This window comes from Schauerella aestuarii (assembly GCF_009866805.1).
GTDB classification, from domain to species: Bacteria; Pseudomonadota; Gammaproteobacteria; order Burkholderiales; family Burkholderiaceae_B; genus Schauerella; species Schauerella aestuarii.
The window spans coordinates 1-57,671 of record NZ_SIZW01000039.1 but is presented as its reverse complement, the minus strand read 5'-3'; the positions used below and the strand labels follow the sequence as shown (position 1 = coordinate 57,671).

The window sequence follows — 57,671 nt, the reverse complement described above, 5'->3', positions numbered from 1 at the left end:
ACGGTGGTCAGGCGCAAGGTCGTTACACCTTCGACCTCCTGAACTGCACCACCGCCAACAGCGACCTCTGCACCAAGCCGTAATCAATCGGCGCGCATCGTTTGACGCTGCGCGCCCAGGCCGGCCACGCCCAGTTCCACCACATCGCCCGGCTTCAGAAAGCGTTGCGGCGTCTTGCCCATGCCCACACCGGGCGGCGTACCGGTCGCAATCACATCGCCCGGCTGCAGCGACATGAACTGGCTGAGATACGACACGATATGCGCCACGCCGAAGATCATCGTGCGCGTCGAGCCCTGCTGCATCGTCTCACCATTCACCTTCAGCCACATCTCCAGATCGCCGGGATCCGCCACCTCATCGCGCGTGACCAGCCACGGGCCGATCGGCCCGAACGTGTCGCATGATTTGCCTTTGGTCCACTGCCCCTGGCGCTCGATCTGAAAGGCCCGCTCGCTTACGTCGTTCGCCACGCAATAGCCGGCCACATAATCCAGCGCGTCGGCTTGCGACACATACTTCGCGGTGCGACCGATCACAATGGCCAGCTCGACTTCCCAGTCGGTCTTTTCCGAGCCGCGCGGGATCAGCACGTCGTCGTTGGGCCCCACGATGGCGGAAGTCGCCTTCATGAACACGATGGGCTCAGACGGTGCCTGCATCCCCGCTTCGGCCGCGTGATCGGAATAGTTCAGCCCGATGCAGACAAACTTGCCGGTGCCCGCCACGCAGGGTCCCAAGCGCGGATTGCCCGGCACTTCGGGCAACGATGCCGCATCCAACGCCGCCAGCCGCGCCAGCGAATCAGGCCCCAGATGCTCACCACGCACGTCGGCGATATGTGCCGACAGATCGCGCAATACACCCTGCGCATCGATCAAACCGGGCTTCTCCTGGCCGGCGGTGCCATATCTCACTAGTTTCAATTCGGTGCTCCTCGTTGGGACGCGTCATCACGTTGACGCGTTGGTCTGATCGCTCGGTTTAATCGTTCGGGTCATCGGGTTGACGCATCTGTCTGGCTCATCAGGCCAACTTATCAAGTCTCTTCAGCTCGCCCGATGACGTCGACCCATTGGGTCGAGTCGCTCACCCGAGTATCGTCCAATGATATGTTGTTGAGAGGCCTCGTGTCGTCCACCCTCAATCGGGTAGGCGTGCCGCGTGCTGATCGCTCCGCTCCAAAACGCCCGAACCGATAGAGACACCCCCATGGCCACTTCCCCTCCCGTCCGCCGCCTGCGTTCGCTGGACTGGTTTCAGAACCCCGATCACATCGACATGACCGCGATCTACCTGGAGCGGTTCATGAACTACGGCGTCACGCCCGAGGAACTGTGCGCCGGCAAACCCATTATCGGCATCGCGCAAAGCGGCAGCGATCTCACGCCCTGCAATCGCGTGCACGTGGATCTGGTCAAACGCGTACGCGACGGCATTCGGGATGCGGGCGGCATTCCCATCGAGTTTCCCACCCATCCCATCTTCGAAAACTGCAAGCGTCCTACTGCAGCATTGGACCGCAACCTGGCGTACCTGGGTCTGGTGGAAATTCTCTACGGCTACCCCATCGATGGCGTGGTGCTCACCACCGGCTGCGACAAGACCACCCCGTCCGCCCTGATGGCGGCATCCACGGTAGACATCCCCGCCATCGTGCTCTCGGGCGGCCCAATGCTGGACGGCTGGCATGACGGCGAACTGGTGGGATCGGGCACGGTCATCTGGCGCTCGCGCCGCAAGCTTGCTGCTGGTGAGATCGACGAGCAGGAATTTCTGCAGTTGGCGCTCGACTCCGCGCCGTCGCTCGGCCACTGCAACACGATGGGCACGGCCTCCACCATGAACGCCATGGCCGAAGCGCTGGGCATGTCGCTCACCGGCTGCGCCGCCATCCCCGCCACCTATCGCGAACGCGGCCAGATCGCCTATCGCACCGGCAAGCGCGCCGTCGAACTGGTGCTGGCCGATGTGAAGCCGTCGGACATCATGACGCGGGCCGCCTTCATCAACGCCGTACGTACCAACACGGCACTCGGCGGCTCCACCAACGCCCAGCCGCACCTGATGGCGATGGCGCGCCATGCCGACGTCGAACTCACCCTGGATGACTGGCAAAAGTACGGTTACGACATCCCGTTGTTGGCCAACGTGCAACCCGCAGGCGCCTATCTCGGCGAACGCTTTCACCGCGCCGGCGGCGTGCCCGCCATCATGTGGGAGCTGCTGCACAACGACCTGCTCGATGGCTCGTGCATGACGGTCACCGGCCGCACGATGGGTGAGAACCTCATCGGCCGCGAGTCGCACGACCGTGAGGTGATCTATGCCTTCAAGGAACCCATCAAGGAGCGCGCAGGCTTTCTCGTCTTGCGCGGCAACCTGTTCGACTTTGCGATCATGAAAACCAGCGTAATCTCGCAGGGCTTTTACGATCGCTACCTGAGCGAGCCTGGTCGCGAAGGCATCTTCGAATGCCGCGCCGCCGTGTTCGACGGCTCGGAGGATTATCACCAACGCATCAACGACCCTGCGCTGGGCATCGACGAAGATTCGATCTTGGTGATGCGCGGTGCCGGTCCCATCGGCTGGCCGGGCTCGGCAGAAGTGGTCAACATGCAGCCGCCCGACTTCTTGATCAAACGCGGCATCAACAGCCTGCCTACGCTCGGCGATGGCCGGCAGTCCGGTACGGCCGATAGCCCGTCGATCCTGCACGCCTCGCCCGAAAGCGCCGCCGGAGGCGGCCTCGCGTGGTTGCGCACTGGAGATGTGATCCGCATCGATCTCACCCGCGGACGTTGCGATGCCCTGGTCGACGATGAGGAAATCGCCCGGCGTCTACGTGAAGAGACCATCCCTGCCATTCCGGCCGACGCCACGCCATGGCAGATGATCTATCGCCGCACGGTGGGACATTTATCCGAAGGCGCGGTGATCGAGGACGCCGTGAAATTTCAGCGCGTGGCGCGCACCTTGCCGCGACATAATCACTGACCGATCGCACGGCGATCGTTGGGCGTTAACCTGACCCGCGGGCGCCCCACGCTCGCCTTTTATCTCACACGCCAGCTTGCTGGTGGCGATATTCCTGCGTCAATCCGCCATAGCCATAAGCCGCTGCGCGCGCATCGATCAGATGCACATACGACACCTCATGCAGATCGGGCCGCAGTGCCGCCATCGCCGCATGAATCTCACGCACATAGCGGGCCTTCTCCGCCTTGGTATTCGTTTCGTCGGTAATGCTGATATCCAGGTGAAATGCCGTGCGGTTCAAGTCCGCAAGTGTGTACCCGCCGATGAACCACGCGTCTGCCGCGATGTACTGCACCGTGACCGCCATCACGGGCTGCTGCTTGCCGAGCACCGATTGCGTAAGGCCCATCACGCGATCGACAACGTTGCGCGTCAACTGCGGATCGGGCGTGCCGGAAAGGTGAATAACGATGTGGGGCATGACGACTCCAGATAAGGAAGTGGGATGAGCGACACCCATTGTGGAGAAGATCGTGCCATTTGAATAACGGGAAGATATGATGGATATCACCCGTTTCTCACATAGATATCTCATGCCCGTTCTGGACAGCGAACAGCTCAACACCTTCGTCGCGGTAATCGATGCCGGCAGCCTTACGGCGGCGGCACCTCGCGTCTTTCTCTCGCAGTCTGCCGTGAGCGAGCAGATGCGCAAGCTCGAGGCGCGCGTCGGCGTGCCCTTGCTTACGCGCAGCAAGGTGGGCGTGACGGCAACGGCCGCAGGCGACCGGCTTGCCGTTTACGCGCGGCAGATCGTGGCGCTCTCGGATCGCGCGATGCGGGATCTGCACGACGATGCGCTCGAGGGCGAGCTCCGCCTGGGCGTGACCGACTACTTTCGCCCGGGCGATCTGGCCACCCTGCTCAGCCGCCTCAATGTGGCGTACCCCCAGCTTCGTTTGCACGTGACCGTGTTGAAGAGTGGGGCGATCGAAGCCGGTTACGCCGCGGGCGACTTCGACGTCGGCCTCACCATGCGCATTCTGCCTCCCAAGGCCGCGGCATCGGTCCCCCTCCCGCGCAAGCAGAAGGCCACGAAAACGAGCCAGTCCCTGCGACGTGAACGCCTTGTCTGGATGGGCGCATCCGGCCTCGTGCATCATCGCGATCAGCCCCTGCGATTGCTGGTGCTTCCAGATACCTGCTCGCTGCACCAGTTCACCATCAAGCGTCTGCGCGCGGCAAAGGTGCCGTTTACCGTGGCGCATGTGGCGTCCGGCGTGGCGGGCCTGCAGTCGGCCCTGGCAGCGGGATTAGGCGTGGCGTGCCTGAACGAATCCGCGCTGTGCGAAGGCGTTGCCGCGCTGGCAAGCGGACATAAGTTGCCGGCACTACCCGCCGTCGAATTTCAGTTGCTCGAGCCGCGCCATGGCGAGAGCGGCTTCGTCACCCGCGCGCGCGATATGCTGGCCGAGCAGATGGCCTAGCGCGGTGCCGCATAATGCGGATAGGTCGGGATACTGAAAAATACTGAACATGCTGGAACTGCGACGCCGGCTTGAAGGTGGCGTGCACGTAGCCGTACGCTGCAGCAAGTACACCGATCGCACATTCACCAACCACTTTCTCGGAACACCACACGTGATTCAAGACACCGCCATTGCCGTCGTGCAAAAGCAGCTCGACGCGTACAACGCCAAGGACCTGGAAACCCTGCTGCACACCTACGCGCCAGACGCGGAACAGTACGCGCTGCACGGCGAGCTTCTGGCACGCGGCCATGGGACCCTTCGCACGCGCTTCGCCGCGCGCCTTGCCGAACCCGATCTGCACGCCCGGTTGCTGTCGCGCACGGTAATGGAAAACGTCGTCAGCGATTTCGAAGTGGTCACGCGCAACTTTCCCGAAGGGCGTGGCACTGTGGAAATGCTGTGCGTGTATGAGGTGATCGATGGGCGCATTCAGCGCGCATCGTTTGCGGTGGGTAAGCCGAAGATCGAAACGCCGAGCACCTGAACAAAACAAAATTCCGGCTACGTGCGCCATGTAAAAGAAAGGCCCCTCGGATCATGCGATCCAGGGGCCTATCTACTTGCAATCACCGAATGCGCGGGACGGTGCGAACACCGCGTTCAATCAACGTCCAACAACGTCTTGCGCACTGGCTTCAACGATTACTTCTTCGCCGGCGTCACCGAGTTGGCCAGCGTGTACTGATCGCGGCGGCCTTCGTAGTTCAGATCCTTGCGGAACGCCCAGATCGTGCTTTCGAAGTGCAGCGGAATCAACGGCACATTGTCCAACGCGATTTGCGTGGCCTTCTCGTACAGCGCCTTGCGCTTGACCGGATCGACCGTGTTCGCGCCTTCGAGGTACACCTTGTCGAACTCGGCGTTGCTGAACGCACCGTAGTTGCTCGTGCCCTGACCCTTGGGCGCATCGGTCGACACCACCCACAGCTGGAACAACGCCGACGACTCACCCACTTCCGACGGCCAACCACCCATCGAGAAGCTGAAGTCGCGCTTGGCACGCTTGGAGAAGTAGATCGATGCCGTCATCGCATCCACGTTCACCTTGATACCGATGCGCGACAGGTATTGCGCCACCGCTTGCGAGATCTGACCGTCGTTTACATAGCGATCGTTGGGCGAGGAGATCGTCATCTCGAAGCCGTTCGGATAGCCCGCTTCCGCCATCAGCTTCTTGGCGCCTTCGGGGTCGTACTTGATCTCTTTCACGTTCGGCACCGTGCCAAACATGCCATCGGGCATGTATTGGTACGCGGGCGTGGCCATGCCGTCCATGATGCGGGCCACGATGGCCTTGCGATCGATGGCCATCGAGATCGCCTGGCGCACACGCACGTCAGCCAACGGGTTCTTGCCGTCTGCCGTCTTGACGAACGGCGTCGGATTGCGACCGATATCGGGTTGCCAGAAGATCAGGCGCGTCGATGGGGTCGACACGAACGAAAGCTTGGCGTTTTCCTTGATGCGCGGGAGGTCGCGCGCGGCCGGGTTTTCGATCACGTCGAAATCACCCGACAAAAGACCCGTCAAACGCGGGCCGGCGTTGGGCACCGGGATCAGGCGCACTTCTTCCCACGCGGGCTTGGTGCCCCAGTAGTTGTCGTTGCGCGTAAGCACCACGCCCGAGCCTTTCACGTAGGACTTGAGCAGATACGGACCGGAGCCCACATTGATCTTGCCGGAGTTGAAATCGCCGGCGGTGGGCCACGGACCCGTCACGCCGCAACCTTCCTTGGGCTTGTGGGTGAGCGGACCGTGCTCGACGATGCCATTCCACAGGATCGGCAACGAGCGCGCGAATTCGGCCGGCAACAACGGCAGCGGACCATTCGTCTTGACGATTACGGTGTACGGATCGGGCGTCTGCACGTCGGCCAGGCGCTTGGTCACGTCGGTGTACGACGCCGACACGTTGGTTTCGTTATTCAGCGTGCGGCAGATCGTGAACAGCACATCTTCGGACGTCAGCGGTTTGCCGTTCGAGAATTTCACATCCTTGCGCAACTTGAATTCCCAGGTCGTGTCGTCCAGCGTCTTCCACGACGTGGCCAGCGACGGCACCAGATTCATGTCGGCGTCGCGCGCGACCAGGTAGCTGTAGATGTGGGTGGCCAACGCATCGTTGGCCGTCATCTTGTGATAATTGGGGTCGGCCGAGGTCGGTTCGGCGGACAAGGCGATCTTCAGCGTCTGGGCGGAGGCCGCGCCAGTCAAACCTGCGAGGCCGATAACGCCGGCCATCAGGGCGCGGGTAGCGCGTAACTTCATAACAACTCCGGATTAATACCGACTATGGGTAACCGGGGATTATTCGTAAGGGTGCGGTCAGCGTCAATCGGGGTTTGCGCGGGCCGGACACCCTGGCCGGAAAACAGTCGTGCATGCGACGGCAAAATCGGTGATACGGTGGCGCATCTCCTCTGCGGCGCAATATGAACGCCTCATCACCGTCGAATTCTTCCTACAGCGTGCAATCGGCCACGTCGATCGGATTGCTCGCCATCCTGTTCTGGAGCGCCTCCGTAGGCCTCATTCGCACGATTGCCGAGGCATTGGGCCCCACAGGTGGGGCAGCCGTCATTTTCACCACCAGCCGGCTGCTGGGGTGTCTGGTGCGGGGATTGCCCCGGCTGAGCACATTCAACCCCATCTATCTCTTCGTGGGCGGATTGCTTTTCGTCGCCTATGAGGTGTGTCTGTCCCTCTCCATCGGCTTCGCGCACAACCGCTCGCAGGCCATGGAACTCGGGATGATCAATTATCTCTGGCCCTGCCTGACGATCCTGCTGGCCGTGCTGTGCGGGCAGCAGAGAGGATCTCTGATGCTGATCCCGGGCGCGGCGCTGTCGTTTCTGGGCATCGTGTGGGTGATGAAGGGGTCGGGAGACTGGTCGCCCGAGCTGTTTGCCGGCAACCTTCAAGACAATGCAACGGCGTATGGCCTCGCATTTGCGGCAGCCTTCCTGTGGGCGATGTACTCCGTGCTCACGCGACGCTTCGGCGGCGGCAAAAGCGGAGTGGCGTGGTTTCTTTTGGCCACCGCTGCCGTGCTGTGGACGAAGTACGCCTTGGGCGATGAGCCGCCGATTGCGATCACGCTCGAAAGCGGCGTACAGGTGCTGGTGCTGTCGATACTCACGGCTACCGGCTACTCGTGCTGGAACGTCGGCGTTCAGCACGGCCGGATCGCAGTCCTCGCGGCAGCGTCGTACTTCACCCCGGTGCTCTCGGTGCTGCTCGCCAGCCTGTGGCTGCGCACGCAACCCTCCGTAGCGTTCTGGCAGGGCGTGGTGATGGTGACTGCAGGTTCACTTGTGTGTTGGCGGGCGACGCGGCTGCCGCGTTGAAGGTGCGCGACGCGGCAATGGTGTGGGTGGTGCCTCGATGCGCTGCGCTTTCAGCACATCGATGAATGCGCGCAGCCCTGCCGGCACGTGGCGATGTCCGGGGTAGTACAAAAACAGCCCAGGAATGGCTGGCGACCAGTCGGCCAGTACCTGCTTCAATTGCCCGCTTTCCAGATACGGCTGCGCGCTGCGATCCACCACGTAGGCAATGCCCAACCCATCCACTGCCGCCTCCGTCATCAACCCCAGATGATCCAGCGTCAACGCCCCCGGCACGTCCACCTCGATTTCCTGCCCGCGCCTGGAAAACTCCCATCGATAAGGTTTGCCGCTGGGCAGCCGAAACCGAATGCACGCATGCTGCTTGAGATCATCCGGCACCTTGGGTGCGCGATGCGCCTTGAGATACGCGGGTGACGCCACCGCGATAAATCGCACGTCGCCGCCGAACGGCACGGCAATCATGTCGCGCGGCACCGCTTCACCCAGCCGCACGCCTGCGTCGAAACCACCGGCCACGATATCGGTCAACCGGCCATCGGTGGTCAGATCCAGCGCGACCTCCGGATAGCGCGCCAGAAAGGAGGGCACCACCGTCTGCAGCAGCACGCGCGCCGCCGGTTCGCTTGCATTGATCCTGATCGAACCGCTGGGCCGATCGCGAAAGGTGCCCACTTCATCCAGCGCAATACTCAAGTCCTCGAGCACCGGCCGCAGGCGGGCAACCAACTGGTCGCCCGCCTCGGTGGGCGACACACTGCGCGTGGTGCGGTTGAGCAGGCGCACGCCCATCATGCGTTCGAGCCCCCGCATCATGTGGCTCAAGCTCGATGGCGACAATCCAAGTTCATCAGCGGCCTGGCGAAAACTGCGATGCGCCACGATGGCGGCAAACGCCTTCAGATCGTTCAACGTCGGCTGTTCATTCATGGGTAATTTTCACTAACTCATGCCAGATTAGGTGGATAGTATCAGCAGCCAGATCGGCCTATCTTGATTGCCATGGACGCCGCACAAGCGTCGTCACCCCATATCAGGAGATCGACACATGGCTAAAACCTGGTTCATCACCGGCGCCTCCAAGGGCTTCGGACGCGAACTCACCGAGCGTCTGTTGGCACGCGGCGATCGCGTGGCCGCCACATTGCGCCAACCCGACGTGCTCGCGGCGCTCAAAGATCAATACGGCGACCGGCTCTGGATCGCAGCGCTCGATGTGACGGACACGGCCGCAGTTCGCGCTACCGTTGCACGCGCCTTCGCCGATCTTGGCCGCATCGACGTCGTCGTCAACAACGCGGGCTACGCTTTATTCGGCGCGGCAGAGGAGGCCAGCGACGAGCAGATCCGCCAGCAGATCGATACCAACCTCATCGGTTCCATTCAGGTCATTCGCGCGGCGTTGCCGTTTTTGCGCGAGCAGGGCGGTGGCCGCATTCTGCAGATCTCATCGGAAGGCGGGCAGATCGCCTATCCCAACTTCAGCCTGTATCACACAACCAAATGGGCGATCGAAGGGTTCGTCGAATCCGTGGCGCAAGAAGTTGCGCCGTTCGGAATCACCTTCACGCTTGTCGAACCCGGCCCCGCCAAGACCGCTTTTGCCGGGGGGCTGGTCACTGCCGATCCGATGCCGGTCTACGACGCCACGCCGGCCGGCGACGTACGGCGCGGGCTGGCAGACGGCTCGTTTGCCGTGACGGGCGATCCGGTAAAGATGGTGACTGCCATGATCGATTGCGCAGACGCAGCGTCGCCACCGAAACGGTTGCTGCTGGGAAGCGGCGCTTACGACCGCGTGCATGCGGCGCTGACGGCGCGGTTGGAGGAACTGGGGACGAACAAGGCGATTACGATGTCGACTGAGATCGACGCGTAAGAACGATCTGCCTCCAACGGATCTCGTCCGTTGAGCGTCATCGCAAGTAGCGTGGCGGTAGCGTGGCCGGGCCGCCGAGGTCGGAATGCGATGCAACCTCGGCCCACGCTTCACCCTCCCGCGCGCATAAAAAAGGCCCTCTGCAAAGAGGGCCTTTCTGTATCACGCGTTCAAGCGCGCGACGGCAAACCGAGCCGCATCAAATATCGATGTTCCCCGCCTGCAGCGCATGCGTTTCGATAAACGCGCGACGCGGTTCCACATCGTCGCCCATCAACGTGGTGAACATCGTGTCCGCAGCAATCGCGTCTTCAATCTGCACGCGCAACAAACGGCGCACTTTGGGGTCCATCGTGGTTTCCCACAACTGCGCGGGGTTCATTTCACCCAGACCCTTGTAGCGTTGCTTGCTGACGGCCTTGTCGGCTTCGGCGCGCAACCATTGCATCGCTTCGCGGAAGTCGGAGATGGGCTGCTCCTTACGGCGATCGCCTTCACCGCGCGCCACCACCGCACCCGCGCCGACGAGGCCCAGGAAGGTCGCGGCCGACTTGGCGAGAATGCCGTAGTCGGTGCCATCGACGAAGTTCGAGTCGATCATGCTCACGCGGATATTGCCGTGATGCATGCGGCGAATCATCAAGCGATACTTCTCGCTCGGCTCGTCGTATTCGGCAGCCACACTGATCGTGTTGGGCAGGAGCGGATCGATCAAGGCGTTTTGCAAACGCAACGCCGAGTTGGTCGCTTTCTCTTCGTTCTCGAGGCTGATCGAAACGCCTTCGGCAATGGCCGATAGCGCAGCTTCGTCCACCAGGCGCGTCGCGCGATCGATCACGGCGTCGGCCAACGTGTACTGACGCGCGAGTTCGGTGAGGGCATCGCCACGGATGGGATCGCCACCGGCGGGGATCACTTCAGCGTCGCGCAGCGCCACGTTGAGCATGAACGAGGCTTCTTCGGCGGCATCCTTCAGGTAGCGCTCTTCGCGGCCGTACTTGACCTTGTAGAGCGGCGGCTGCGCGATGTACACGTAGCCGCGATCGACCAGCTCGGGCATCTGGCGATACAGCAACGTCAGGAGCAGCGTGCGGATGTGCGCGCCGTCGACGTCGGCATCGGTCATGATGATGATGCGGTGATAACGCAGCTTCTCGACGTTGAAGTCCGGGCCGATGCTCGTGCCCAACGCGGTGATGAGCGTGGCGATCTGTTCGCTCGCCACCAGGCGGTCGAAGCGGGCCTTCTCAACGTTGAGCACCTTGCCGCGCAGCGGCAGGATGGCCTGGAATTTGCGGTCGCGGCCTTGCTTGGCCGAGCCGCCGGCGGAGTCACCCTCGACGATGTAGATTTCGCACAAGGCGGGATCTTTCTCTTGGCAGTCGGCGAGCTTGCCGGGCAAGCCTGCGCCTTCCAGCACGCTCTTGCGACGCGTCATTTCGCGCGCCTTGCGGGCGGCTTCACGTGCACGCGCAGCTTCGATCACCTTGCCGCACATGGCTTTGGCGTCGATCGGGTGCTCGAGCAACCACGTTTCCAGCGTACGGCCCACCGCGTCTTCGACGGCAGGGCGCACTTCGCTGGACACGAGCTTGTCTTTCGTCTGGCTGCTGAACTTCGGCTCAGGCACCTTCACCGACAGCACGCACGACAAGCCTTCGCGCATGTCGTCGCCGGTGGTTTCCACCTTGGCCTTCTTGGCCAGTTCGTTGTCCGCAATGTACTTGTTGATCACGCGCGTCATGGCGGCGCGCAGCCCCGTCATGTGCGTGCCGCCGTCGCGTTGCGGGATGTTGTTGGTGAAGCACAGCACGCTTTCGCTGTAGCCGTCGTTCCACTGCATCGCCACTTCGACGCCCACGCTCGTGCCGCCCACGCTGGACTCGGCTTCCACCGCGAACACGTTCGGGTGCAGCACCGTCTTGGCGCGGTTGATGTACTCGACGAAACCGCGCACGCCACCCGAGAACGCGAAGTTCTCTTCCTTGCCCTGACGCTCGTCGACCAGGCGAATCTTCGTGCCGTTATTCAGAAACGACAATTCGCGCAGGCGCTTGGCCAGAATTTCGTAGTGGTATTCGATGTTGTTGAAAATGGTGGCATCGGCCAGATAGCGCACTTCGGTACCGCGCTTTTCGGTATCGCCCGTCACGGTCAGCGGCTCGACGCGCGCGCCTTGACGGAACTCCATCTGGTGCACTTTGCCGTTGCGGCGAATCGTCAGCCGCAACCATTCCGACAACGCGTTCACGCACGACACACCCACGCCGTGCAACCCGCCCGAAACCTTGTACGAGTTCTGGTCGAACTTGCCGCCGGCGTGCAGCTCGGTCATGACGATTTCGGCGGCACTGCGGTGAAACTCGTCATCCTTGTGGATGTCGGTGGGAATGCCGCGGCCGTTATCGGTAACCGAAATCGAATTGTCGGTGTGGATCGTGACGACGATATCGTCGCAATGTCCCGCCAACGCTTCATCGATGGCGTTATCGACAACTTCGAACACCATGTGATGCAGGCCGGTGCCATCGGACGTATCGCCGATGTACATGCCGGGGCGCTTGCGCACGGCCTCCAGGCCCTTGAGCATCTTGATGGAATCGGCGCCGTAACCGGCGTTGTCGGGAGTGGCGTTCTGTTGATCTGACATAACTTGAAGGGGATCACCTTATAAACGGCCTTGCGGCCTGACCGTTGCCGGACCTTCCGGCAACGGCGACGAAACGCATCAACTGTGCGACAGGAGGTCGCTCAGATGCGCATCGGCATGACGACGTATTTGAACTGGTCGTCTTCGGGCAGCGTGATGAGCGCGGAGGCGTTGGCGTCCGGCATCACCGACCACGTAATCTGGTCGGTTTTCACATTGCCCAGCACATCGAGCAGGTAGCTGACGTTGAAGCCAACGTCCAGCGGCTCGAAGCTGTAATCGATATCGATTTCTTCCTGCGCCTCTTCCTGCTCGGCGTTGGAAGACGAGATTTTCATCAGATGTTCGCCCAACTGCAGACGTACACCCTTGAACTTATCGGTGGTGAGAATGGCGGCGCGCTGCAGACTGCCTTGCAACGCTTCGCGGCTCACGCCGAAATGACGCGTGTAGTTGGTAGGGATGACGCGCGTGAAGTCGGGGAATTTACCTTCCACGAGCTTGGACACCAACTCGATATCGCTGAAGCGGAAACGGATCTGGCCCGGTGCCACGTCGATCGACACCGGCTCTTCGGTATCGCTCAGCAACCGCTGCATTTCGAGCACGGTCTTGCGCGGCACGATCACTTCGTGGCGCGCCTCGATGCCATCGGCAACGGTGGCGCAATGCGCCAGACGGTGACCATCGGTGGCGACCGCACGCACGTGACCGGGTTCGAACACCAGCAGCATGCCGTTCAGGTAATAACGGATGTCTTGCTGCGCCATCGCGAAGTGCACCATATTGAGCACATGACGCAGCGTCTTTTGCGGCATCGTCAACGACACATCCCACTGCTCGGGCTGGGCCACGGTGGGGAACTCGGTCGCGGCCAACGTCTGCAGGTTGAACCGGCTCTTCGCCGTTTGCACGGACAGCTTGTTGCTCGCCAGCCCCAACCGTACGTCGCCCGTGCCGGGCAACGCCTTGAGGATATCGAGCAACTTGCGCGCCGCGACGGTGATGGACTCGTTGTCCTGACCGACGCCGAAATCGGCATGCGTGGTGATCTGCACTTCGAGGTCGGTCGCGATGAACGACACGCGATTGCCCTCTTTGCGCATGAGGATGTTCGCGAGGATCGGCAGGGTATGGCGTCTTTCGACGATGCCCGCCACGATCGACAACGGTTTGAGCAACGCATCGCGCGGTGTTTGTACGAGTTGCATGTTCATCCTTTTAGAGTTTGTTCCAACACGTGCAGGGTATGGTTGAGCTCCGCCTGTTTGGCGCGGGCGTCGGAAATCTTGCGAACGGCATGCAAGACCGTCGTGTGATCACGGCCTCCGAAGAGGTCGCCGATTTCCGGAAGGCTTTTTTGGGTCAACTCCTTGGCCAGGTACATCGCCACCTGGCGCGGCAACGCAATATTGGCGGGCCGGCGTTTCGAATACATGTCGGCGACCTTGATTTTGTAGAAATCGGCCACCGTCTTCTGAATATTCTCGACCGTGATCTGCCCGTTCGACACCGACAGCAGATCCTTCAACGCGTCCTTGCACACGTCCACCGTCAGCACGTCGCGACCGTGAAAGCGCGCATACGCCAACACCTTGCGCAGTGCCCCTTCGAGCTCACGCACGTTGCTGCGCAGATGCTTGGCGATGAAGAACGCCACTTCCTCGGGCATCGGCACGCCTTCGGACTCGGCCTTGCGCAGCAAAATGGCCACGCGCATCTCGAGTTCGGGCGGCTCGATCGCCACCGTGAGACCAGAGTCGAACCGCGAGATCAAACGGCTATCGATACCGGCGAGTTCCTTCGGATACGTGTCGCTGGTGATGATGATCTGCTTGCGCTGCGCCACCATCGCTTCGAACGCGTAGAAGAACTCTTCCTGCGTGCGGTTCTTGCCCGAGAAAAACTGGATATCGTCGATCAGCAGCAGATCGAGCGAGTGGTAATACCGCTTGAAATCGTCGAACGCCTTGCGCTGGTACGCCTTGACCACATCGGACACGTATTGGTCGGCATGCACATAGCGCACGCGCACACCCGTGCCAGCCGCGACCATGGCATTGCCGATGGCGTGGATCAAGTGCGTTTTACCCAGACCGACGCCGCCGTACAGAAACAACGGGTTGTACGAAATGCCCGGATTTTCGGCGACCTGCAAAGCGGCCGCGCGGGCCAGCTGGTTGGCCTTACCCGTGACGAAATTGTCGAACGTCAGATCCGTATTCAGCCGCGACCGTTCGTAGACGATGTTGGCGGCATCCGCCTGCGCCTGCGCCGACGAGACGCCGGGTGCGGACGCGCCTGAATGCACGGGCGCGGAAGGCGCAACCGGTGCCGAGGCGCCTGAGTGCATGGGCGTGCCCGAGTAGGGCGGTGCGGCCGACGGCAACGATGCGGGCGGGGGCGTATCCAGACTCGGGTTGTAGCCCGGTGGAAGGGGTGCCTGCTGCCCGAATGCGGGACCGGTTCCGGGGCTGTGCATGCCGTTGGCCGGACCGCTCGGGGGCGCGTAGTGTTGCGCAGGAGCGGCGTGCACGTGCTGGGCGGGCACCGTCATCGCGTGCGCAGCGCTCGTAGGCGTAGGCGCGCGCGTGGGCTGCGCAATGCGCGGTGCACCCGACTGCGATGGCAATTCGAACAAGACTTGCACCGGACGCTGGAACCATTCGGCCGCAATCGTCTCTATCTGATGTGAAAAATTCTTGCGCACCCAATCCAACTTGAAGCGGTTGGGCGCAGCCACACGCAGCACCGCCGACGACTCATCGAAGTCGAGCGGAACCAGTGGACGAATCCACGCACTGATCTGTTGGGGGGGGTAATCCTGCTCAAGGCGACTGACGCAGGTCTGCCAGAAATCTTTCATGTCGCTCGCTATTCAAACCTCGATTCTACCTTGCCTCGGCCCCAGTTATCCACAGGCTGTGCCATTTGCGCGCACTGACAGCCCGGCTAACTGTTTGACAAGCAAGAGAAAACTTGCTGAAATGCTGGGCTTTGCCGAATTCTGTCTGTCAGAAGGTTGGATGCGTCATGGCGTAGCGCCGTGGGCACCGTCTTTATACCCGCCGGGCAGGACCCTTCTGACTTGTTCTTTGTGGATCTTTCATGAAACGCACTTATCAACCTTCCGTTACCCGTCGCAAGCGCACCCACGGTTTCCGTCTTCGCATGAAAACCCGTTCGGGCCGTGCCGTTCTGAGCGCCCGTCGCGCCAAGGGCCGCAAGCGCCTGGCCGTCTAATCGCTGCCGACGGATTCGGCCGCGATCTGCGGACGCCGTCCGTGAACGCCGGTGATGCCTCGCAAGACGCGATAGCCCACCCCGATGCGCTCGCCGCATCGACTCGGGGTCTTTATCGCTTTCCGCCCGAAGCTCGCCTGCATCGCCCCTCGGAGTTTGCTGCCGCGCTGAAAGGCCGGCGGTTGGCGCGAGGGGCTTTTTTCGTATTGACGTCGGCAGCAGCAGCGCCGGCGCAAGATACGGCGCGGCTTGGATTGATCATCGCCAAGCGCTTCGCACCGCACGCGTCCACGCGCAATGCCATCAAGCGGGCGATTCGCGAATCGTTTCGCATGACGCGGCATACCTTGCCGGTGGCCGATTATGTCGTGCGGCTCAACGCCCGCGTGCCGGAGGGGTCGCTGACGCACATCAAGCGCACCACCCGCGACGAGGCCGATGGGCATTTCAGGCGCGTCAAACGATGATCAAGGCCCTTGTCATCGCACCGATCCGGTTCTACAGGTTTTTTCTCAGCCCGTGGATCGGGCGACAATGCCGCTTTACGCCGTCCTGTTCGGCGTATGCGATCGAGGCGATCGAACAACACGGCGCGCTTAAGGGCGTCTGGCTGGGCCTTCGCCGTATCGGTCGTTGCAACCCGTTCAGTCCGGGCGGCTACGACCCCGTCCCTCCCGCCGGTTCGACCGGGGAGGCCTCCTGCTGCGCCCGTCACGGCCGCGCTCGCCACGAATAAAGCTAAACTCGTGGGCTTTGCAAGTCCGCTCTTCACTTTGTAGGCACCATGGATATCCGACGTACCGTCCTCTGGATGATCTTCTCTTTCTCGTTGTTGCTGCTGTGGAACAACTGGCAGGTTCAACACGGTAAACAGTCGCTGTTCGGTGGCCCTGCGCCCACGAGCCAGGTCGAGCCGTCGCGCACGACCGACAAAACGACGCCCTCGATCCCCAATTCGCCTCAGCAGGCCGCCATTGCGGCAAGCGATGCCGTTCCGGGCGCCACTGGCACCGCAGGCAACGCGCAGAGCCAGGAAATCGTCATCGAAAGCGATGTGCTGCGTCTGACGTTCAGCACCGCCGGCGCGCAGCTCGTGCGGGCCGAGATGCTCAAGTACCCGGTTTCCGGACTCGATCAGCCGTTCGTGCTGTTGGATAATTCCAACGCCCTGCATTACATCGTGCAGTCGGGCACTGTCGGCGCGGGTACTGGCCAGAGCTTCCCCACGCACCAGACGCCGTTCCGCATGACGTCGACCGAGCGCACGATGAACGGTGAAAACCTCGTCGTCACGTTCGAAGGCGAGTCAGGTGGCCTGAAGGTCATCAAGACGTTCACGTTGCACCGCGGCGCCTACGCCATCGACGTCAAGCATCAGCTCGTGAACACCGGTTCGGCCGAGGTCAATCCCGCCCTGTACCTGCAGCTCGAGCGCGACGGCAACGATCCTTCGGATACGTCGAGCTTCTATCACACGTTCACCGGCATGGCCGTCTACTCGGAACAAGAGAAGTTCCAGAAGATGACCTTCTCGGACATCAACAAAGGCAAGGCCGCCTACGTCAAGCAAGCCGACAACGGCTGGATCGGCGTGGTGCAGCATTACTTCGCCAGCGCCTGGGTGCCGCCGCAAGGCAAGCAACGCACCAACGAAGTGCTGAAGGTATCGGAAAACCTGTACGCCGCCCGCTCGATCGAATCCGTGGGTGCCATTGCCCCGGGCGCGACCGCATCGGTGGATTCGCACCTGTGGGTTGGCCCGCAAGATCAGAAAGCCCTGGCCGCCTTGGCCCCCGGCCTGGATCTGGTGGTCGACTATGGTTGGCTCACCATCATCGCCAAGCCGATCTTCGGTCTCCTGACCTGGTTGCACTCGCTGCTGGGCAACTGGGGCTGGGCCATCGTGGCGCTCACGGTGCTGATCAAGGCCGTGTTCTATCCCCTGGCCGCCGCCAGCTACAAATCGATGGCGCGCATGAAGGCGGTATCGCCGCGTTTGATGGCGCTGAAAGAGAAGTACGGCGACGACAAGCAAAAGCTCAACACCGCGATGATGGAGATGTATCGCACCGAAAAGATCAATCCTTTGGGCGGTTGCTTGCCCATGGTGGTGCAGATCCCGGTCTTCATTTCGCTGTACTGGGTGCTGCTGGCCAGCGTGGAAATGCGCGGTGCACCGTGGATCCTGTGGGTGCATGACCTGTCGGTGCGCGACCCCTGGTTCATCCTGCCCGCCATCATGATGGCCACGATGTTCCTGCAGATCAAACTCAACCCGACGCCTCCGGATCCCATCCAGGCCAAGGTCATGATGATCATGCCGTTGGTGTTCGGTGGCATGATGTTCTTCTTCCCGGCCGGTCTGGTGCTGTACTGGTGCGTCAACAACACGTTGTCGATCGCTCAGCAGTACTACATCACCAAGAAGATGGAAAACGCGACCAAATCGCAAACGGCCGTCACCGCCAAGCGCTGATCGTCGTACAAGGAAAAACCCGGGCCGCTCATCGCGGTGCCGGGTTTTTTTTCGTCCGTGAGCCGCCCGACTCACGGAAGGTGTGGCGCAGGTGAAAACCAACCAAGGCCGCCTTCGATCCGGCTAGATCGCGCTTCCGTTCAGCTATCGCGTCGCCTTCCATGCTGCGCCATCCCGGGCTCGATCATTGGCAATAGCTATCGATTTTTAAACAACAATCAATTTCCCCTTTGGCTGAGCAGTCTTTACGATTCGTTCCTAGCTTGCAACGACCGCCTGCGTCCCGGCGGTTGCGCACAATCTCAAGGAGTGAACGTGAGCGATAAGACACTGACCAATGCCGCCGGCGCCCCCATCGCCTCCAACAATCATTCGATGACCGCCGGCCCCCGCGGCCCGGTGCTGCTGCAAGACGTGTGGCTGATCGAAAAACTGGCCCATTTCGCCCGGGAACGGATTCCTGAGCGTGTCGTGCATGCCAAAGGTTCGGGCGCGTTCGGCACGTTTACCGTCACGCAGGACATCAGCAAATACTCACGCGCCAAGATTTTCTCGGAAGTCGGCAAGCAAACGCCCGTCTTCCTGCGTTTCTCGACCGTCGCCGGTGAACGTGGCGCAGCCGACGCCGAGCGCGACGTGCGTGGCTTCGCCGTAAAGTTCTACACCGATGAAGGGAACTGGGATCTGGTGGGCAACAACACGCCCGTCTTCTTCGTGCGCGATCCGCTCAAGTTCGCGGACTTCATCCACACGCAAAAGCGCGATCCGCAGACCAACCTGCGCAGTGCGACCGCAGCATGGGATTTCTGGTCGCTGAGCCCGGAATCGCTGCACCAGGTAACGATCCTGATGAGCGATCGCGGCCTGCCGAAAAATTATCGCCAGCAACACGGGTTCGGCTCGCACACGTACAGCTTCGTCAACGCCGATGGCGAGCGCTTCTGGGTGAAGTTCCATTTCCGCTCGGAGCAGGGCGTCGAGAACTACACCGACCAGGAAGCGGCGGATGTGGTGGCCGGCGACCGCGAAAGCGCGCAACGCGATCTGTTCAATCACATCGCCAATGGCGTCTTCCCGCGCTGGACCTTGAAGGTGCAGATCATGCCGGAGGCCGACGCCGCCACGTATCACATCAATCCGTTCGATTTGACCAAAGTGTGGCCGCACGGCGACTACCCATTGATCGAGGTGGGCACGCTCGAACTCAATCGCAACCCGGACAACTATTTCGGCGATGTGGAGCAAGCCGCGCTCACCCCCGCCAACGTCGTACCCGGTATCGACTATTCGCCGGACAAAATGCTGCAGGGCCGCCTTTTCTCGTACGGCGATGCGCAGCGCTACCGCTTGGGCGTGAATCATCACCAGATCCCGGTCAATCAGCCGCGCTGTCCCATGCATAGCTTCCATCGCGATGGAGGCATGCGCGCCGACGGCAATCTGGGCGGCACCAAGAACTACGAGCCCAACAGCTACGGCCAATGGAAGGAAACACCCTCGGCCGCCGAACCGCCTTTGGCGTTGGACGGTCAAGCCGCCGACCGCTGGAATCACCGGGTGGACGACGACTATTACTCGCAGCCGGGCAACCTGTTCCGCCTGATGACGGACGACGAGAAGGCGCGTCTTTTTGCCAACATCGGTCGCCATATGGCCGACGTCCCCGAAGAAATTCAGCGCCGTCAGCTCGAACATTTCCGCCGCGCCGATCCGGCGTACGCGGAGGGCGTGGCAAAGGCCTTGGGTCTTGCGCTGCGTGAGGAAGTCCCGGCATAAGGCTTATGCCAGACTGAGCGTGGGCCGTGCGGCATCAAGTGCTGCACGGCCCTTTTTCATGCCGCGACGTCGATCGTGTCACAGCGCAAACCGTGCCACCATTGCAGCCGCGATCTGCGCGATGACCCCGTCCCAATCGTTCCTTGCCGGCTGACGATAGAGCGTCATGCTCGGATACCAGTCCGAATCACTGCGATCGAGCTGCCAGCGCCAATCGGCCGCATGCACCAAGGCAAGCCACACGGGCAACCCTAGGCCACCCGCAAGATGCGCAACGCTCGTGTCGATCGATACGATCAGGTCCAGGCAGCACATGGCGGCAGCGGTGTCGGCAAAATCATGTAGATCGCCTGACACGTCGGCCAGATTTGAAAATTGACCCAAGCAATTGATATCCGCCTCAGGAACCTCTTTCTGCAACGACACGAACTGCACCGGCAGGCCGAGGATCGGCGCCCATTGCGCAAGCGCCGTCGATCGGTTGTCGTCCTCGAGCTTGCGGCTGCCTGACCACACCAATCCGACGGTAGGACGCCGTTGCGCGTTCAACGCATCAATGCGTGCGCGCCACACCGCCACTCGACTCACCTCTGCGTGCAGATATGGCACGCAGGCCGGCACATTGCGCTCGCGCTTGAAAAACGCGAGCGGCAGACTGAGCAGCGGTATGTGAACATCGTAAGGCGGCAGCGGCGCCGCCTCGTTTACCACCGCTGCCACGCAGCCGGGTAAAACGCGAGCACCTGAAGGCGCCGCGGGCGCATCGGCCTCGCTGGGCTCACCCCGGCAAGCCAACAGCGCAACGAGGCAATCCGGCACGCGCAACATCACCCTGGCACCCAAACCCTCGAAATAGGCCACATACCGCACGAACTGCAATATGTCGCCCAATCCCTGTTCTGCATGAACCAGTATCGTCTTTCCCTCGATCGGTTTGTCACCACGCCATGCCGTACCCTTCAAGCCGTGAAACTGCCCGCCGTCACGCCAACGCCATTCGTAGTCACGCCAACCATGTTCGTAGCGCCCAAGCTGCAGATTGGTCTGCGCGCGATTGGTGCGTGCGCCTGCGTGGTCGGGATCGATGGCTAGTGCTTTCTTGAACATCGTCAGCGCGTCGTCAAAGCGCCGCAGGTCGCGCAACGCGACGCCGGCGTTCACATACGCATCCACAAAATCCGGCTTCAATGCGATGGCGCGGCGATAGGCGGCGATCTCTTCGGTGTAGCGGCCTTCGGCGCCCAACACGCGACCCTGCGCATAGTGCGCTGCCGCCAACGTGGGATGAGCGCACTGCACCTGCTTGACGCGAGCTTGGGCCGCCGCGTAGTCACGCAATCGAATGTGAACATCCACAAGATTCAGCAGCGCCGGCACCCAGCCCGGTCGGCGTGCCAGGCATTGCAGAAACCAGTTCTCCGCGGCACGCAACTGACCGGCCCGCACGTGAACGGTCCCGGTGTACAGCAAAAGTTCGACAGCATCAGGATTGAGTGCCGCTGCGCGATCGAGGAGCAAAGCGGAGCGATGATAGTCGCCACGTTTGGCGGCGATATAGCCGAGCCCTTCGAGCGCATCGCCAGCTAGCTCAGGAGCTTGCACCAGACGTTGCAATACGGCTTCGGCGTCGTCGTACCGGCCGGCACGAAACATCGCCATTGCCGACTCGAGCGGTGCGACGGCCATCGCAAATCACCAGGAAACTGAAGAGCTTCCATTTTTACGGCAATCGCTTTCTACAAAACGCCAAGCACGTTGAAGATTCGCAATGTCTTCATACGACTGACGACGACCTTAACGCTGCATGCCCCAGCGTCGCACCGTCACGCGCTCGAGCGTATTGAAGCCCAGCGTCTCGACCAGCAACCCGATGATCACCACCGCTGCCAGACCCGCAAACGCCTTGTCGGTATACAGCTCGTTGCGGCTTTGATAGATGTACCAACCAAGCCCGCCCTTGCCGCTGGCCGAACCGAACACCAGTTCGGCGGCGATCAGCGTGCGCCACGCAAACGCCCAACCGATCTTGAGACCTGACATGATGGCGGGCAACGCCGCGGGAATGAGGATCTGAAAGACGTAGGGCACGCCGCGCAGTCCGTAGTTGCGGCCAGCCATCCGCAACGTTTCGGATACCGACAGGAACCCGCTGTAGGTATTCAAAGCCAGCGCCCACAGCACCGAATGGATCAGCACGAAAATCAAGCTCCCTTCACCCAGACCGAACCACAGCAACGCCAAGGGCAAGAGCGCGATGGCGGGGAGGGGATTGAACATCGAGGTCAGCGTCGACAACAGATCGCGTCCCAGCCGCGTGGACACGGCCAGTGAGGTGAGGGTGAACGCGAGCACGATACCCACCACGTAGCCCTTGAGCAGCACCTGCAGCGACATTGCCGCGCGCGACAACAACTCACCGGTGGCGATGCCGTTGAAGAACGCCTGCGCAGTCTGGATAAATCCTGGAAGCAGCAGATCGTTATCGGTATAGCGGGCAGCGCCTTCCCAGATCGCAGCCAGCGCAATCAGGATGAAGGTTTTGCGCAGCGCTTCGTACTGCCACACGCGTTCGAGCCAGGGCAGGGGTGCGGCGGCTTCGAACGTGTCGGGCAATGGCGCCAGCGCGATATCGCGTTCCGGCCGAATGTAGGTCGAAGGGGTGGTCATGGGTAGCGTCAGGTCAGGCGACGGCGCGAATATCGGGTTCGATGGCGTCGGGCGATTCAAACAGCAAATCGTGAATGCGGCGCGAGGCGTTCTGAAAGGCCGCCGAGCCTTGGCTATGCATACCGAACTGGTGCGCGTTCATTTCGGCGCGTACACGTCCCGGATGGGGAGAAAGCAACAGCACGCGATTGCCCACGATCAGCGCTTCGTCGATCGAATGGGTGACGAACAACAGCGTGAAGCCCACGTCGTCCCACAGCGCCAGCAGCTCTTCCTGCATCTTGCGCCGCGTGAGGGCATCCAGGGCCGCAAAGGGTTCGTCCATGAGCAGAATGCGCGGTTGCATGGCCAGCGCACGGGCGATGGCCACACGTTGCTTCATGCCGCCGGAGAGCGTATGCGGATAGGCATCCACAAACGCCGACAGCCCGACCTTGTCCAGATAGTGCCGCGCACGTTCGGTGGCTTCGCGGCGCTTGAGCGTCTTGGACGCGACCAGCGGAAACACCACGTTTTCCAGCACCGTCTTCCACGGCGGCAACTGATCGAACTCCTGAAACACCACCACGCGATCGGGGCCCGGCTCGCGCACGGTTTTGCCATCCAGGCGAATCGTGCCGGTGGACGGTGCAATGAAACCCGCCACGGCCTTCAACAACGTCGACTTGCCGCAGCCCGAAGGCCCCAGCAATATGTAGCGGTCATTGGGCAGCACATCGAAACTCACGTCGTGCGTGGCGCGCACGCGAAGCTGCGGCGTTTTGTACTCCAGCGACACGCGGTCGACTTCGAGCAGGGGCGCGGGCTGTTTATCCATCAGCTGCCCGACGCGGTAAGGGGATCGTCGAAGAAGTAATCGTTGACGCTCTTGGGCTCGTTCTTGATCGCGCCCACTTTGTGCATGAACGTCCCCAGCGACAAGGTGTTTTCTGGCTTGAGCTTGAACTGCACGGCGGGGTTGGTGATCACGTTCACGATCAGCGAGCGATCCTGCTTGGCGCCCGTCACGCGCAAATATGTGTCGGCCGCCTTCTCGGGATTCTTGCTGGCGAAATCGGCGGCCTCCTGCAAGGCCAGCAGAAATGCCTGGTACGTCTTGGGGCTTTCCTTGCGGAATTTCTCGGTGGCAAACAATACCGTCGACGAACTTGGACCACCCAGCACGTCATAGGAATTCAGCACGATGTGCGCGCGCGGATTGCCGGCCAGCACTTGCTCCTGGAACGGCGGATTGCCGAAGTGGCCCGTGATCTCCGTGCCACCCGAAATAATCGCCGCCGCCGCGTCCGGGTGCGGCAACGCCACGGTGATGGGGTCGAGCTTATTGAATTGCGCATCACCCCAAATCTTGGACGCTGCCAATTGCAGCACGCGCGACTGCACCGAAACGCCCACCGCCGGTACGGCGATGCGATCCTTTTCAGTGAAATCGGCGATTGTCTTGATGTCGGGATTGTTGCTCACGAGGTAATACGGGAAGTTACCCAGCGATGCCACGCCGCGCACGTTCTGACGGCCCTTGGTGCGGTCCCAGATCGTGAAGAGCGGACCCACGCCGGCACCGGCGATGTCCACCGCACCGGTCAGCAACGCGTCATTGACGGCCGCCCCCCCAGACAGTCGCAGCCACTCCACATCGATATCGACGCCGAGTTCTTTGCCGTGCTTTTCGATCAGCTTCTGATCGCGCGCCACGTTCAACAGCAGATACACGATGCCGAACTGCTCGGCCACACGCAGGCGGCCTTCTGCAGCGACCGCAGGGGTGGGCGACGCCAAGGCGAGCACCACGAGCACGGCCGCCATCGCCACACTGGTCACGTAACGCACAAATGCAGACGGTGCAGACGGCGCCGGACCCCACACAACGGACGCGTCGGAAGCGGGCGAAAAAGAGGAAACTGAGTTGTCCACAGGAAACCTATTATTTTTCAGAGCGTGGCACGCACAACATCGTTGTCGCGTTATCCACAGGCATCGTGAGCAAGCCGATCAGTACGGCAAATCGCCTTCGATCGTGGTGCGGAAAAGTTTGCGGCGCAGATGCGTCGGACAGCCCGCAGCCAAGTGGATCAACGACCGGTTATCCCAGAACACAAGATCGTGTTCGCGCCATTGATGACGGTAGATAAACTCGTCCTTGGTGCTGTGCGCGAACAACTGATTCAGCAGATCGCGACTCTCGTCTTCGGGCAAGCCCTCGATGTGCGTGGTGAAACCCTCGCTCACGAACAAGGCTCGGCGGCCCGTTTCCGGATGCGTGCGCACTGCCGGATGCGACACCGCCTTCACTTGTGCCAACTGCTCGGCACTGAGCGTGGGACGCCAGTTGGCGGCTTTCTTCATATCGTCGTACTTCGCGAGGTACGAGTGCACCGCCACCTTGCCGTCGATCGCCGCCTTGATTTCGGCTGGCAACGTTTCATACGCGGTGTGCATATTCGCAAACAGCGTATCGCCGCCCTCAGCCGGCAATTCTTGCGCATGCAACAGCGAACCCAGACTGGGCAACGGCTTGTACGAAATATCCGAGTGCCAATACTTGCCGGCATCGCCCAGACCCACCGGCTTTCCGTCTTCCACGATATTGGAGACGATCAGAATTTCCGGATGATTGGCGAGGTGAAACTGATGCAGCACATGAATCATCAGCTTGCCGAAGCGGCGGCTGAAATCGATGTGCTGTTGCGGCGTGATGCGCTGGTCGCGGAACACCACCACGTGATGATCCAGGTGCGCGCGATGCACACGCGCAAAATCCGCCACCGACAGCGGCTTGCCCAAATCGATGCCGACGATTTCAGCGCCCAATCCGGCGTTGAACGGAATGACCTCGAAATCCTGGCCGCCGGCGGTATGTGCTCCGGCAAACGGCGGCAGTACGGAAGACGACGACAATACTTCAGTGGCTACGGCTTGGGCGGACATGTAATGCTCCAATGAGAACAGTCCAGCCCATTATGAAAACCGCGTCTGATTATTCAAACGACGAATTAGGCGTTTCTTCACAACTAAAAGTGATATGCGCCGTTAGCAGCGCTCGCACCCGTTATATTTCCGCTTTGCCTACCGTCCAACCCCCATGTCCGCTTATATCGATATAACCATTGCAGCGATTGCCACCGCACCGGGACGCGGCGGCATCGGCGTCGTCCGCGTGTCGGGCCGGGATCTGAAAGGCTGGATGCTCGAGATGTTCGGACGCGTGCTCACCCCGCGCCATGCACACTATCTGCCGTTTTGCGCCGCCGATGGCGAAACGCTGGATGAAGGCATCGCGCTCTACTTCAACGCCCCCCATTCCTACACCGGCGAAGACGTGGTCGAGCTTCAGGGGCATGGCGGGCCGGCGGTACTGCGGCGCATCCTCGATCGCTGCCTCGCCATCGGCACCGCCGACGGCATGCGCCTGGCGGAACCGGGCGAATTCACGCAACGCGCGTTCTTGAACGAACGCATCGACCTGGCGCAGGCCGAAGGCGTGGCCGATCTGATCGAAGCGTCGTCAGAGGCTGCCGCACGCGGTGCCATGCGCTCGTTGTCGGGGGTGTTCTCGGATCGCGTGAACGGCTTGGCCGACCGCATCGTGCACTTGCGCATGCTCGTCGAAGCCACCCTGGATTTTCCCGAAGAAGAAATCGAGTTTCTCGAGAAGTACCAAGCACGGCCGTTGCTCGACACGCTTGCGTCAGACTTGAATGCCATGATCGCGCAGGCCCGTCAGGGCGTCATCCTGCGCGAAGGCTTGCATGTGGTGCTGGCCGGGCAACCCAACGTGGGCAAATCCAGTCTGCTCAATGCGCTGGCTGGCGAAGATATCGCCATCGTTACGCCGATCGCCGGCACCACGCGCGACAAAGTCGTGCAAGCCATTCATCTCGATGGCGTGCCTTTGCACATCGTCGATACCGCAGGATTGCGCGACACCGACGACACCGTGGAAAGCATCGGCATCGAACGCACCTGGCGCGAAATCGAACGCGCCGATGTGATCGTGCATTTGCAGGATGCGCGTCAGCCGGAAGACGCGCTCGATACGGCCATTGCCGCACGACTGCCGGCCGGTACACCCATGCTGGAAGTGTTCAACAAGATCGATCTATTGCCTGTGGCCTTCGACGCACAAGACAACCAGATCGGCGTTTCGGCACAGCGCGGCGATGGGCTCGTCGCGTTGAAAGCCAGGCTCTTGTCGATCGCGGGGTGGAATCCGGGTGCCGAATCGCCATGGCTGGCACGCGAGCGGCACCTGGTGGCGTTGCAAGCGGCCGCGGATCATCTGGAACTGGCGCGGTCGCATGCCGAGCATGACGACCGCGTGCTCGATCTCTTTGCCGAAGAATTGCGATTGGCCCACTTGAGCCTCACGCGCATCACGGGTCAATTCACCAGCGACGATCTGCTAGGCGAGATCTTCTCGAATTTTTGCATCGGCAAGTGATCAATAGAATCCCGACACGGCATGCGGCACGTAGGGCGCTTCAAGCGTAGCGATATCGTCATCGCTCAGCGTCAGGCTCAGTGCCGCCACAGCGTCATCCAGATGCGACGTTTTGGATGCGCCGATGATCGGCGCCGTCACACCCTTCACCTGCTTCACCCAAGCCAACGCGACCTGCGCACGCGGCACACCGCGTGCCGCAGCGACCTTCGCCACGGCTTCCACCACGCGCCGATCGCTTTCGGCGGTGTGCGCCAGATACAAGCCTTTGCCGACCTCATCCGTTTCCATCCGATCGGTGGTCACGTCCCAATCGCGCGTCAAACGCCCGCGCGCAAGCGGGCTCCACGGCAGCACGCCGATGCCCTGATCGCGGCATAGCGGCATCATCTCGCGCTCTTCTTCGCGGTTGAGCAGATTCAGATGATTCTGCATGGTGCTGAAGCGTGTCCAGCCATGTCGCTCCGAGGTGTACAAGGCTTTCGAAAATTGCCACGCATACATCGACGACGCGCCGATATAACGTGCCTTGCCTGCCTTCACCACGTCATGCAAAGCTTCAAGGGTTTCTTCGATCGGCGTTTTGTAATCCCAGCGATGGATCTGATAGAGATCGACGTAATCCGTGCCCAGCCGACGCAAGCTGTTGTCGATCTCGGTGAATATCGCTTTGCGCGATAGACCACCGATGTTTGGCGCTTTGCGCGATGGAAAGTACACCTTGGTCGCGATCACTACTTCGTCGCGCTTGGCGAAGTCGCGCAACGCCCGGCCCGTGATTTCTTCCGACGTGCCGTCGGAGTAACTGTTGGAAGTGTCGAAGAAATTGAAGCCCAACTCGATCGCGTGCTTGATCAACGGCCGGCTCTTCTCCTCGTCGAACGTCCATGCGTGCGCGCCGCGATCCGGGATGCCATACGTCATGCATCCCAGTGTGAGTTCGGAAACCTTCAAGCCGGTATTACCCAACGACACGTATTTCATCAACAGTCCTTTACTTGAGTCAGTGGAAAGGCAGGCGGTGTAATGCTTCAAGTCTGTGCGACAGGAGCGCATCCGAAGCGCACTTCAGACGCACCGCTTCATTCTATGCCGCGCGCTGGCGCGTTAGGAATTGCTGGCACACACACCCATAGGCTGCGGGGTCGGCCAAAGCAATTTGCCCAAGTGTGGCGTTTACCGCCAGGCTCACGTCATTGCTCAACCTAGCGCACCGCGCTGATCAACAGCGCCGTCCCGTACAGCCCGATGGCAAACACGGTATGGCCCACGATGTTGAGCACGCGAGCGCGGATTGGGTTGGGCGTCTTGGACGCGGCCACCCCCGCGCCCATCCCCGGCTGCAAGATAAACCAGCCGGCGCCCACCGTGACCAGGCCCACGATCCACGCCGGGATGAAGCGCGGAGCATGCACCCATTCCACACCCCAGATCAGCAGCAAGGCTGCCGCGAAAACGATGCCGACCACATAGTGCATCGTCCAGCCGATCGCCAGTTCACGATTCACCGGTGCCGATTGCCCAATGCCGTGATGAAAGAACGTGCCGCGCGGTAAATGTGCAAACCAGCGTCCCACCATGCCCCAGTTGGGAGGCGGATAACCCAGTACCGCTTTCAACACCTGCGCCCAGATATCCAGGAGGGCGGTCGCCCCGATGCCCAGCACGACTGCGTACGCAAACCCTTCGAGCATGATGATTCAATCCTGGTGTGAAGTGATCTTGGTCAAAAACAAACGCGCGCGAACCGCAGAACGGCACGCGCGCGCATTGGCACGTCAGGCATCGCCCCACACGTGAGGCATCAGCCCATTACGCGAGTTGGGTCATCCAGCCGTGACGATCGGGCTGACGGCCATACTGAATGTCCGTCAGATCGCGGCGCAGGGCCATCGTCAATTCGCCGGCGGGTGCCGATTCATTGCCCACTGCAAAATCCTTCCCCTTGAGCATCGTGATCGGCGTCACGACTGCGGCCGTACCGCAGGCAAACACCTCACTGATCTCACCCGAGGTGACGCCGTCGCGCCACTCGTCGATGCTGATTGCGCGTTCTTCCACGGCGTGACCGCGATCGCGCGCCAGTTGAATGATGCTGTCGCGCGTCACACCTTCAAGAATGCTGCCCGACAAGGCCGGGGTCAACACGGTGCCGTCGCGCTTGACCATGAACACATTCATGCCGCCCAGCTCTTCCAGATACTTGCCTTCGCTGGGATCCAGGAACAAAACCTGGGCGCAACCATGTTCGTAGGCTTCTTGCTGCGGCAACAACGACGCCGCGTAATTGCCGCCGCATTTGGCCGCACCCGTACCACCCTTGGCAGCGCGGGCATAGTCTGTGGATAACCAGATCGACACTGGCGCAACGCCTTTGGCGAAGTAAGGGCCTGCCGGGCTGGCGATCACGTAATACGCCGCTTTCTGTGCCGAGCGCACGCCGAGGAAGCTCTCGTTGGCGATCATGAACGGACGCAGATACAGGCTGGTTTCTCCCCCCGTAGGCACCCAATCGGCATCCGCCTGCACGAGCTGGCGCAGCGACTCGACGAAAATGTCGGCGGGCAGTTCGGGAAGGGCGAGGCGACGCGCCGATCGCTGCATGCGCGCGGCATTGGCCTCGGGACGAAACGTCCAGATCGAACCATCGGCGTGACGGAACGCTTTCAATCCTTCGAAGATTTCCTGCGCGTAGTGCAACACCGACGCAGCCGGATCGAGCAACAACGGACCGTACGGCGTGACCTCGGCGTTGTGCCAGCCTTCAGCCATCGTCCAGTCGATCGAAATCATGTGATCGGTGAAGTGTTTGCCGAAACCAGGGTCGGCGAGGATGGCTTCGCGTTCGGCGAGCACGCGCGCTTTGGAGGAGGGGGTAGAGCGAAATTCGAGAGAGCAGGCGGAAGTCATTGGTGTGTGCGACAGAGACTTGGCCGTAAGCGGGCAAAGTCGCAGCACGCCTTCCGACCGTTAAACGGCAACCCACTGTCGCGACGATCGTGCAGTGTGGCCGATGGACTGGTAGAAGCGATCCGCGGCCCAGACGGGCAACAGATCATGGAAATAGATTCTATCAACACCGACCCGGGCGCGGACTACTGCGCAGCAATACTTTTCAGCAAAGGCTGCCACTTATCGCTTTCCGACTTCAACCAGGTTTGAAGACCCGCTGGGGTTTGCTTATCCACAGGCACGATTTCGACGCCCAATTTATCCATCCGCGCGATCACTTCGGGATCCTTCAACGCCGCCTGCAACGCACGGGTGATGCGCGCCGTCACTTCTTTCGGCGTGCCCTTGGGCGCATACACGCCATGCCACACCTTCATGTCGAAACCCTTCAAGCCGCCCTCCTGCAACGTGGGCGCGTCGGGCAGCGACTTGATGCGCGCAGGCGTCGTCACCCCATACAGCTTGACGCTTTTGGCGGCAATATGCGGCAGTGTCGTCGTGGTTTGATCGCACAGCAAATCGACCTGGCTGCCCAGCAACGCGTTCAAGGCTGGCGCCGTGCCCTGATAGGGGATGGCAATCAGCTTGGTTTTGGTGGCTTGTTCGAACAAGGCGCCGCACAGTTGCGACACTGCTCCCGGGCCGGCATTGGCCAGGTTCACCTTCTCACCGTTCTTTGTGACGTAGGCCACGAGTTCGGCCGTCGTGTTGGGCGGAAAATTCTTCGATCCCAACAGCGTCATCGGCACATCGGCCACTTGCCCGATGTATTCGAAATCGCTCAACGGCTTGTAGGCCAGATCCGGATACAGCGCCGGCGCCGTCGCCATGCCGTTGTGATGAATCAAAAGTGTGTAGCCATCCGGCGCGGCTTTCGCGACCGAGCCCGCGGCAATCGTTCCGCCGGCACCCAGACGGTTTTCCACAACGATCGTCTGGCCCAAGTCTTTACTCATGGACGCCCCCAGAGATCGCGCCACGATGTCGGTCGGCCCACCGGCAGCGAACGGTACGACCAGCGTAATAGGACGTGTGGGAAATTCGGCTGCGATCGCAGCGGTCAGACTTGCCCCGAACGCAACTGCGGCAACCGCACCTGTGGATAATATTTTTACGACGAACGGTGTGCGGGTCATACGTTGTCTCCCGGCGTCTGTGCGCCTAGTTGTTCACATCAATCACCTTTGTACACAGGTTGCCGGGCTGGGGTGTTTCAAAAACGCAAAGGCCGTATTTGGCGCAGTGCGGTGCCGACGCACATCCAGAGGGCGAGTCGCCACTTGTTTGCAGAGCACTAGGGGAAAGTCCTTACCCTGCGCCACGACACCGCCTGTCGCATCATCATGACCCCGGATGTACTTGGTGGCGGGACGGCTTTTTAGTCATGTCGTTAGCGCAGATGGGTGGAATCGATGCGCCGACCCTGCACCTAGCAAAGCCGCACGTACACCTTAAGGCACCGGAATGCCTGGGTATTGTGGATAACGTTGTTCGCCGCTTTGGGCGACTTCGCTGGCAACCCGCGGGCGAATGAGCTGGCAAACCGTGTTGTTCAGTGCATGCAACCTAGGATCGTAATCAGACAGCGCACCACATTTTCGCCATCCCGATTGCCGAGATCAAATTGCCGCGATCGAATGACGCTATTAGGATAACGTTGTGGATAACGTGTGCAGAAGCGCTGGAAAAATGTCGCGAGGTGCTTATGCGAGTGGCACGTCCAATGTGCTTATCGCACTAGATGAACGCGACTTCGACTGTGACATATCGCTTAAGTAGCTGTTTCGGTTATCTATTCGACGTGGATATTTTTATCCACAGACTCGACTGAATTCGGCTTAGTTATCCCCAAGGGCTGAAAACGCCCGAGCTGTGGATATTTTGCGCCACTCGCCAATCAGCCGCAGATCAGATGCCAATGGGCGGAAATCGTCGATCGCTCAGAGCGCAACACGCCGCCAGCCAAGGCCGAAAACCGATAGCCCACTCATCTCCTCATTGCTTTCGGTGATCTGGATGGCTCGGTCACGTGGCTTCGCAATTACTCCCACACGATGCACACGTGCATTACCTGAAAAACGCCAGTCCTCCAAAACAACAATTTTTAAATTGCTCAAAAATTGATCATTTTTTAACAATCGTTTTTCCGATGGTCGATTTTTTCGCGAGCGTTCATTGAGGGATAGTCCCGGCAAATTGTTTATCCACAGCCCGCCCCACGTGCGAGACGCCTCCTGCGCCCTCAAGGCAGCTAGCGCGAGATCAATGGGCGATCTTCTCTGCAAACGCATGTCGCCTGGAGGGCAAGCAACCCTTTTGAACTCGGTACATAGGCCATCGTGAAATATAAGTACCAAAAAAGAGCAGTTGCGCATTGCCTATCAGGAGATCTATGTCCTACCGCACCCCGCCTTTTGCCCAGTTTGTCCATCGAAGTGTCGACCGGGTAGCTTGTGATCGACGATTTCGCCTGTGGATAACGTCTAAGGCGGCAGGTTGTGCACAGCATGTGGATCAAGGGCGAACAAAGGGTTGGATACGTCCCAATAGAAAAACTTGTTCAACTTGATCCCCTGCAACACAAGCCTCTGATCCACAGCGAAAGTTCAAGGCAAGCCCTTGATTGCCAATAGAAATTTCAAGTTGAGGTAGTTATCCACAGCCCTTATTAGTCATTACCAATCTTATATATAGAAAAGAAAGAATAGAGAAGAAGCAGAGAAGTGAGGGGTGAGAGACATTGGGCAAGCAAGCAAACACTGCCCAGATGAAGAAAAGAGCACGCGTGAAGAAGAAGCCCGCTCGCCTGACGGCATGGGCTTCAACACGTTGCACCCCAATCGAACCTTGCAGCCACTGAAAATCGAAGTTCACAAAATCTATGTGCCCGATTTTGCTCAAATCGTGCGCAGGTCACGCCAACCTGCGCCAGCGATCACCGCAAAATGGGCCTATGGGATCGTTCGCTGGCTCATATGTTCGACTGCGCACCGGAAGCGGGATCGCTTGGGAGTCTGGGTGCTGAGGTATCAGCGCAACGCCATGCAACTCGCCTTCCGTCGTGCGGCAAAAATCATGTCTCCACATCGCTAGATCGCGACCGAAAAGATGTCCACAACCTCGTTTTCTGCCGAAAAGCGCTTAGCGCGCTTGAAAAACGACTATCAGCAAGCAGAAGAAATTTTTTCTGCTCAACATTTGCCCATTTTTAGCCATCTGCGATGGCTGATGCGCTGCTGTGGCATCAGACCATTCAGATCTCGATCTGGAGACGTTCTAAGGGCCTCTGGCGCGTTCCGCGTCCTTTTCCCGATACGTGACCGGCGGCGGCGTGTCAGCAAACGCCATTGACCACCTTTTGAGCAGCCATCAGCATAGAGAGGACACGCCATAGGGATGCCTGAAACGCCCGTAGGGCGCGATCGCGCTGATGCCCCTTTTTTTGCGCCCATCTCTGCTGATGTAGGCGTAGCGCCTTTGCAAGTGACGCTTGAGGGGGGAATGCGTCCGCGTGCTCGCCCCTATCGCTTCGTGCGAACCGCCTGTGGATAACGTCTAAGTGACGCAGGTGTGTACAGCGTGTGGATCGCTTATCAACAACCCCTGTCTTTCTCGCCGACCGTAAAACTTGTTCCTCTTCGTCCTCAAATTTAAACAGCCCTGATCCACAACGCGAAAGCACGCTAACGTGTTGAACAGGCTCAGGTATTCAACGTTAAGGTAGTTATCCACAGGCCTTATCATCCACTACTAGGTTTATATATATAAAAGAAAGGAAGAGACGATGATGTTCTGTCGCGCCAAACCGGAATTCACGACATGCGCATCCTGCTAGTCGAAGATGAAGCGGAACTTGCCCGCTGGCTGTCTCGAAGTCTTGCCCGCCATGCAGGCTTCGTTGTCGATTGGGCCGATACCGGGTTTCTTGCACTCAAACGGCTCGAAGTTGAAGAATTCGATGCTGTCGTGCTCGATCTGGGCCTGCCCGATATCGATGGGCATAGCCTGTTGGCAAAAATGCGTGCTCGGGACGACCGCACGCCGGTGTTGGTTCTCACCGCACGCGATTCCTTGGCGGAACGAATCGGGACGTTGCATGAAGGCGCCGATGATTTTTTGCCCAAACCGTTTGTGGTCGAAGAACTGGAAGCGCGCTTGATGGCGCTGATACGGCGCAGTCGCGGAAAAGAGCATCCGCGGCTGAGTCTGGGGGACTTGGTTTTCGATACGGCGGCTCAGCGATTCACCGTTGCCGGTCAGCCTATGGCGCTTTCGCCGCGCGAGCACGCTGTTCTGCGGGTGCTTATTCAGCGCAGTGGAGAGCCGATGAACAAGCAACACATTCTCGATCGCATCGTGTCGGATGATTCGGAGATCAACCTCGAAGCGATAGAGGTACTTGTCCACAGGCTGCGTAAGAAACTGGCTACCACGTCGGTTCAAATCGTCACCTTGCGCGGCATGGGCTACAGCCTGGAAACGACCGATGGCTGAAGTTGGCGAAAAAGCGCCGCGAAGCCTGCGGCGGCAACTGCTGCGCGCAATCGTGCCGGCATTGGTTGCCGTGCTGATCGGCGCGTTGTGGTTATCCACAGCCCAGTTGCGCGATTTGGTCGACGTAGCCTACGACCGATCACTGGCCGGCGCCTTGAAATCAATCGATCACAACATATCCACAGCCAGTGGCGGATTGGCAATGGAGCAGCCCTATTTGCTGTTGGAATTTTTTGAGCTGACCGCGAACGGCAACGTTTACTTCCGCGTATCGACCGAAGATACGCTGGCCGAAATCGGCAACCCTGGCTTGCCCATGCCCAAAGCGCCGCTGCGCTCCGGTGAGCCTGTTTTCTTCGACGACGTCTATCAAGGCGAACCGGTTCGAGTGGCGGCGCTGGCGCGCGTCATGAATCCGCCGCTGTACAACGACGCCGGAGGGCGAGTCATCGTGCAGGTCGCCGAAAGTCTCGATGCCCGCCAGACATTCACGAACGCGATTTTGTTTCGTTCGATTGAGCGCGACCTGTTCGTCATTGTGTTCAGCGTGGTGCTGATCGTGTTCGGAGTCGTCGTTGCCGTCAGACCGCTCGAGCGATTGCGGCAGGAAGTCGAGAATCGGCCTGCGGACGATTTAAGCCCCGTCAGCGGCTCGGAGGTGCCTGCAGAGGTGCAGCCGCTCGTTACCGCAGTAAACCGCCACATGGCCCGTTATGAGGCCCAGGCGGCCCTCCAAAGTCAGTTTCTCGACGACGCATCGCATCAACTGCGAACGCCCTTGTCCGTGTTGCGTACCCAAGTGGTGTACGCCATGCGCGAGAAGGATCCCGCAGAGGCGCGCCTGGCGCTCGTCGCCATGCAGGACGGCCTCGATCGTGCAGTGCGCACCACAAACCAGTTGTTGGCCCTGGCGCGTGCGCGTGATGCTTCGATTGGCAGCATGTTGGAGACTGCCGGCGAAATGCTGGACGTCTGCGAGGTGTGCGATGGCGTGGTTCGATCGCTGTTACCCGTGGCGCGCTTGAAAGCGATCGATCTTGGACTCGACCGGCCGGATGAGGCGGTATCGATCCGGGGCGTGGAATGGCTGCTTCGCGAGGCACTGGTTAACCTTGTGGATAACGCCATCAGATACAGCCCTCGCAAGGGGGCAGTGACTGTTCGCATCATGTGCACAACTCGCAAGGTCGTGGTGACGGTGGACGACGAGGGCACAGGAATGAGCGAGAGCGATATCGCACGAGCGGGCGCACGTTTCCGTCGCGGTACCGCAGGTAAGAATACGACTGGCGCGGGATTGGGGCTGGCCATCGTGCGGACGATTGCCGATGCGCATGGCGCAACGCTCACCTTCGCGCCGCGCGCGCCCCAAGGCCTTGCGGTGAACCTAGCGTTTTCCCTTGCTCCCCTACGGACTGCTGCACTGCGCAACGAAAATATGGCGATTTGAAAGGAAACCGAAAGCAAAGGTTTTGTACGGTTCGTCCCGAGGTGGCGGCAAGCCATCGCGACATAGCCCGACGCGCAATGAGCGCGCCACTGAGGAGACGACACAATGCAGGCAATGACAACATTGCGCCTGGCGGCAGCCATGGCGTTTGCTGGCGCAACCGCGCTGACGGCGATGACCCCCGCAATCGCGGCCGAAGAACCGCGTCGTCCGGAATGCATCGCACCTGCGCAACCCGGGGGCGGCTTTGACCTCACCTGCCGCCTCGCGCAGGAAAGTCTGAAAAAGGCCGAAGCACTCAAAGCGTCGATGCGAATTGTGTACATGCCGGGCGGTATCGGCGCAGTCGCCTACAACAACGTCGTCGCTCAGCATCCCGATGAACCAGGCAGCATCGTGGCCTTTTCGGGGGGCTCGCTGTTGAACCTCGCTCAAGGCAAGTTCGGCCGCTACAACGTCAACGACGTGCGTTGGCTGGCCGGCATCGGCACCGATTACGGGGTGGCGGTCGTTCGTGACGATTCGCCGCACAAGGATCTGAAGAGCCTGATGGAAGCCTTTCGTCAGGATCCCACCAAGATCGTGCTTGGTGCGGGTGGCACCGTGGGCAGCCAGGATTGGATGAAAGCCGCGTTGACGGCCAAGGCAGCCAACGTCGATTTCCGCAAGATGCGCTTCGTGGCGTTCGAAGGGGGCGGCGAGGCCGTCACGGCGCTGCGTGGCGGCCACATCCAGGCCTACATGGGCGATGCAGCAGAAGCCTTCACGATGCTGGAAGGCGGTGCACCGATCCGTGTGCTGGCGGTGTTCAACGATCAGCGTTTGCCTGGAAAACTGGCTACCGTGCCCACGGCCAAGGAACAAGGCTACGACATCGTGTGGCCGATCATTCGCGGGTTCTACGTGGGTCCGAAGGTGAGCGACGAGGCGTACAACTTCTGGATCGAAGCGTTCAAGAAGACGATGGCATCCCCCGACTTTGCACGACTGCGCGAACAACAAGGCTTGTTCCCGTTCGATAAGACCGGTGCCGATCTGGACGCTTACGTCAAAGCACAGGTGAAGACTTACGCCGAGTTGGCCGACAGTTTCGGCCTGCTCAAGAAATAACGCGGGTCACGCCATCATGAATGATCGAATCTTGGGCATTCTCGCCCTCTGCCTGGCTGCGTTCATGACGTGGGCGGGCTGGGACATCGAAGCCCCCTTCGCATATGAGCCGGTGGGCCCGCGGGCCTTTCCCATGTTGATCGCCGGCATCATCGGCCTGTGCGGCCTGCGGCTGGCCTTCAAGGGCGGCAATCAGGTTGAACCTGCGGCGCCGGGAGTCAACACGCGTATCGCCTTGATGATGGCGGTGGCGCTGGGCTACGCCTTTTTGTTCCAGTGGCTTGGCTTCATCATCGCCACCGCCATCATGACGGTGCTGGTGGCGCGGCTCTTCGACGGCACGTGGGTCAAGAGCGCCATCGGCGGCATCGTGATGGGCGTGGCGTTCTTTCTTCTGTTCGACAAGGTGCTGGACGTGGTCCTGCCCACGGGACTTCTCGGAGGTCTGCTATGAGCGGCATTCTCGATCATCTCTCGATCGGCTTCGGGGTAGCGTTCAGCCCCACCAATCTGCTGGTGGCAGCCATTGGATCGTTCCTGGGTACCATCGTCGGCGTGTTGCCCGGCTTGGGTCCCATCAATGGCGTGGCGATGCTGATTCCGATCGCCTACGCCATGAACCTGCCCCCTGAAACATCGCTGATCTTGTTGGCGGCGGTGTACGTTGGCGCGGAATATGGCGGACGCATCACATCCATTCTGCTCAACGTTCCGGGCGAAGCCAGCGCCATCATGACCACGCTCGACGGCTATCCATTGGCGCGGCAAGGTCTTGCCAATGTGGCGCTGTCGCTGTCGGCGTGGTCGGCATTTTGCGGCGCAACGGTTTCGGTTTTCGGCATCACGTTGCTGTCGCCATTTCTCGCGCGTTGGGCGCTCGCGTTTGGGCCGGCAGAGTATTTTGTACTGATGGTGTTTTCGTTCTGCTGCTTGACCAGCTTGCTCGGTAAACAACCCGTGAAGGGCGTGTTGGCGGCAATGATCGGTTTGGGTATTTCCGTTATCGGTGTCGACTCCAATTCGGGTGTGTATCGCTACACGTTCGACTCGGTGCACTTGGCCGACGGCATCGATTTCGTCGTGGTCGTGATCGGTTTGTTTGCCGTGAGCGAATTGCTTGAAATGCTCGACAAATCGAGTAGCGGCAACTCGGTGGAAGTGAAACCGAGCGGACGCAAACTCTTCAATTTTTCGGAGATCATGTTCACGAAATTTGCCGTTGCGCGCAGTGCGTTGATCGGCTTCGTGGTTGGCGTGTTGCCGGGCGCCGGCGCCAGCGTGGCTGCGGCTGTCGCGTACTCGCAGGAAAAACGCATCACCGAAGCACGCGATCCCAATGCCAAATTCGGCAAGGGCGATATGCGTGGATTGGTTGCACCTGAGGCGGCTGCCACGGCATCGGCAATCGGTTCGTTTGTACCCATGCTGACGTTGGGTGTGCCGGGCTCCGGCACCACCGCAGTGATGATGGGTGCACTCACGCTTTACAACATCACTCCGGGCCCGGTGTTGTTCGATGCGCAGCCGCAATTGGTGTGGGGTTTGATCGCCTCGCTCTTCGTCGCCAACGTGCTGCTGTTCATCATGAACGTGCCGATGGTGCGCGTGTTTTCGAAAGTGCTGTCGGTGCCTGCGTGGTTGCTGGTTCCTGGCGTGATGTGCATCAGTTATATCGGTGTGTACGCGATCAACTCCGGCACTTTCGATCTGTTGTTGGTCGCCATTATCGGCGCGATAGGCTATTTCCTGCGCAAGCTTGAAGTGCCGATGGCGCCGCTGGTGCTGGGTGTGGTGCTTGGTGACATGATGGAGCAGAACCTGCGTCGCGCGCTCTCGATCACCAACGGCGACTTGGCCGTGCTGTATTCAAGTCCGGTGTCCATCGGATTGTGGATCGCGGCGATTGCGGTGGTGGTATTGCCGCAGATCTTCCGGCGTATGCGCCGCAAGTTGCCTGTCGATCCAGCCGGGGAATGATTCGGTGAAGTCGGCACGCGAGGAAGTACTTCCGAAGCGCGGCGTCTCAAGGTCGCCGTCTGCGGATCGCTGACTGCATGAATGCACACCCCACGGGTTGGACTGACATCCGATCCGTGGGGTGTTTGCGTTGTTGTTGTTGTTCTGCTCTGGACTGCTCTGGACTGCTCTGGACTGCTCTGGAGCTGCGGCCGGGCTAAAGCAGGGGCTGACGCTGATCGTAGCGAGCCCCTGATTTGTCCGAGCCAGGAAGCGTTTAAACCGCCTTCAGTCGTTTTACTGCGGCGTCGAGCGTACTGTCTTGCTTGGCAAAGCAAAAACGCACCAGGCGATGATTCGAGCTCGCTGCATCCGGTTGTTTGTAGAAGGCGGATACCGGTATTACCGTAACGCCATGTTCGACAGTCAGCCATTGAGCGAACTCAGCTTCCGGTCGGTCCGAAATGGCCGAATAATCAGCGAGCATGAAGAACGTACCGGGACTGGGTAACGGCACGAACCGTGTCTGCTCCAGGCCTGCTTTCAAATGCGCGCGCTTGGCCTCGTAGAAGGCAGGCAGATCGAGGTAGGGTGCGGGATCCTGCATGAACGTGGCGAGGGCGACCTGCATGGGCGAGGACACCGTAAACACCATAAATTGGTGCACCTTGCGCAACTCGGCGCTCAAGGCTTTCGGCGCGCAGCAATAGCCAATTTTCCAACCGGTGGTGTGATAGGTCTTGCCGAACGACGAAATAATGAATGCGTTCGCGGCAAGAATCGGACGTCGTGCCAGACTGGCATGTGCCACGCCATCGAACACGATGTGCTCATAGACTTCGTCAGAAATCAAAAGCACGCCCGTATCTTCAACAATCCTTTCCAGCGCATCCAAGTCGGTGTCGGTCAACACCGCGCCCGTCGGATTGTGCGGGAAGTTCAACATCAGCAGGCGCGTCTTACTGGTAATGGCGTCGCGTACCCGTTGCCAGTCGACTCGGTAGTACGGATCTTCGATCGTGGGCGCGCGCAATGGCACGGCAACCGGTGTCGCGCCTGCCAGCCTGATCGACGGCATGTAAGCGTCGTAGCACGGCTCGATCACGACAACCTCATCGCCGGCGTGCACCACGGCAAGAATCGTTGCCATCAACGCTTCAGTCGCGCCGCTCGTTACTGTGATCTCGGTATCGGGATCGTAGTCATGACCGTAGAGTGCCGACACCTTGGCCGCGATCGCCTGACGCAGTGGCGCCACGCCTGGCATGTACGGATATTGGTTGTGACCTTCGCCCATGGCTTGCGTGACCAGATCGCGCAAACGTTGATCGGGCTCGAAGTCTGGAAAACCTTGGCCGAGATTAACGGCGCCGTGTTCCAGCGCCAGCCTGCTCATCGTCGTGAAAATGGTGGTGCCGATGTCCGGCAATTTGGATTGCAGCATGTCGATGGGTGAGTTGAGGTGCAGTGAGTAGGGATGCAGTGAGTAGGGATGCAGTGAATAGGGATGCAAATATTAGATGGCGTTGCCGAAAGATGGCCGCATCGAATAAAGAGGGCCAACGGGCGCATCAGGAGTCGTCACCCCGGATCATACGTTTGCGGGAGCAACTCTGTCGCGGCGCAGCGGCATTTACGAGGTGCGAGGCGGAAGAGGCACGCCATTTGAAGTGCCAGCATGGCCACTTAGATTTGTTTGCCTCGGCTCCCTGTGCCATTTTTTAAAGCTCGATAGCCTTCAGGTCGTGAGCGGTTAAATCCCCAGATGCTGCGACTTTCGCAACATTGCGAATGATTGCCAAACGCTGCGTGGCTGCGGCTTTCCGCCCGATGTCGCGTCTGCGCGACTTAGGGAAAACAGCAATAGGGCTACGTTGCCGGCATGAGTATTCTTGTTAACAATTGATCGCATATGTAGCGATTGTCTGCACGCTTTCTTGCGGCGGATTTTTAGAGGATGCATGTGAGCATGGGTCAGAAGGGCAAGGTTAAGTGGTTTAACGCCGAGAAGGGATTTGGCTTTATTACCCCGGAAGATGGCAGCACCGACGTGTTCGCTCATTTTTCCGCTATCCAAGGCAAGGGATACCGCAGCCTGGATGAAGGACAAGAAGTCGAGTACGAGGTCAAAGAAGGCCCCAAGGGCCCGCAAGCCTCCGAGATCCGCCCGCTCTAATCGCGGTCGGGCAACAAGGGGACCAGACCCACGTCTGGAAGGCCTCGGATAATACCGAGGCCTTTTTTCGTCTGTCGGGTTAGTAATCACTAACTCAAATCAGCTTGGTCCGCCGCCGCCTAAGAAGAATTGGTCCTGCACGGTCCAGGTCTCCCCCTACGCAGTTATCGCCGACGGCGACGTGCTGTGGATAACTCTGTGGATATATCCTGACGCGTATAAGGACCCGGACGGCTTCGTATATTCGTCTACTTGGTTACCCACAGAATTATGTTCGCTGTGAAGAGGCCCTCTGTTATCTCCGAGCACAGCCCTGGATGCTTATGAATACGGTACGGTTTCTGACATTGCTGTTCATGCAATCGCTACCGATTGTGCGTCGTCGTGGGGCGGAACTATGGCTAAGTGGCACTTGGACACTCTGGATACGCCAAAAATGCATCGTTATGTGCGAAAAGCCCTGCAATTCTGGTTCAAAATGGGAATAGGCGTCGAAAGGAGGTTTTCCTCACACTCATTGTTGCCCACACCCGCAGCACGCGCTCCAAGACATCGATCTGCTGCAGATCCTGCTCTGCAGGGGTGAAATGCGCGCTTACGGCGTCTGGGCAGCGCGGTGAGCCGAGGCTGTTGTTCACAAAGTTATCCCCAGTGAGTATTTATTTGGGGGGTGTTTATGATGCTGTGCAATAAGTGCGCATCGTATTTTTTTATTATTTCCGGTATGGATGCTTTCGACCGATAGGGGTGAACTCGTCTCGCTGCGTGGCGTCAGGAGACGCTACGTTTCCAAAGCCTTTTAACTTGTCGCGGCTAGCGCGTAGACCTCAATCGATGCTGTTCTGGCGGTGACCTGCGGACAGCTAGCTTGGAGAATTCAAACAGATTGGACGATTCGAATCATTCGAATGATTCATGGTCATTTCGACCTTCCAATCAGGGGAGCACCTAGATATGAGTCGTCTGAGTCCTCGATGTGGCAGCGGTCGCGCTCCTGATACCGGTCTGGATCAAGTAGCGGGCTCCTTTGAGGGCGCTTCGTATCGGCATCGTTGTGTTGCATCAGATCCTCAGCTTCCGTGGATTTTAGTGGACTGATGCCATAGGTCGCTGTGATCGTCCGACTGGGGATGATATTGAGTAGGCCTACTTCACCACGGATGTCGGGATCGCGACCGATGCGTTTTGCCCTTCGAAGACTGATCGCGCTTGGCTAGTTGTTTTCCCCCTCACGCTGGCGACGCCTGGTCAATTTCCCAAGCCATCGCTATGCCTCAGTATTGAGGCTCTCACAAGCGTCAGCTTCACGAGGGTAACGCTGGTTCAGGCAAGCTTGTGCGCCAAGTGCTGAACGACATGCTTTTCTTCTGTCTCGATGCAGTCTTGCTCGCAGACGCCAGCGGGGATACGGCGGAAGCGTTGCGAACGACGCGAGACGGGGGACGCGCCTGATGTTCGTCAAAGTTCATGGCTCTCCTGCATTCCGTCAGCGTTGGACGATTTGAGGCACTAACCAGGTCAGGCCTTTCTATCTCCGTCGCCAACCCTGGATGTCGACGCACCGTTGCTTCATGGATGTTGGTGTCGTCATTTGCAAAGCGTTGGCGTAGATGAGGCGATCCAACATGAAGAACATTGAACGCCATCCGCTGTAGCGATCTATGGCGATTTTTCATTCCCATCGGATCCGAGGTGTTGTGAAGTTCCAGCTTTGATGTACTGCTCAGCCGGATATCAGCCACAAGGATGATGTGCTTTTTCAGGTCGAATCTGCTAGATCTCGAGCTCGCATGGAATGTTTAACGGTGTTCCATGTGAATGAGAATGCTGGATGATTGACGCTCGATCGACCATTGATGAGCTGCCCAGCCCTGGCAGCTTCTTGTCGCCAACCATGAAGTGACTGAAACGACGATTCTTCTGGCGACAGCGTGTGCGTGATGCGCATCCGGACATGTCTCATTCAGGCGGCAGCGTTCGTCGGCCGCCTGTCTGCTAAGCATGCGACCGATTTTGAACGATATTCTCGCCAATTACCGTCAGCCTCTCTAGAGGTTTGAGGATCGCCAGCCTCGTGCGAGATCAAGCGCGGGGGAAGGAAGGCTGCACATGTGACCATTGCAGCTCACGAAAGCTTGGGTTTAATTGTTGTGAACCGTAGCGTCAAAATGCGTTCTAACTGCGATGTTTGCGATCAATTCGAGCAGTCGTGCACGACAGAACTTCCGCTTTGTCTATTGATCGACGGCTTATTTTGATCTGCATGCATTGGTTGAAGACGCGAAAACGCGCATCGCAGTCAAATGGGTGGATGGTTGGCTTTGACTTCGTCCGGCACGATCCAGCGGATTCAATGATTGCGTCCTATAACGAGCCTTCAATGGGCGGAGTCATAGGCGGTTCAACGATCGGCGCTATAAGGCGAGAGGCTTTACCGGGCCGCGATCGTTGGGCTGATTGGGCCTGATGCGGCTATGTCTGGAGAAAATGGGCTGGCGACGCGGAGAGGCAAAGGCGGAAAGGTGAATCAGGAATCGGAAATTGGCCGACGATGTCGGCAGACAAATTGGGTGTGGCATCGTGGTGACACAGCGGTGAGACACAACGGTCAAACGGGTGGAGGACCGGACGGAAAGGCATGCAGAGGAACACAGTCTTGCCGAGGCGGGGGCTTAATCCATAAAGATAGGAGCCCCATCATCGACGTCGCTGGCCTTCGCAAGAATCAAGTGCTGTACAAGGTCGGCGGCTTAGGAATTGACCGAGGCCGGCCTTCATATAGAGTATTTCTACCGTGTTCTGATTCCGTGATCTTCACAATGTGGCGTTAGCTACATATTGCGTTGTTCGTTGGATGTGTCTCAAGCTTCTTCGGCGCTTTCGTTCATTCGCGACCTATAAAGCCACTTTGGCCTGATGGCGTTTACTCGGTATGTTTGCAAGTCTCGGTGACAGCGATTTTTCGATCGTGACACCGCCAGGGTCAACAAGAAGGCAGGCAGAGTCTGGCTGCGCGATCAACGTCTTCTCATCGTCGTCGGGCAGGTATCGATCATTTGGGCTGTCGACTCAGATGGGTTAGGACCGGCAGATAAATGACACGTAGGCAGTTAGTTGTTAGACGGTTATGTGCCTCAGCACGAGGCCGGTGTTTCACGTGGAACACGGTGCACGCCGACGGAGGGATCGAACCGATGCTCTTCGCTTTAGCGCTGCCATAATTACTCGAGGTTCGCGGTTTCACGTGGAACACTTACCTTCCTAGCGATGACGATTAGGTCGACGGTAGGGCGAATCTGGGTAGTCACATGCTCATTGCGATGAAGTATCGGACGGAAGTCGCTGCCCACAACAAACTATGGCACTGAGGACCTAGCACTGTGGATCTACACGGTCGGTTTGGCACTTCTTCACGACGTTGGCATGAAAATAATCGCCTTGGATATCTAGGCTCTCATCGAGGCAACTAGTAAGCGGGATATGCGCTGCTCGGAACTGCCCGAAGGCATTGAGTAACCAATGCCGGTTAATTCGTCGCTAGAAGCGATGCTCCACTGAGGCATTTTGCTTTCTCAGGGAGTTCAACGAACGTGGATGTGTTCCGGCCCTTAGCAGTTTTCAAGCAATATCGCGCTTGTTTCGCGACCGAGATGCTGGCACTTTGCCTGCGGTCCGACCAGGACTAGCCTGATCGGGATTCACGCTCAACGTCTCACGACCGATGTTTCACGTGAAACCAAGTTGGAGGCGAACCATAGATTGGCTTTGTATTAGCCTATTAGGATGGTGAGAGTTGCAGGGCCTGAGTCTTGAGATACCAGGCCGCCGCTTGAATGATCTTAGATTGTTTGCTTGCCCGTATACGAGCTAGCCAATGCCTAGTTCGATCCAGCTCTAAAGCATCGTTGGAGTACGCGGGGACCTCGAGAGCGGGACGAAGGTAACGGCTCCCGAATGATCGCCAGCACTAACGTCGCTGGTCGATGCGGCGACACTCTTTTTCGGCCACGGTTTGCCAGGTAGCCGCTTCGCTTCGCCGGCGCCACCTAAAAATCGCAACGTGTTCGACTCAAGATCGAAAAAGGTATGCGCAAAAGAGTCATTGTTTGACCCTATGCCTAGGTATAGGCCAAATAATTGTCCTTTTTTAAGCGGAAGTTGCCTTCGGCTGTGGTCGGTCGCTCCGCCGCTCGTTGCTGCGCGACGCGTTAAGACAAACGTCGTGGAGTTGCTCAAGCTCGAAGACGGAGTAGAGGAGCGAGTTGCCGTTGACAATACATTCTTCATATTAAGAGGCATGCCACTTAATACGACCGGGACGTTGAGCACGTGCGCAAGGCGAGCACTGCGCGACACTGCGCTGCAGCGGGTTGTCTTCGGGTATCGAGTGCTAGTCGATCCGACACCAGCGAAGGAACCGGAGGTGCTGCCATGGTGGTACAGGTGGCGCCATGGCGTTCACCTGCCGAGTAGAAGGCATCGGCGCGGGATCGGTGAGATGCTGGACCGATGTTAAACTTGTGAAGCGAGATAGAAGATTTGCATTGACGAGCACCATATATTCACCACGGTTTATTGGTATCTCGCCCATCGGCCATTGCGATGCAGGTTACGGCATCAGGGCTCTGGTGAAATCTTTCCGTCTAGGTCTCCCGCGCATGGTTCGACGGACCAAGTGTATAGCCGAGATGCCACGCTTCTCATCGGCGCCTTTATAGGGACGTGCGGGTGGTGCGGCTGTAGTAGTTCATTCATGCGCTAAACATTCCTGCGCTAACCATCGGTTAGCTTTACGCCACTGCGGCGCGATGCATCGCCGTGTGATGTGTAGCGTGGAACAAGTCGATGAGTGTCTGTATCTATTCAACCATCATTCGACGAGCCGTTGTTCTCGGTTTATCTAGAGCTAGCCCGTGCAACGTCATTTTTTATCAGTTGAGTTGGCGAACTCATAACGAGTACTGCCAACGCCGTTCCACGATGCTTGCGATGTTTCACGTGGAACATTCATCCTTTGGACGTTTCACGTGAAACAAACGCGTTATAGCCGTGGAACCTCGCCCAATCTATAATTGCTCACACTCGCGAGAAACGCTCTTCAATCATGCAATATCCCAAACAGTTCGACGTCATTGTTGTCGGTGGCGGTCACGCCGGTACCGAGGCCGCCTTAGCTTCGGCACGCGCAGGAGCAAAGACGCTCTTGCTCACCCACAATATTGAGACGCTCGGACAGATGTCCTGCAATCCCTCCATTGGCGGCATTGGTAAGGGGCATCTTGTGCGTGAAATCGATGCGCTCGGCGGCGCGATGGCGATTGCGACGGACGAGGCGGGCATTCAGTTTCGAACGTTGAATGGTTCGAAGGGGCCAGCAGTTCGCGCGACGCGTGCTCAGGCGGATCGCGTTTTGTACCGAGCGGCGATTCGCCATCGCCTCGAGAACCAAGCCAACCTTTGGTTGTTCCAGCAAGCCGTTGACGATCTGATCGTCGAGGCGGATCGCGTGGTGGGTGCAAAAACGCAGATTGGTTTGGTATTCCGTGCTCATCGCGTTGTCTTGACGGCGGGTACGTTTCTGAACGGTCTGATTCACGTGGGTATGCAGAATTATGCGGCCGGGCGAGCGGGTGACCCTCCGGCGACGTCGCTGGGCCAGCGGCTGCGAGAAATGAAGCTGCCCCAAGGTCGGTTGAAGACAGGGACGCCGCCACGTATCGATGGACGCACGATTGATTATTCGGTACTCGAAGAGCAGCCAGGTGATCTTGACCCCATTCCCGTTTTTTCGTTCATGGGCAACGTGGGAATGCATCCGCGGCAAGTACCGTGTTGGATTACCCATACGAACGAACGCACGCATGACATCATTCGTGGTGGCCTGGATCGATCGCCGCTATACACCGGCGTGATCGATGGGGTAGGGCCGCGATATTGCCCGTCGATTGAAGACAAGATCCAGCGATTTTCGGATAAAAATTCCCATCAGGTATTTCTTGAGCCTGAGGGTTTGGATACGCACGAGATTTATCCGAATGGCGTTTCTACCAGCTTGCCGTTTGACGTGCAGCTTGATTTGATTCATTCGCTTCCTGGTTTGGCCGACGCCCATATTTTGCGACCGGGTTACGCCATCGAGTACGACTACTTCGATCCGCGCGGTTTGAAGGCATCTCTCGAAAGCAAAGCGATCAGTGGTTTGTATTTTGCCGGTCAGATCAATGGCACGACGGGCTACGAAGAGGCTGCTGCGCAAGGTCTGCTGGCGGGGCTGAACGCCGCCGCTGCCGCGCTGGGCCGGGACGAGTGGGTGCCTCGTCGCGATGAGGCCTATTTAGGCGTGCTGGTGGATGATCTCGTCACGCGAGGCGTGACGGAACCCTATCGTATGTTTACGTCGCGTGCGGAATATCGTTTGAGTTTGCGCGAGGACAACGCCGATCGCCGTTTGACGGAGATCGGGCGTCGCCTGGGCTTGGTTGACGACGCGCGCTGGGAGGCGTACGAGCGCAAGCGCGACGCTGTCGATCGCGAGGTCGAACGTCTGCGCACCACGTGGGTCAACCCGAAAATGTATTCGCCTGAAGCGGCAACCGCTCTTCTTGGCAAGCCTATCGAGCGTGAGTACTCACTATCAGATTTACTGAAACGCCCTGATGTCACATACGACAGTCTGATGGCCGCAAAGCACGCCGATGGCGCACCAGTTGCCGGCACGGCAGTGGAAGATCCGCATGTGGCCGAGCAGGTCGAGATCCAGATCAAGTACGCCGGCTATATTGCGCGGCAACTCGATGAAGTCCAGAAACATGTGCACCAGGAATTGCAGCCGATTCCGAAGGATATCGATTACGACGCGGTGACCAGCTTGTCTTTTGAAGTGCGCCAGAAATTGAAGCAGCACTTGCCCGAAACTGTGGGGCAGGCGGCGCGCCTGTCCGGCATGACGCCTGCCGCCGTATCGCTTCTGTTGATCCATCTGAAGCGTTTGCAATACGGCGCACGCAAGCGGGCGGCTTGAGGATGGAAGATGTTTTTCTGGGCGCCGAAGCCGAGCGACGCCTGCGTGAGGCATGCACGCAGATGGAGCTTGCACCTACCGACGATCAATGCCGCAAGCTGCTGGGATATATGTCCCAGATGATGCGGTGGAATCGCACCTATAACCTCACCGCCATTCGCGACCCGCAGCAGATGTTGATTCAGCATTTGTTCGACAGTCTTGCCGTGGTCGCGCCATTGTCGGCCCTGCTGGGACGCGATGAGAAGGCCGCTGCGCGCATTATGGACGTGGGTTCGGGCGGCGGCTTGCCTGGCGTCGTTATCGCGGTAATGCGCCCCGCCTGGGCTGTCTGTTGCGTGGATGCCGTCGAGAAGAAGGTCGCGTTCGTGCGCCAGATGGTCGGTGCATTGCAATTGCCTAATCTCAGTGCACAGCATGCGCGCGTCGAAACCCTGCCGCCTGCCGCGTGCGACGCCGTGATTTCGCGGGCCTTTGCTTCGCTGGATGATTTCGCTGCGCTGGGCGGCCCGCATGTGGCGCAGGGTGGTACCCTCGTCGCCATGAAAGGCAAGACGCCGCACGAGGAGATGGCGTCCGTGCGCGCAGCCGGTGTGTGGGAAATCGATCACGTCGAGTCGCTCACGGTGCCGGAACTCATTGCGCAACGTTGTCTCATCTCGATGCGCCGCATTCAAGGAAACACATGAACGCCGTACCGCCCAACAAGACCGCCCGTGTATTTTGCATTGCCAATCAAAAGGGCGGCGTTGGTAAAACGACCACTGCCATCAATCTGGCAGCGTCGTTGGCCATCCACAATCAGCGTGTGCTTCTGATCGACCTGGATCCGCAAGGCAACGCCACGATGGGTAGCGGCATCGACAAAAGCGGGCTGACATCCAACCTGTACCAAGTGCTGATCGGCGATGCCACGATCGCCCAGACGCGCGTTCGATCCGAAAGCGGCAAGTACGACGTTCTGCCCGCCAATCGCGAACTGTCCGGCGCCGAAATGGATCTGGTGCAGATGGAAGAGCGCGAGCGGCAATTGAAGATGGCCATCGATACGATCCGTACCGACTACGATTTCGTGTTGATCGACTGCCCGCCGACGCTCTCGCTACTGACGCTCAATGGATTGGCGGCAGCGCATGGCGTGATCATTCCGATGCAGTGCGAATATTTTGCACTGGAAGGGCTTTCCGACCTGGTCAACACCATCAAGCGCGTGCATCGCAATATCAACGACGACCTGCGCATCATCGGCTTGTTGCGGGTCATGTTCGATCCGCGGATGACGTTGCAGCAGCAAGTATCGTCGCAGCTCGAAGCGCACTTTGGCGACAAGGTGTTCAAGGCGGTGGTGCCGCGCAATGTGCGGTTGGCCGAAGCGCCCAGTCACGGCATGCCGGGAGTGGTCTACGACCGCAATTCGCGGGGCGCGCAGGCCTACCTGGCGTTCGGAAAAGAACTGATCAAGCGGGTCAAGGCCCTCGACTGAGCGATCGCACGATGACGTCTGCATCTACCGCCGCCTTTCCCAATACCGCGATATCGCCGGCACTGCCGACCATGTCGCCGGAGGCCGTGTGTGCGCGTCTGGAAGAGGCCGCATTGAACGCGACCGCGGTACGCGAGCAGGTGCTGCACGATGGCTGGCTGGTGCGCGGTGCACCCGGGCCTTTCAGGCGGATGCGCTGCGTCAATGTGATCGGCGCGTCCGCGGGTTCGCTCGATCGCCGACTGCGATTCGCGCAAGCCTGGTTTGCCGAGCGTCAGTTGCCGATCCAGTTTCGCTTGACGTCGATATGCCCAGACGACACGCTCGATGGCGAATTGGCCGACCGTGGGTTTGCCGCCGAAAGCGAGACGCGTGTCATGGCCATGAGCTTGACCGCGCCTTCGGCCGATATCGTGCTCAACCCCGTTGGCCGTGCGTTTGCCGATGCGCGCATCGAGGTGCTCGACGCACCTGCGTTTGCGGCGGCGGCGGGCGACATGCGGGGTTCGTCGGCAGCCGATATTGCCGCGCATGCCGGGCGTTTGTCCGGCCTGGCCGTGGCCATCGACATGGTCGTCTTGCGCGATCCTGCCGAGCAGGTGATCGCATGCGGAATGGCTGCGCGCGAAGATGATCTGGTCGGTATCTTCGACGTGGTCACACATCGTGCGCATCGTCGGCAAGGCGCCGCGCGCCGGGTCGTGACCGCGTTGTTGTCGGCGGCGCGCTCGCGCGGCGCTGTGCGAGCGTATTTGCAGGTCGAGCCCGACAATGTGCCGGCGCGCGCCCTTTACGCCGATTATGGTTTTGTCGACATGTATGCCTATTGGTATCGGAGCCTGCCCCAGGCGAACGACGCCGCGCCCACCGCAGCCCCATAACAGAGAGATTCTCAAGGAACATCATGGCCACCAGAAAACCCAAGGGTCTGGGACGCGGTTTGGACGCGTTGCTTGGCGCGGATATGCCCGCCATCGACAATTTCGGCAATGACAAGAATGTGGCGCAGAAAGAGGGCCCGCCTTCGGTATTGCCGGTGTCGAAGATGCGCGCCGGCAAGTATCAGCCGCGTACGCGAATGGATGAAGGCGCGCTCAACGAGCTGGCCGAGTCGATTCGTACGCAAGGCATCATGCAGCCGATCCTGGTGCGCGCGTTGGGCGACAAGCTGCCGGGCGAGTATGAAATCATTGCCGGTGAGCGGCGTTTTCGCGCTGCTCAGTTGGCCGGGCTCAAGGAAGTTCCGGTGCTCGTGCGCGAGGTGGCCGATGAGAATGCCGCCGTCATGGCGCTTATCGAGAACATCCAGCGTGAGGATCTGAACCCGCTTGAAGAGGCGCACGGTGTGCGTCGTCTGCTGGATGAGTTCGGCCTGACGCACGAGCAAGCCGCGCAGGCGATCGGCCGATCCCGTTCGGCTACCAGCAATCTGCTGCGGTTGATGAATCTGGCGCAGCCTGTGCAGACGATGTTGCTCGCGGGTGACGTCGACATGGGCCATGCACGCGCGCTGCTTGCTGTGGATGCGGCCACGCAGATCCAGCTGGCCAACGAAATCATCGCCAAACGCTTGTCGGTCCGAGAAGCTGAAAAGCTCGTTACCCGTGCCGGTAAGGAGAGTGGCGACGCTACGACGAAGAAAAAGGCGAACGGCGGCGCGTCGCGCGATCTGACGCGGTTGGAAGAGGCGCTGTCGGACCACCTCGGTACCAAGGTTGCGCTGAAAGTAGGCACGAAAGAGCGTGGTCAGATCGTGATCGATTTTCACGGATTCGAGCATCTGAATGCTTTGCTTGAAAAGCAGGGGCTCTCCGGAGTGGTCGATGCCTGATCTGCGTCGCAAACGCCTGGTGTTGCTGGCTACCGGCGGCACGATCGCAGGCGCGCAGTCCGAGACTCAGGCAGGACGCTACACCGCCGGAAGTCTGAACGCCGATGATTTGATCGCGGCTGTGCCGGGCCTGGCCGCGCTTGCCGACCTGTCGTGCGAGCAAGTGGCAAGCGTCGGCAGCCAGAACATGACGCACGCGGTGTGGGCGTTGCTCGCCGCACGGACGACGGCGCTGTTGGCCGATCCTGATATCGATGGCGTGGTCATCACGCACGGTACCGATACGCTTGAAGAAACCGCCTATTTTCTGAGTCTCGCGCTACCGTGGTCCAAGCCGGTGGTGCTGGTGGGGGCAATGCGGCCGGCGACGGCAATGAGCGCCGACGGGCCTGCCAATCTGTATCAGGCTGTGGCGCTTGCGGCAACGGAGATCGTGGCGCGTTTTGGCCCCGTGGTGCTGATGAACGACGAGATTCATGCGGCACAAGGCGTTCAGAAAATGGCGTCGTCAGGCGTGGCTGCTTTTGCATCGCCTAACGGTGCGCGTCTGGGCGTGGTTGCTGGCGTGCAGCCGATCTGGGCGCCCCACGTCGCACCGGCCCTGGATGCGGCTTTTACACCCACTGCGGCACGGTTCGATGTGCGCCAGCATCCGGCGCACACGTGGCCGCGCGTCGAAATCGTCTATTCGCACGCTGATGCGCAAGGCGACGCAGTTGACGAGGCGGCAGTGCGTTCGCAAGGCATCGTCCTGGCGGGCGTCGGTGGGGGGTATGCCACGGATGCGCTGATGGCCGGCATGGCGCGCGCTGTGGCGCGCGGTGTGGTCGTCGTGCGGGCAACGCGTACCGGCAGCGGTTTCGTGGCGCGCAACATCGAAGTCGATGACGATGCCATGGGGTTCGTCGCCGCAGGGTGGCTCAATCCTGCCAAGGCGCGCATCCTCTTGATGCTGTGCCTGCTCGCCGGCCATCCACCGCAATTCATTCAGGACGCGTTTCTGCGCGCCTGAGGCATGGCGCCTCCGCGCCGTTCCCATACCTGGCGTTACCTCTCCTCACGTCACGGTTGCGCGATCGCGTGTGCGTTGTGGCAACATCTTCCGATAGACCCGCAGCCGAGCCACGCGCTCGGCTGCTGCGGTTTACCGCGAAGTCCACACAGCACAAGGGGATCGAGCCATGCCACAGCAGCTAGGGATTCACACCGTCGCAGACGCTCGACGTCTGGTCGAAGCAAGCAGCCTGACGCACATCAAGATCGGGCTCTCCGATATCGACGGCATCATGCGCGGCAAGCTGATGCGGCGCGACAAGTTTCTATCGGCACTGGACTCGGGTCTGGCATTTTGCGACGTCGTGTTCGGTTGGGATTCGAACGATCAGCTCTACGACAACGTTCGCTATACCGGGTGGCATACCGCGTATCCCGATGCCCATCTGCGTATCGTGCCCGAAAGCGCGCGCCGCCTGCCGCTGGAGCGCGGTGCGGGCGGCGAGGAGATGTTGCTGTTTCTCGCCGAATTCGTCGAGGATGCGGCGCAGATCTGTCCCAGGCGCTTGTTGCATCGCGTGATCGAACGCGGTCGGGACATGGGTTTCGACGCCTTCGCAGCACTGGAATACGAGTTCTTTGTTTTTGACGAAACGCCGCAATCCGTGCGCGAGAAAAATTATCGCAATTTGAAAAACTGGACGCCGGGAAATTTCGGCTATTCGATGCTGCGCAGCACCGTCAACAGCGACTTCTACCATCAGCTGCTCGATATGTGCGAACGCATGGACATGTCGATCGAGTCCTTGCATACCGAAACCGGTCCCGGTGTGCTGGAAGCGGCCATTGCATTCGATGAAGCGGGCGCCTCAGCCGACAAGGGCTTCCTGTTCAAGACATTCGCAAAAGTACTCGCGCAACAGAACAATTTGATGGCGACCTTCATGGCGAAGTGGTCGCACGATCATTCGGGGCAGAGCGGCCACATTCATGTGTCGCTCAATGATCGCAAGACGGGCAAGTCCGCTTTCTTCGAGGAAGGTGCCGAGTATTCGATGAGCGCCACGCAGCGCGCGTTCATTGCCGGCATGCAGCGCTATCTGCCGGAATTCATGGCGATGTATGCGCAAACGATCAATAGCTATTCGCGCCTTGTGCCGGGGTATTGGGCACCGCTCGATGCTACGTGGGGCGCCGAGAATCGCACCACCGCATTACGCTTGATTCCAGGCGGTCCGAAATCGCAACGTGTGGAGGTGCGCATCGGTTCGGCTGACGCCAATCCGTATATCGCATTGGCAGCCGCGTTGGGGTCGGGACTGTATGGCATCGAGCAGCAGCTCAGCCCGAGCGAGATCGTGACCGGCAATGCCTACGACCAGCAGTTTCCTGCTGAATTGAAGTTGCCGTTGACGTTGTGGGAGGCCGCACAGCGACTGCGAACATCGAGTGCGGCGCGCACCGTGTTTGGGGATGCCTTCGTGGATCATTACGCCGCCACCCGCGAGTGGGAAGAGAACGCATACCGCCGTCATGTCACCGACTGGGAAATGGCGCGGTATTTCGAAATCATCTAGTTCGTGCGCCCGGCGTCGATGCACGCCGCCCTTCAGACGCCAATCAGGAGCAGCCGTCATGATGTCCCGCATGCAAACCGTCTCACCCATCGATGGCCGCGTGGTTGTTGCGCGAGACTACGCGAGCGACGACCAGCTCGCGCGGGCGATAGCCCACGCAGTGGTTGCGCAGAAAGACTGGCGACGATTGACGCTTGCCGAGCGTATGACGCTGATTCGCGCAGGGGTGGACAACGTACTCGCGGACGAGGCCGAACTGGCGCGAGACATCACGCTGCAGATGGGCCGTCCCCTTTCGCAGACGCCGGGTGAGATCGCGGGCTTCGGCGAGCGCGCGCGGCACATGATCGGATTGGCCGAAGAAGCGCTTGCGCCGATCCAACTGCCCGCCAAGGATGGCGCTACGCGCTTCATCACGCGCGATGCCGTCGGCGTGGTCTTGACCATCGCGCCGTGGAACTACCCCCTGCTGACTGCGGTGAACAGCATCGTGCCGGCATTGCTCGCCGGCAATGCCGTGCTGCTCAAGCCCTCCGACCAGACGCCCACGAGTGCTGAGCGTGTGGTGGAGGCGTTCGTGCGCGCAGGCGTGCCGGCGGGCGCTTTCCAGTTTGTGCATGCCACGCATGAACAAGTGGCGCAGATGATGCGTTCGCCCGAGATTGGTTATGTGTCGTTTACCGGATCGGTGCAGGGTGGGGTAGCCATCGAAACGCAAGCGGCAGGTCGCTTCATTGGCACGGGTCTCGAGCTTGGCGGCCTGGACGCGGCGTACGTGCGTGCCGACGCAGATGTCGAGGCGGCGGTCGAGTCGATCGTCGATGGCGCGTACTTCAATGCAGGACAGTCGTGTTGCGGCATCCAGCGCATCTTCGTCGCGCGTACGGTGTACGACGATTTCGTCGAGCGCGCGTCGGCGTTGGCATCGCGCTATGTGCTGGGCGACCCGATGTCGCCGGACACCACATTGGGGCCGGTGGTGCGTGCGTCGTCGGCCGATCGCGTACGCGCTGCGGTGGCGCAGGCCGTGGCACAGGGCGCGGTCAACACGATCGATGCTGCGCGGTTCAAAAAGGCCCAGCCGGGCACCGCCTATGTGGCCCCGGCGCTGTTGACGGTGCCGCATACGCAGTGGGCGATCATGCGCGAAGAGTGCTTCGGCCCGGTCGCGTGCGTGATGCCGATCAACGACGACGCGGCCGCGATGGCGGCGATCAACGACTGCGATTTCGGGCTGACCGCAGCGATCTACACGCGCGATATGCCCACTGCCATCACGCTCGGTCAGCAACTCGACGTGGGCACCGTCTTCATGAACCGTTGCGACTATCTCGACCCCGGACTGGCATGGACGGGCGTCAAACAATCGGGCAATGGGGTGTCGCTGTCGATTCTGGGGTTCGGACCGCTCACGCAGCCCAAGTCTTTCCATCTGCGTGCCTGAGCGCGCGCCGCCCGCAAGAAGGAGTCATGCATCATGAGTTTGCCCAATGGCGACTGGAACTATCCCACTGCTATCAAGGCCGGGCCGGGCCGTATCGACGCACTGCCGCAGTACTGCCGCGCGGCAGGCATGACGGCACCGTTGCTCGTCACGGATCCGGGTTTGTCGAAGCAGCCGATGGTGCTGCGTGCGATCGAGGCGTGTCGTGCAGCGGGGTTGCGCGTCGCGTGCTTTGACGGCATCAAGGGCAATCCCACATCGGGTAATGTGGCCGACGGTGTGGCCGTACTGCGCGACGGCCGGCACGATGGCGTGATCGCCTTTGGCGGCGGTTCGGCGTTGGACGCAGGCAAGGCAATCGCCTTGATGGCGCACCAGACTGGCGCGCTGTGGGATTACGAAGATGTGGGCTCGCAATTCGAGCGAGTAGACGTGGCCGCAATGGTGCCCGTTATCGCCGTGCCCACGACGTCCGGCACCGGATCGGAGGTGGGACGGGCATCGGTCATCACCGATGAAACCGCGCACCGCAAACGCTTTATCTTTCATCCGAAGATGTTGCCGGGCCTGGTCATCCTCGATCCCGAGTTGACGGTCGGTTTGCCGGTGCATTTGACCGCGGCCACCGGAATGGACGCGCTGTCGCACAACCTCGAAGCGTATTGCGCGCCGGGGTTTCACCCAATGGCCAGCGGCATCGCGCTGGAAGCCATGCGGCTTATCTCGCTCTATCTGCCGCGCGCGGTCGAAAACGGCCAGGATCTGGAGGCGCGCTATTACATGCTGGTCGCCTCGGCCATGGGCGCAACCGCTTTTCAGCGTGGGCTGGGGGCGATGCATGCGCTCGCGCATCCGCTCGGCGCGCGCTACGACGCCCATCACGGGCTGCTCAACGCGATCCTGATGCCGTACGTGCTGCAAGCCAATCGTGAAGCGATCGAAGCGCCGTTATCGCGTCTCGCGCGTCATCTCCGCTTGCCCGACGAGTCGTCGCAAGGCGTGATCGACTGGGTGCTGGACCTGCGGCGCCGCTTCGGTATCGCACACACGCTGGCCGAGATCGACATCCATGCGGATGCGGCAGCGGTCGTCAGCGAAGAGGCGGCTGCCGATCCGTCGGCCGCGAGCAATCCTGTCGATCTGGGGGCGGCACGTTATCGGACGCTATTTGAAGATGCGGTGCATGGGCGCATGCGGTGATCTGCAGGACCAGGGATCGCGCGACCGAGGTAGGGCGTCCTGGGCGGACGCCGTACGTTGAACGGTGAAGGGTGGTCGTCGAGCTGTTTCGTCTCCAATCGCGCGGCCGAAAACAGGCACCGTGGGGTTTTTTTCACGCTCCAGCAAAAAATTTGCAGGAAATCACGATATTTCCCCCATACCGGTTTGACACGGGCATCGAAACTCTCCATAATTTGAGGTTCTCCGCTGGAGGGGTGCCCGAGTGGTTAAAGGGGGCAGACTGTAAATCTGTTGACCTTGCGTCTACGTTGGTTCGAATCCAACCTCCTCCACCAGAGAGCCTGTTTCAACATCCATCGTTTTGCCATTGCGCCAGCCTGACTGCGCCTGAGAGCAGCGGCCTTGGGAGGACTTGTCCTCCAGGAAACTCGATTTCCAACCAAGGTCGTCATCTTGCGGATCGCGCGAGTTTGCGAATGTGCGGCGATGGGTGCGGGGCAGTGGCGGTGAATCCAATCGGCGCGGGTGTAGCTCAATGGTAGAGCAGAAGCCTTCCAAGCTTACGACGAGGGTTCGATTCCCTTCACCCGCTCCAACGTTTTTTGCTAGATCAAGAATTTGCCCATGTGGCTCAGTGGTAGAGCACTCCCTTGGTAAGGGAGAGGTCACGCGTTCGATCCGCGTCATGGGCACCACTCTTTTTAGCGCGTCTTTTCCTTCTCTTTCTATCGCCGTATTCCGGTGATGCCTCGCCGGCACCCGGAAACGTCAATCCACTGTCAGGAGTTCAGCCATGGCAAAAGGTAAGTTTGAACGTACCAAACCGCACGTGAACGTGGGTACGATCGGTCACGTTGACCACGGCAAGACCACGTTGACGGCGGCGATCACGACGGTTCTATCGGCGAAGTTCGGCGGCGAAGCCCGCGGCTACGACCAGATCGACGCGGCTCCGGAAGAAAAGGCACGCGGTATCACGATCAACACGGCACACGTCGAGTACGAAACGGAA

General features: G+C 59.9%; 47 protein-coding genes and 3 tRNA genes (1 of these 50 running past the window's edge). 32 read left to right on the top strand and 18 right to left on the bottom strand.

The window, feature by feature from the left end; translation table 11 throughout:
• Window positions 1–83, top strand: the end of a protein-coding gene (locus EYW45_RS03340) for a hypothetical protein (protein WP_161133969.1). Its footprint begins 355 nt before the window's first position; the window shows 83 of its 438 coding nt (coding positions 356–438); its start codon lies off the left edge, out of view; the stop codon is at window positions 81–83.
• Here EYW45_RS03340 and EYW45_RS03335 read toward each other — a convergent pair whose 3' ends face one another.
• Entirely contained in the window at window positions 84–926 is an 843-nt protein-coding gene (locus EYW45_RS03335; protein WP_161133968.1) for a fumarylacetoacetate hydrolase family protein, read from the bottom strand.
• Window positions 927–1,212: 286 nt separating this feature from the next.
• Here EYW45_RS03335 and EYW45_RS03330 point away from each other — a divergent pair, with 286 nt between their 5' ends.
• Window positions 1,213–2,997, top strand: a complete 1,785-nt coding sequence (locus tag EYW45_RS03330) for an IlvD/Edd family dehydratase (protein WP_161133967.1) — start codon at window positions 1,213–1,215, stop codon at window positions 2,995–2,997.
• 64 nt (window positions 2,998–3,061) lie between these two features.
• On the opposite strand, the gene EYW45_RS03325 is transcribed toward EYW45_RS03330, so the two are convergent.
• Entirely contained in the window at window positions 3,062–3,460 is a 399-nt protein-coding gene (locus EYW45_RS03325) for a tautomerase family protein (protein WP_161133966.1), read from the bottom strand.
• Between the two features lie 112 nt (window positions 3,461–3,572).
• Here EYW45_RS03325 and EYW45_RS03320 point away from each other — a divergent pair, with 112 nt between their 5' ends.
• The gene (locus EYW45_RS03320) at window positions 3,573–4,466 is read left to right on the top strand and encodes a LysR family transcriptional regulator (RefSeq protein ID WP_161133965.1); all 894 of its coding nucleotides are present in this window, start codon (window positions 3,573–3,575) and stop codon (window positions 4,464–4,466) included.
• A 154-nt stretch (window positions 4,467–4,620) separates the two neighbouring features.
• Complete coding sequence (locus EYW45_RS03315; protein ID WP_328703586.1) at window positions 4,621–4,995, top strand: nuclear transport factor 2 family protein; 375 nt, start codon at window positions 4,621–4,623, stop codon at window positions 4,993–4,995.
• Window positions 4,996–5,153: 158 nt separating this feature from the next.
• Here EYW45_RS03315 and EYW45_RS03310 read toward each other — a convergent pair whose 3' ends face one another.
• The gene (locus tag EYW45_RS03310; protein WP_161133963.1) at window positions 5,154–6,779 is read right to left on the bottom strand and encodes an ABC transporter substrate-binding protein; all 1,626 of its coding nucleotides are present in this window, start codon (window positions 6,777–6,779) and stop codon (window positions 5,154–5,156) included.
• Window positions 6,780–6,943: 164 nt separating this feature from the next.
• Here EYW45_RS03310 and yddG point away from each other — a divergent pair, with 164 nt between their 5' ends.
• The gene (gene yddG, locus EYW45_RS03305) at window positions 6,944–7,858 is read left to right on the top strand and encodes an aromatic amino acid DMT transporter YddG (protein ID WP_161133962.1); all 915 of its coding nucleotides are present in this window, start codon (window positions 6,944–6,946) and stop codon (window positions 7,856–7,858) included.
• Here yddG and EYW45_RS03300 read toward each other — a convergent pair.
• Window positions 7,820–8,788: a LysR family transcriptional regulator gene (locus EYW45_RS03300; RefSeq protein WP_161133961.1), complete on the bottom strand. Its 969-nt coding sequence runs from the start codon at window positions 8,786–8,788 to the stop codon at window positions 7,820–7,822. The genes yddG and EYW45_RS03300 overlap by 39 nt on opposite strands.
• Window positions 8,789–8,906: 118 nt before the next feature.
• Here EYW45_RS03300 and EYW45_RS03295 point away from each other — a divergent pair, with 118 nt between their 5' ends.
• Entirely contained in the window at window positions 8,907–9,737 is an 831-nt protein-coding gene (locus EYW45_RS03295) for an SDR family oxidoreductase (RefSeq protein ID WP_161133960.1), read from the top strand.
• A gap of 199 nt (window positions 9,738–9,936) precedes the next feature.
• On the opposite strand, the gene gyrB is transcribed toward EYW45_RS03295, so the two are convergent.
• From gyrB to dnaA, 3 genes are all read right to left on the bottom strand, one after another.
• Window positions 9,937–12,387 (bottom strand): DNA topoisomerase (ATP-hydrolyzing) subunit B, encoded by a 2,451-nt coding sequence (gene gyrB, locus EYW45_RS03290; protein WP_161133959.1) that lies wholly within the window; start codon window positions 12,385–12,387, stop codon window positions 9,937–9,939.
• A gap of 101 nt (window positions 12,388–12,488) precedes the next feature.
• Entirely contained in the window at window positions 12,489–13,598 is a 1,110-nt protein-coding gene (gene dnaN, locus EYW45_RS03285; RefSeq protein WP_161133958.1) for a DNA polymerase III subunit beta, read from the bottom strand.
• Window positions 13,599–13,600: 2 nt separating this feature from the next.
• Window positions 13,601–15,253 carry a chromosomal replication initiator protein DnaA gene (gene dnaA / locus EYW45_RS03280; RefSeq protein ID WP_161133957.1) on the bottom strand — a complete coding sequence of 551 codons (1,653 nt, stop codon included), beginning with the start codon at window positions 15,251–15,253 and terminating at the stop codon, window positions 13,601–13,603.
• A 242-nt stretch (window positions 15,254–15,495) separates the two neighbouring features.
• Between dnaA and rpmH the strand changes: the two genes are divergently transcribed.
• The 5 genes from rpmH (at window position 15,496) to EYW45_RS03255 (ending at window position 19,882) form a co-directional block, all read left to right on the top strand.
• Window positions 15,496–15,630, top strand: coding sequence for a 50S ribosomal protein L34 (gene rpmH / locus EYW45_RS03275; protein ID WP_161133956.1), 135 nt, complete (start codon window positions 15,496–15,498; stop codon window positions 15,628–15,630).
• 71 nt (window positions 15,631–15,701) lie between these two features.
• The gene (gene rnpA, locus EYW45_RS03270; protein WP_161134563.1) at window positions 15,702–16,097 is read left to right on the top strand and encodes a ribonuclease P protein component; all 396 of its coding nucleotides are present in this window, start codon (window positions 15,702–15,704) and stop codon (window positions 16,095–16,097) included.
• On the top strand, window positions 16,094–16,366 hold the full coding sequence (gene yidD / locus EYW45_RS03265) for a membrane protein insertion efficiency factor YidD (protein WP_161133955.1): 273 nt from the start codon (window positions 16,094–16,096) through the stop codon (window positions 16,364–16,366). Before rnpA ends, yidD begins: the two co-directional genes overlap by 4 nt.
• 48 nt (window positions 16,367–16,414) lie before the next feature.
• The gene (yidC, locus tag EYW45_RS03260; RefSeq protein WP_161133954.1) at window positions 16,415–18,106 is read left to right on the top strand and encodes a membrane protein insertase YidC; all 1,692 of its coding nucleotides are present in this window, start codon (window positions 16,415–16,417) and stop codon (window positions 18,104–18,106) included.
• Window positions 18,107–18,421: 315 nt separating this feature from the next.
• The gene (locus EYW45_RS03255) at window positions 18,422–19,882 is read left to right on the top strand and encodes a catalase (protein WP_161133953.1); all 1,461 of its coding nucleotides are present in this window, start codon (window positions 18,422–18,424) and stop codon (window positions 19,880–19,882) included.
• 78 nt (window positions 19,883–19,960) lie between these two features.
• On the opposite strand, the gene EYW45_RS03250 is transcribed toward EYW45_RS03255, so the two are convergent.
• From EYW45_RS03250 to EYW45_RS03230, 5 genes are all read right to left on the bottom strand, one after another.
• Window positions 19,961–21,568 (bottom strand): tetratricopeptide repeat protein, encoded by a 1,608-nt coding sequence (locus tag EYW45_RS03250; RefSeq protein WP_161133952.1) that lies wholly within the window; start codon window positions 21,566–21,568, stop codon window positions 19,961–19,963.
• Between the two features lie 108 nt (window positions 21,569–21,676).
• Complete coding sequence (locus tag EYW45_RS03245; RefSeq protein WP_161133951.1) at window positions 21,677–22,549, bottom strand: ABC transporter permease; 873 nt, start codon at window positions 22,547–22,549, stop codon at window positions 21,677–21,679.
• 13 nt (window positions 22,550–22,562) lie between these two features.
• Window positions 22,563–23,366 carry an ABC transporter ATP-binding protein gene (locus EYW45_RS03240; RefSeq protein WP_161133950.1) on the bottom strand — a complete coding sequence of 268 codons (804 nt, stop codon included), beginning with the start codon at window positions 23,364–23,366 and terminating at the stop codon, window positions 22,563–22,565.
• Entirely contained in the window at window positions 23,366–24,355 is a 990-nt protein-coding gene (locus EYW45_RS03235) for an ABC transporter substrate-binding protein (RefSeq protein WP_161134562.1), read from the bottom strand. The genes EYW45_RS03240 and EYW45_RS03235 overlap by 1 nt, the downstream gene beginning before the upstream one ends.
• 186 nt (window positions 24,356–24,541) lie before the next feature.
• Complete coding sequence (locus tag EYW45_RS03230) at window positions 24,542–25,477, bottom strand: TauD/TfdA dioxygenase family protein (protein WP_161133949.1); 936 nt, start codon at window positions 25,475–25,477, stop codon at window positions 24,542–24,544.
• Window positions 25,478–25,631: 154 nt separating this feature from the next.
• Here EYW45_RS03230 and mnmE point away from each other — a divergent pair, with 154 nt between their 5' ends.
• Entirely contained in the window at window positions 25,632–26,990 is a 1,359-nt protein-coding gene (gene mnmE / locus EYW45_RS03225) for a tRNA uridine-5-carboxymethylaminomethyl(34) synthesis GTPase MnmE (protein WP_161133948.1), read from the top strand.
• On the opposite strand, the gene EYW45_RS03220 is transcribed toward mnmE, so the two are convergent.
• From EYW45_RS03220 to EYW45_RS03200, 5 genes are all read right to left on the bottom strand, one after another.
• Window positions 26,991–27,974, bottom strand: coding sequence for an aldo/keto reductase (locus EYW45_RS03220; RefSeq protein ID WP_161133947.1), 984 nt, complete (start codon window positions 27,972–27,974; stop codon window positions 26,991–26,993). It lies immediately after the preceding gene.
• A gap of 221 nt (window positions 27,975–28,195) precedes the next feature.
• Window positions 28,196–28,684 (bottom strand): DUF2938 domain-containing protein, encoded by a 489-nt coding sequence (locus tag EYW45_RS03215; protein WP_161133946.1) that lies wholly within the window; start codon window positions 28,682–28,684, stop codon window positions 28,196–28,198.
• A gap of 118 nt (window positions 28,685–28,802) precedes the next feature.
• Window positions 28,803–29,900, bottom strand: a complete 1,098-nt coding sequence (locus tag EYW45_RS03210) for a branched-chain amino acid aminotransferase (protein ID WP_161133945.1) — start codon at window positions 29,898–29,900, stop codon at window positions 28,803–28,805.
• Between the two features lie 185 nt (window positions 29,901–30,085).
• Window positions 30,086–31,078, bottom strand: coding sequence for a tripartite tricarboxylate transporter substrate-binding protein (locus EYW45_RS03205; RefSeq protein WP_161133944.1), 993 nt, complete (start codon window positions 31,076–31,078; stop codon window positions 30,086–30,088).
• Window positions 31,079–31,882: 804 nt separating this feature from the next.
• The gene (locus tag EYW45_RS03200) at window positions 31,883–32,233 is read right to left on the bottom strand and encodes a hypothetical protein (protein ID WP_161133943.1); all 351 of its coding nucleotides are present in this window, start codon (window positions 32,231–32,233) and stop codon (window positions 31,883–31,885) included.
• 439 nt (window positions 32,234–32,672) lie between these two features.
• Here EYW45_RS03200 and EYW45_RS03195 point away from each other — a divergent pair, with 439 nt between their 5' ends.
• The 6 genes from EYW45_RS03195 (at window position 32,673) to EYW45_RS03170 (ending at window position 38,973) form a co-directional block, all read left to right on the top strand.
• Entirely contained in the window at window positions 32,673–33,035 is a 363-nt protein-coding gene (locus EYW45_RS03195) for a hypothetical protein (protein WP_161133942.1), read from the top strand.
• Between the two features lie 726 nt (window positions 33,036–33,761).
• Window positions 33,762–34,436 (top strand): response regulator, encoded by a 675-nt coding sequence (locus tag EYW45_RS03190; protein ID WP_161133941.1) that lies wholly within the window; start codon window positions 33,762–33,764, stop codon window positions 34,434–34,436.
• Entirely contained in the window at window positions 34,429–35,886 is a 1,458-nt protein-coding gene (locus tag EYW45_RS03185) for a sensor histidine kinase (RefSeq protein WP_161133940.1), read from the top strand. The genes EYW45_RS03190 and EYW45_RS03185 overlap by 8 nt, the downstream gene beginning before the upstream one ends.
• 105 nt (window positions 35,887–35,991) lie before the next feature.
• Window positions 35,992–36,996: a Bug family tripartite tricarboxylate transporter substrate binding protein gene (locus tag EYW45_RS03180; protein WP_161133939.1), complete on the top strand. Its 1,005-nt coding sequence runs from the start codon at window positions 35,992–35,994 to the stop codon at window positions 36,994–36,996.
• A gap of 16 nt (window positions 36,997–37,012) precedes the next feature.
• Window positions 37,013–37,450, top strand: a complete 438-nt coding sequence (locus EYW45_RS03175; RefSeq protein WP_161133938.1) for a tripartite tricarboxylate transporter TctB family protein — start codon at window positions 37,013–37,015, stop codon at window positions 37,448–37,450.
• Window positions 37,447–38,973 (top strand): tripartite tricarboxylate transporter permease, encoded by a 1,527-nt coding sequence (locus EYW45_RS03170; protein WP_161133937.1) that lies wholly within the window; start codon window positions 37,447–37,449, stop codon window positions 38,971–38,973. Before EYW45_RS03175 ends, EYW45_RS03170 begins: the two co-directional genes overlap by 4 nt.
• Window positions 38,974–39,229: 256 nt before the next feature.
• Here EYW45_RS03170 and EYW45_RS03165 read toward each other — a convergent pair whose 3' ends face one another.
• Window positions 39,230–40,396 carry a pyridoxal phosphate-dependent aminotransferase gene (locus EYW45_RS03165; RefSeq protein ID WP_161133936.1) on the bottom strand — a complete coding sequence of 389 codons (1,167 nt, stop codon included), beginning with the start codon at window positions 40,394–40,396 and terminating at the stop codon, window positions 39,230–39,232.
• Between the two features lie 525 nt (window positions 40,397–40,921).
• On the opposite strand from EYW45_RS03165, the gene cspE reads away from it, so the two are divergent.
• From cspE to EYW45_RS03095, 14 genes are all read left to right on the top strand, one after another.
• Window positions 40,922–41,128, top strand: a complete 207-nt coding sequence (cspE, locus tag EYW45_RS03160) for a transcription antiterminator/RNA stability regulator CspE (RefSeq protein WP_161133935.1) — start codon at window positions 40,922–40,924, stop codon at window positions 41,126–41,128.
• A 5,104-nt stretch (window positions 41,129–46,232) separates the two neighbouring features.
• The gene (mnmG, locus tag EYW45_RS03155) at window positions 46,233–48,149 is read left to right on the top strand and encodes a tRNA uridine-5-carboxymethylaminomethyl(34) synthesis enzyme MnmG (protein WP_161133934.1); all 1,917 of its coding nucleotides are present in this window, start codon (window positions 46,233–46,235) and stop codon (window positions 48,147–48,149) included.
• Window positions 48,150–48,151: 2 nt separating this feature from the next.
• Complete coding sequence (gene rsmG / locus EYW45_RS03150; protein ID WP_161133933.1) at window positions 48,152–48,838, top strand: 16S rRNA (guanine(527)-N(7))-methyltransferase RsmG; 687 nt, start codon at window positions 48,152–48,154, stop codon at window positions 48,836–48,838.
• The gene (locus EYW45_RS03145) at window positions 48,835–49,632 is read left to right on the top strand and encodes a ParA family protein (protein ID WP_161133932.1); all 798 of its coding nucleotides are present in this window, start codon (window positions 48,835–48,837) and stop codon (window positions 49,630–49,632) included. The genes rsmG and EYW45_RS03145 overlap by 4 nt, the downstream gene beginning before the upstream one ends.
• 11 nt (window positions 49,633–49,643) lie before the next feature.
• Complete coding sequence (locus EYW45_RS03140) at window positions 49,644–50,513, top strand: GNAT family N-acetyltransferase (protein WP_161133931.1); 870 nt, start codon at window positions 49,644–49,646, stop codon at window positions 50,511–50,513.
• Between the two features lie 23 nt (window positions 50,514–50,536).
• On the top strand, window positions 50,537–51,463 hold the full coding sequence (locus tag EYW45_RS03135; RefSeq protein WP_161133930.1) for a ParB/RepB/Spo0J family partition protein: 927 nt from the start codon (window positions 50,537–50,539) through the stop codon (window positions 51,461–51,463).
• Window positions 51,456–52,475 carry an asparaginase gene (locus tag EYW45_RS03130; RefSeq protein WP_161133929.1) on the top strand — a complete coding sequence of 340 codons (1,020 nt, stop codon included), beginning with the start codon at window positions 51,456–51,458 and terminating at the stop codon, window positions 52,473–52,475. Before EYW45_RS03135 ends, EYW45_RS03130 begins: the two co-directional genes overlap by 8 nt.
• A 169-nt stretch (window positions 52,476–52,644) precedes the next feature.
• Complete coding sequence (locus EYW45_RS03125) at window positions 52,645–54,033, top strand: glutamine synthetase family protein (protein ID WP_161133928.1); 1,389 nt, start codon at window positions 52,645–52,647, stop codon at window positions 54,031–54,033.
• A gap of 58 nt (window positions 54,034–54,091) precedes the next feature.
• Window positions 54,092–55,477, top strand: coding sequence for an aldehyde dehydrogenase family protein (locus tag EYW45_RS03120; RefSeq protein WP_161133927.1), 1,386 nt, complete (start codon window positions 54,092–54,094; stop codon window positions 55,475–55,477).
• Between the two features lie 33 nt (window positions 55,478–55,510).
• On the top strand, window positions 55,511–56,677 hold the full coding sequence (locus EYW45_RS03115) for an iron-containing alcohol dehydrogenase (RefSeq protein WP_161133926.1): 1,167 nt from the start codon (window positions 55,511–55,513) through the stop codon (window positions 56,675–56,677).
• A gap of 230 nt (window positions 56,678–56,907) precedes the next feature.
• A tRNA-Tyr gene (locus EYW45_RS03110) sits at window positions 56,908–56,994 on the top strand.
• Between the two features lie 186 nt (window positions 56,995–57,180).
• Window positions 57,181–57,254 (top strand) — tRNA-Gly (locus EYW45_RS03105).
• A gap of 25 nt (window positions 57,255–57,279) precedes the next feature.
• Window positions 57,280–57,354, top strand: a tRNA-Thr gene (locus tag EYW45_RS03100).
• Window positions 57,355–57,452: 98 nt separating this feature from the next.
• Window positions 57,453–57,671: GTP-binding protein (locus tag EYW45_RS03095; protein ID WP_235938738.1), on the top strand; the 219-nt coding region annotated here is incomplete at its 3' end.

Coding starts and splice junctions, on each gene's coding strand:
- EYW45_RS03175 (WP_161133938.1), top strand. CDS start 37,013: ATGAATGATCGAATCTTGGGCATTCTCGCCCTCTGCCTGGCTGCGTTC.
- yidC (WP_161133954.1), top strand. CDS start 16,415: ATGGATATCCGACGTACCGTCCTCTGGATGATCTTCTCTTTCTCGTTG.
- mnmG (WP_161133934.1), top strand. CDS start 46,233: ATGCAATATCCCAAACAGTTCGACGTCATTGTTGTCGGTGGCGGTCAC.
- EYW45_RS03250 (WP_161133952.1), bottom strand. CDS start 21,568: ATGGCCGTCGCACCGCTCGAGTCGGCAATGGCGATGTTTCGTGCCGGC.
- EYW45_RS03185 (WP_161133940.1), top strand. CDS start 34,429: ATGGCTGAAGTTGGCGAAAAAGCGCCGCGAAGCCTGCGGCGGCAACTG.
- EYW45_RS03210 (WP_161133945.1), bottom strand. CDS start 29,900: ATGACTTCCGCCTGCTCTCTCGAATTTCGCTCTACCCCCTCCTCCAAA.
- EYW45_RS03180 (WP_161133939.1), top strand. CDS start 35,992: ATGCAGGCAATGACAACATTGCGCCTGGCGGCAGCCATGGCGTTTGCT.
- yidD (WP_161133955.1), top strand. CDS start 16,094: ATGATCAAGGCCCTTGTCATCGCACCGATCCGGTTCTACAGGTTTTTT.
- EYW45_RS03115 (WP_161133926.1), top strand. CDS start 55,511: ATGAGTTTGCCCAATGGCGACTGGAACTATCCCACTGCTATCAAGGCC.
- EYW45_RS03190 (WP_161133941.1), top strand. CDS start 33,762: ATGCGCATCCTGCTAGTCGAAGATGAAGCGGAACTTGCCCGCTGGCTG.
- EYW45_RS03330 (WP_161133967.1), top strand. CDS start 1,213: ATGGCCACTTCCCCTCCCGTCCGCCGCCTGCGTTCGCTGGACTGGTTT.
- dnaN (WP_161133958.1), bottom strand. CDS start 13,598: ATGCAACTCGTACAAACACCGCGCGATGCGTTGCTCAAACCGTTGTCG.
- gyrB (WP_161133959.1), bottom strand. CDS start 12,387: ATGTCAGATCAACAGAACGCCACTCCCGACAACGCCGGTTACGGCGCC.
- EYW45_RS03320 (WP_161133965.1), top strand. CDS start 3,573: ATGCCCGTTCTGGACAGCGAACAGCTCAACACCTTCGTCGCGGTAATC.
- EYW45_RS03215 (WP_161133946.1), bottom strand. CDS start 28,684: ATGCTCGAAGGGTTTGCGTACGCAGTCGTGCTGGGCATCGGGGCGACC.
- EYW45_RS03300 (WP_161133961.1), bottom strand. CDS start 8,788: ATGAATGAACAGCCGACGTTGAACGATCTGAAGGCGTTTGCCGCCATC.
- EYW45_RS03235 (WP_161134562.1), bottom strand. CDS start 24,355: ATGGCGGCCGTGCTCGTGGTGCTCGCCTTGGCGTCGCCCACCCCTGCG.
- EYW45_RS03170 (WP_161133937.1), top strand. CDS start 37,447: ATGAGCGGCATTCTCGATCATCTCTCGATCGGCTTCGGGGTAGCGTTC.
- EYW45_RS03165 (WP_161133936.1), bottom strand. CDS start 40,396: ATGCTGCAATCCAAATTGCCGGACATCGGCACCACCATTTTCACGACG.
- rpmH (WP_161133956.1), top strand. CDS start 15,496: ATGAAACGCACTTATCAACCTTCCGTTACCCGTCGCAAGCGCACCCAC.
- EYW45_RS03200 (WP_161133943.1), bottom strand. CDS start 32,233: ATGCGTTTGCAGAGAAGATCGCCCATTGATCTCGCGCTAGCTGCCTTG.
- rsmG (WP_161133933.1), top strand. CDS start 48,152: ATGGAAGATGTTTTTCTGGGCGCCGAAGCCGAGCGACGCCTGCGTGAG.
- EYW45_RS03145 (WP_161133932.1), top strand. CDS start 48,835: ATGAACGCCGTACCGCCCAACAAGACCGCCCGTGTATTTTGCATTGCC.
- EYW45_RS03245 (WP_161133951.1), bottom strand. CDS start 22,549: ATGACCACCCCTTCGACCTACATTCGGCCGGAACGCGATATCGCGCTG.
- EYW45_RS03125 (WP_161133928.1), top strand. CDS start 52,645: ATGCCACAGCAGCTAGGGATTCACACCGTCGCAGACGCTCGACGTCTG.
- mnmE (WP_161133948.1), top strand. CDS start 25,632: ATGTCCGCTTATATCGATATAACCATTGCAGCGATTGCCACCGCACCG.
- dnaA (WP_161133957.1), bottom strand. CDS start 15,253: ATGAAAGATTTCTGGCAGACCTGCGTCAGTCGCCTTGAGCAGGATTAC.
- EYW45_RS03205 (WP_161133944.1), bottom strand. CDS start 31,078: ATGACCCGCACACCGTTCGTCGTAAAAATATTATCCACAGGTGCGGTT.
- EYW45_RS03240 (WP_161133950.1), bottom strand. CDS start 23,366: ATGGATAAACAGCCCGCGCCCCTGCTCGAAGTCGACCGCGTGTCGCTG.
- EYW45_RS03325 (WP_161133966.1), bottom strand. CDS start 3,460: ATGCCCCACATCGTTATTCACCTTTCCGGCACGCCCGATCCGCAGTTG.
- EYW45_RS03295 (WP_161133960.1), top strand. CDS start 8,907: ATGGCTAAAACCTGGTTCATCACCGGCGCCTCCAAGGGCTTCGGACGC.
- cspE (WP_161133935.1), top strand. CDS start 40,922: ATGGGTCAGAAGGGCAAGGTTAAGTGGTTTAACGCCGAGAAGGGATTT.
- yddG (WP_161133962.1), top strand. CDS start 6,944: ATGAACGCCTCATCACCGTCGAATTCTTCCTACAGCGTGCAATCGGCC.
- EYW45_RS03220 (WP_161133947.1), bottom strand. CDS start 27,974: ATGAAATACGTGTCGTTGGGTAATACCGGCTTGAAGGTTTCCGAACTC.
- EYW45_RS03230 (WP_161133949.1), bottom strand. CDS start 25,477: ATGTCCGCCCAAGCCGTAGCCACTGAAGTATTGTCGTCGTCTTCCGTA.
- EYW45_RS03135 (WP_161133930.1), top strand. CDS start 50,537: ATGGCCACCAGAAAACCCAAGGGTCTGGGACGCGGTTTGGACGCGTTG.
- EYW45_RS03120 (WP_161133927.1), top strand. CDS start 54,092: ATGATGTCCCGCATGCAAACCGTCTCACCCATCGATGGCCGCGTGGTT.
- EYW45_RS03130 (WP_161133929.1), top strand. CDS start 51,456: ATGCCTGATCTGCGTCGCAAACGCCTGGTGTTGCTGGCTACCGGCGGC.
- EYW45_RS03140 (WP_161133931.1), top strand. CDS start 49,644: ATGACGTCTGCATCTACCGCCGCCTTTCCCAATACCGCGATATCGCCG.
- EYW45_RS03310 (WP_161133963.1), bottom strand. CDS start 6,779: ATGAAGTTACGCGCTACCCGCGCCCTGATGGCCGGCGTTATCGGCCTC.